Annotated in this window: 37 protein-coding genes and 5 tRNA genes; 24 read left to right on the plus strand and 18 right to left on the minus strand. The window is 71.2% G+C overall.

Going from position 1 to position 42,382, the window contains the following annotated elements; genetic code table 11:
• Window positions 1-37: 37 nt before the first annotated feature.
• A tRNA-Ser gene (locus tag JCO01S_RS10125) sits at window positions 38-127 on the minus strand.
• An 84-nt stretch (window positions 128-211) separates the two neighbouring features.
• Here JCO01S_RS10125 and JCO01S_RS10130 point away from each other — a divergent pair.
• Window positions 212-676, plus strand: coding sequence for a DUF3817 domain-containing protein (locus JCO01S_RS10130; RefSeq protein WP_068254805.1), 465 nt, complete (start codon window positions 212-214; stop codon window positions 674-676).
• Here JCO01S_RS10130 and lhgD read toward each other — a convergent pair whose 3' ends face one another.
• Entirely contained in the window at window positions 677-1,870 is a 1,194-nt protein-coding gene (gene lhgD, locus JCO01S_RS10135) for an L-2-hydroxyglutarate dehydrogenase (RefSeq protein WP_068254808.1), read from the minus strand.
• Window positions 1,871-1,959: 89 nt separating this feature from the next.
• On the opposite strand from lhgD, the gene JCO01S_RS10140 reads away from it, so the two are divergent.
• From JCO01S_RS10140 to JCO01S_RS10155, 4 genes are read left to right on the plus strand one after another with little or no spacing between them, the layout of a single operon-like run.
• The gene (locus tag JCO01S_RS10140; RefSeq protein ID WP_068254809.1) at window positions 1,960-2,253 is read left to right on the plus strand and encodes a type II toxin-antitoxin system VapB family antitoxin; all 294 of its coding nucleotides are present in this window, start codon (window positions 1,960-1,962) and stop codon (window positions 2,251-2,253) included.
• 2 nt (window positions 2,254-2,255) lie between these two features.
• Window positions 2,256-2,759, plus strand: coding sequence for a LytR C-terminal domain-containing protein (locus JCO01S_RS10145; protein WP_068254810.1), 504 nt, complete (start codon window positions 2,256-2,258; stop codon window positions 2,757-2,759).
• Window position 2,760: 1 nt separating this feature from the next.
• A complete protein-coding gene (locus JCO01S_RS10150) occupies window positions 2,761-3,327 on the plus strand; it encodes a DUF421 domain-containing protein (protein ID WP_245634400.1) in 567 nt (188 codons plus the stop codon).
• A complete protein-coding gene (locus tag JCO01S_RS10155) occupies window positions 3,324-4,046 on the plus strand; it encodes a GPP34 family phosphoprotein (RefSeq protein WP_068254811.1) in 723 nt (240 codons plus the stop codon). The genes JCO01S_RS10150 and JCO01S_RS10155 overlap by 4 nt, the downstream gene beginning before the upstream one ends.
• Window positions 4,047-4,177: 131 nt before the next feature.
• On the opposite strand, the gene JCO01S_RS10160 is transcribed toward JCO01S_RS10155, so the two are convergent.
• Together JCO01S_RS10160 and JCO01S_RS10165 are read right to left on the minus strand one after the other, a co-directional pair.
• Window positions 4,178-4,267: transfer RNA gene (locus JCO01S_RS10160), tRNA-Ser, on the minus strand.
• Window positions 4,268-4,308: 41 nt separating this feature from the next.
• Complete coding sequence (locus tag JCO01S_RS10165) at window positions 4,309-4,743, minus strand: nucleoside deaminase (RefSeq protein WP_068254814.1); 435 nt, start codon at window positions 4,741-4,743, stop codon at window positions 4,309-4,311.
• An 81-nt stretch (window positions 4,744-4,824) separates the two neighbouring features.
• Here JCO01S_RS10165 and upp point away from each other — a divergent pair, with 81 nt between their 5' ends.
• The 3 genes from upp (at window position 4,825) to JCO01S_RS16110 (ending at window position 6,471) form a co-directional block, all read left to right on the plus strand.
• Window positions 4,825-5,463 (plus strand): uracil phosphoribosyltransferase, encoded by a 639-nt coding sequence (gene upp / locus JCO01S_RS10170; RefSeq protein WP_068254817.1) that lies wholly within the window; start codon window positions 4,825-4,827, stop codon window positions 5,461-5,463.
• A 119-nt stretch (window positions 5,464-5,582) separates the two neighbouring features.
• A complete protein-coding gene (locus JCO01S_RS15920) occupies window positions 5,583-5,756 on the plus strand; it encodes a hypothetical protein (RefSeq protein ID WP_169796936.1) in 174 nt (57 codons plus the stop codon).
• A 4-nt stretch (window positions 5,757-5,760) separates the two neighbouring features.
• Window positions 5,761-6,471: a PH domain-containing protein gene (locus JCO01S_RS16110; RefSeq protein WP_068254820.1), complete on the plus strand. Its 711-nt coding sequence runs from the start codon at window positions 5,761-5,763 to the stop codon at window positions 6,469-6,471.
• 152 nt (window positions 6,472-6,623) lie between these two features.
• Here JCO01S_RS16110 and pntB read toward each other — a convergent pair whose 3' ends face one another.
• Together pntB and JCO01S_RS15735 are read right to left on the minus strand one after the other, a co-directional pair.
• Entirely contained in the window at window positions 6,624-8,075 is a 1,452-nt protein-coding gene (gene pntB / locus JCO01S_RS15730; RefSeq protein WP_068254821.1) for a Re/Si-specific NAD(P)(+) transhydrogenase subunit beta, read from the minus strand.
• Between the two features lie 3 nt (window positions 8,076-8,078).
• Window positions 8,079-9,602: a Re/Si-specific NAD(P)(+) transhydrogenase subunit alpha gene (locus JCO01S_RS15735; RefSeq protein WP_068254829.1), complete on the minus strand. Its 1,524-nt coding sequence runs from the start codon at window positions 9,600-9,602 to the stop codon at window positions 8,079-8,081.
• Window positions 9,603-9,819: 217 nt separating this feature from the next.
• On the opposite strand from JCO01S_RS15735, the gene JCO01S_RS10190 reads away from it, so the two are divergent.
• The 6 genes from JCO01S_RS10190 to JCO01S_RS10215 are packed head-to-tail and all read left to right on the plus strand — an operon-like array spanning window position 9,820 to window position 17,631.
• The gene (locus tag JCO01S_RS10190; protein ID WP_157074564.1) at window positions 9,820-11,043 is read left to right on the plus strand and encodes a glycosyltransferase family protein; all 1,224 of its coding nucleotides are present in this window, start codon (window positions 9,820-9,822) and stop codon (window positions 11,041-11,043) included.
• Window positions 11,044-11,069: 26 nt separating this feature from the next.
• Window positions 11,070-12,290 (plus strand): glycosyltransferase family 4 protein, encoded by a 1,221-nt coding sequence (locus JCO01S_RS10195; RefSeq protein WP_245634401.1) that lies wholly within the window; start codon window positions 11,070-11,072, stop codon window positions 12,288-12,290.
• On the plus strand, window positions 12,287-13,489 hold the full coding sequence (locus tag JCO01S_RS10200) for a glycosyltransferase family 4 protein (RefSeq protein ID WP_068254836.1): 1,203 nt from the start codon (window positions 12,287-12,289) through the stop codon (window positions 13,487-13,489). The genes JCO01S_RS10195 and JCO01S_RS10200 overlap by 4 nt, the downstream gene beginning before the upstream one ends.
• Window positions 13,486-15,318, plus strand: a complete 1,833-nt coding sequence (locus tag JCO01S_RS10205) for an ABC transporter ATP-binding protein (protein WP_068254839.1) — start codon at window positions 13,486-13,488, stop codon at window positions 15,316-15,318. Before JCO01S_RS10200 ends, JCO01S_RS10205 begins: the two co-directional genes overlap by 4 nt.
• The gene (locus tag JCO01S_RS10210) at window positions 15,305-16,537 is read left to right on the plus strand and encodes a phosphotransferase (RefSeq protein ID WP_068254842.1); all 1,233 of its coding nucleotides are present in this window, start codon (window positions 15,305-15,307) and stop codon (window positions 16,535-16,537) included. Before JCO01S_RS10205 ends, JCO01S_RS10210 begins: the two co-directional genes overlap by 14 nt.
• Entirely contained in the window at window positions 16,534-17,631 is a 1,098-nt protein-coding gene (locus JCO01S_RS10215) for a phosphotransferase family protein (RefSeq protein ID WP_068254845.1), read from the plus strand. The genes JCO01S_RS10210 and JCO01S_RS10215 overlap by 4 nt, the downstream gene beginning before the upstream one ends.
• 43 nt (window positions 17,632-17,674) lie before the next feature.
• Here JCO01S_RS10215 and JCO01S_RS10220 read toward each other — a convergent pair whose 3' ends face one another.
• Window positions 17,675-19,108, minus strand: coding sequence for a pyridoxal phosphate-dependent decarboxylase family protein (locus JCO01S_RS10220; protein ID WP_068254848.1), 1,434 nt, complete (start codon window positions 19,106-19,108; stop codon window positions 17,675-17,677).
• Complete coding sequence (locus JCO01S_RS10225; protein WP_068254851.1) at window positions 19,105-20,445, minus strand: MFS transporter; 1,341 nt, start codon at window positions 20,443-20,445, stop codon at window positions 19,105-19,107. Before JCO01S_RS10225 ends, JCO01S_RS10220 begins: the two co-directional genes overlap by 4 nt.
• Window positions 20,446-20,524: 79 nt before the next feature.
• Here JCO01S_RS10225 and JCO01S_RS10230 point away from each other — a divergent pair, with 79 nt between their 5' ends.
• From JCO01S_RS10230 to JCO01S_RS10265, 8 genes are all read left to right on the plus strand, one after another.
• Entirely contained in the window at window positions 20,525-21,742 is a 1,218-nt protein-coding gene (locus tag JCO01S_RS10230; protein WP_068254897.1) for a pyridoxal phosphate-dependent aminotransferase, read from the plus strand.
• Window positions 21,739-22,194, plus strand: a complete 456-nt coding sequence (locus JCO01S_RS10235; RefSeq protein ID WP_084342823.1) for a FluC/FEX family fluoride channel — start codon at window positions 21,739-21,741, stop codon at window positions 22,192-22,194. The genes JCO01S_RS10230 and JCO01S_RS10235 overlap by 4 nt, the downstream gene beginning before the upstream one ends.
• The gene (locus JCO01S_RS10240; protein WP_068254855.1) at window positions 22,191-22,547 is read left to right on the plus strand and encodes a fluoride efflux transporter FluC; all 357 of its coding nucleotides are present in this window, start codon (window positions 22,191-22,193) and stop codon (window positions 22,545-22,547) included. Before JCO01S_RS10235 ends, JCO01S_RS10240 begins: the two co-directional genes overlap by 4 nt.
• An 81-nt stretch (window positions 22,548-22,628) precedes the next feature.
• The gene (locus JCO01S_RS10245; RefSeq protein ID WP_068254858.1) at window positions 22,629-23,141 is read left to right on the plus strand and encodes a MarR family winged helix-turn-helix transcriptional regulator; all 513 of its coding nucleotides are present in this window, start codon (window positions 22,629-22,631) and stop codon (window positions 23,139-23,141) included.
• A 217-nt stretch (window positions 23,142-23,358) separates the two neighbouring features.
• Window positions 23,359-26,619, plus strand: coding sequence for a fused isobutyryl-CoA mutase/GTPase IcmF (gene icmF, locus JCO01S_RS10250; protein WP_068254861.1), 3,261 nt, complete (start codon window positions 23,359-23,361; stop codon window positions 26,617-26,619).
• Between the two features lie 20 nt (window positions 26,620-26,639).
• The gene (locus tag JCO01S_RS10255) at window positions 26,640-27,008 is read left to right on the plus strand and encodes a YidH family protein (protein ID WP_068254900.1); all 369 of its coding nucleotides are present in this window, start codon (window positions 26,640-26,642) and stop codon (window positions 27,006-27,008) included.
• Window positions 27,005-27,355 (plus strand): DUF202 domain-containing protein, encoded by a 351-nt coding sequence (locus JCO01S_RS15740; protein WP_157074565.1) that lies wholly within the window; start codon window positions 27,005-27,007, stop codon window positions 27,353-27,355. Before JCO01S_RS10255 ends, JCO01S_RS15740 begins: the two co-directional genes overlap by 4 nt.
• Window positions 27,355-28,110 carry a helical backbone metal receptor gene (locus tag JCO01S_RS10265; protein ID WP_068254903.1) on the plus strand — a complete coding sequence of 252 codons (756 nt, stop codon included), beginning with the start codon at window positions 27,355-27,357 and terminating at the stop codon, window positions 28,108-28,110. The genes JCO01S_RS15740 and JCO01S_RS10265 overlap by 1 nt, the downstream gene beginning before the upstream one ends.
• 286 nt (window positions 28,111-28,396) lie before the next feature.
• Here JCO01S_RS10265 and JCO01S_RS10270 read toward each other — a convergent pair whose 3' ends face one another.
• From JCO01S_RS10270 to JCO01S_RS10280, 3 genes are all read right to left on the minus strand, one after another.
• Entirely contained in the window at window positions 28,397-30,217 is a 1,821-nt protein-coding gene (locus tag JCO01S_RS10270; RefSeq protein WP_068254867.1) for a S8 family peptidase, read from the minus strand.
• A gap of 171 nt (window positions 30,218-30,388) precedes the next feature.
• A complete protein-coding gene (locus tag JCO01S_RS10275) occupies window positions 30,389-31,651 on the minus strand; it encodes an acyl-CoA dehydrogenase family protein (RefSeq protein ID WP_068254869.1) in 1,263 nt (420 codons plus the stop codon).
• A gap of 92 nt (window positions 31,652-31,743) precedes the next feature.
• Window positions 31,744-33,069, minus strand: coding sequence for an acyl-CoA dehydrogenase family protein (locus tag JCO01S_RS10280; protein ID WP_068254871.1), 1,326 nt, complete (start codon window positions 33,067-33,069; stop codon window positions 31,744-31,746).
• Between the two features lie 288 nt (window positions 33,070-33,357).
• On the opposite strand from JCO01S_RS10280, the gene JCO01S_RS10285 reads away from it, so the two are divergent.
• Window positions 33,358-35,196 carry a phosphoenolpyruvate carboxykinase (GTP) gene (locus tag JCO01S_RS10285; RefSeq protein ID WP_068254874.1) on the plus strand — a complete coding sequence of 613 codons (1,839 nt, stop codon included), beginning with the start codon at window positions 33,358-33,360 and terminating at the stop codon, window positions 35,194-35,196.
• A 144-nt stretch (window positions 35,197-35,340) separates the two neighbouring features.
• On the opposite strand, the gene JCO01S_RS10290 is transcribed toward JCO01S_RS10285, so the two are convergent.
• From JCO01S_RS10290 to cysK, 7 genes are all read right to left on the minus strand, one after another.
• Window positions 35,341-35,413: transfer RNA gene (locus JCO01S_RS10290), tRNA-Arg, on the minus strand.
• Window positions 35,414-35,591: 178 nt separating this feature from the next.
• Window positions 35,592-35,679 (minus strand) — tRNA-Ser (locus JCO01S_RS10295).
• Window positions 35,680-35,826: 147 nt separating this feature from the next.
• A complete protein-coding gene (locus tag JCO01S_RS10300) occupies window positions 35,827-36,030 on the minus strand; it encodes a cold-shock protein (RefSeq protein WP_068254880.1) in 204 nt (67 codons plus the stop codon).
• Between the two features lie 255 nt (window positions 36,031-36,285).
• Entirely contained in the window at window positions 36,286-37,662 is a 1,377-nt protein-coding gene (locus tag JCO01S_RS10305) for a protealysin inhibitor emfourin (RefSeq protein ID WP_068254883.1), read from the minus strand.
• A gap of 123 nt (window positions 37,663-37,785) precedes the next feature.
• Window positions 37,786-37,872, minus strand: a tRNA-Ser gene (locus JCO01S_RS10310).
• Between the two features lie 75 nt (window positions 37,873-37,947).
• Window positions 37,948-38,547: a serine O-acetyltransferase gene (gene cysE / locus JCO01S_RS10315; protein WP_157074567.1), complete on the minus strand. Its 600-nt coding sequence runs from the start codon at window positions 38,545-38,547 to the stop codon at window positions 37,948-37,950.
• A gap of 2 nt (window positions 38,548-38,549) precedes the next feature.
• Entirely contained in the window at window positions 38,550-39,476 is a 927-nt protein-coding gene (gene cysK / locus JCO01S_RS10320; RefSeq protein WP_068254887.1) for a cysteine synthase A, read from the minus strand.
• A gap of 202 nt (window positions 39,477-39,678) precedes the next feature.
• On the opposite strand from cysK, the gene JCO01S_RS10325 reads away from it, so the two are divergent.
• The coding region (locus tag JCO01S_RS10325) for a heterodisulfide reductase-related iron-sulfur binding cluster (RefSeq protein WP_245634402.1) at window positions 39,679-42,382 on the plus strand (2,704 nt) is incomplete at its 3' end.

Consider the following 42,382-nt stretch of genomic DNA (forward strand, 5'->3'; position numbering starts at 1 on the left):
GAGCCGCGCCACCGGGGTGACGCGGCTCGAGGCTCGCTGGCGGAGGATGCGGGATTTGAACCCGCGAGGGGTTTCATCCCCAACACGATTTCCAATCGTGCGCACTAGGCCGCTATGCGAATCCTCCACCGGGGAGAGTACCGGAGCCTTCGGCACAGTGAAAATCGGCGCAATTTCCGGCTTCGGCACCCCGTCGGCGACCATGGGAGGCATGACCCTCCCCTCCCCCCGTCGCCTGTTCTTCGCCGTGGCCACCGCCGAGGCGATCACCTGGACGCTGCTGCTCATCGGGATGTTCCTCAAGTACGTCACCGAGACCACCGAGCTCGGCGTGCGCATCGGCGGGATGCTGCACGGCATCGTCTTCATCGCCTACGTCCTCGTCAGCATCATCGTGTGGACCGACCGTCGCTGGGACACCCGTACCGGGCTGATCACCCTGGCCACGGCCATCCCCCCGCTCGCGACGCTGTGGACCGAGCGCTGGCTCGACCGCTCCGGGCACCTGACCAATCAGTGGCGCCTCACCGGGGAGCAGGAGGCCCCCAGCCTCCCCGAGCGGGTCGTCGGCACTGCCCTGCGCCGACCGGGTCTGGCAGCCGTGGGCCTCGTGTGCGCGGTCGCCGTGCTGACCGGTGTCGCCCTGCTCGTCGGCCCGCCGGTGCCGACCAGCTGATCAGGGCAGCCGCGCGACGATCTCCTCGGCGATCGCCAGGGCGGACGTGGCCGCAGGCGAGGGCGCGTTGCGCACCGCCGTCACGGGACCGATGTCCTCGATGACGAAGTCGTCGACCAGGGAGCCGTCCCGGGCCAGGGCCTGGGCCCGCACCCCGGCACCACCGCGACGCAAGTCCCCTTCGCCCAGCTCCGGCAGGTACCGCTGGGCCGCCCGCAGGAACCGCCGCGAGGAGAGCGACCCCAGCACCTCCGCCACCCCGGTGCGCCAGTGCTCGCCCGCGAGCGCCCGGGTGCCGGGCCACGCGAGGGTCTGCCACAGGTCCCTCGCGTCCACGTCGCGCAGCCGGTATCCCTCGCGCGCGGTGGCGAGCACCGCATTGGGCCCGACGTCGACGGTGCCGTCGACCCGGCGCGTCAGGTGCACCCCGAGGAAGGGGTAGCGCGGATCCGGCACCGGGTAGACCAGGCCCTTCACGAGGTGGGTCCGCTCCGGCGCCAGCAGGTGGTACTCGCCGCGGAAGGGCACGATCCGCGGCCCCTCTCCCCCACCGACCATCGCCGCCAGGCGGTCGGCATGCAGCCCACCGCAGACCACCACCCGGTCGGCGGCCAGGCGGACGGTTCCCCCTTCGTGCTCCACGAGGATCTCCACCCCCGAGCGAAGGGGGCGCATCGCCACCACCTCGTGGCCGAGCCGGACACCGCCACCGGCCGCCGCCACGTCGTCGGCGAGCGCCCGGGTCACGGCCGGGAAGTCGGTGACCGCAGTCGTCGGCGAGCGCAGCGCCGCCCGCCCCCGCACGTGCGGCTCGACGTCGCGCAGGCCGTCCGGGCCGAGCATCTCCACCCGGGGCACGCCACCGGCCACCGCGCGCCGGTGCACCTCGGCCAGCCGTTCCTCGTCGGTGGCGTCCACGGCGACGACGACCTTGCCGACCTCGTCGTAGGTGATGCCCTTCTCCTGCGTGTACTCCCGAAGCAGGCCGACACCGCGCCGGCAGAGCCGGGCCTTCAGCGACCCCGGCTGGTAGTAGACGCCGGAGTGGACCACCCCCGAGTTGTGACCGGTCTGGTGAGCGGCGACCTCGGTCTCCTTCTCCAGCACCGTGACCCGCTCGCCGGGCCGGACCTGCGTCAGCCGGCGGGCGACGGCCAGGCCCACGATCCCGGCCCCGATGACGATGGTCTCCATCTCCCCAGCGTGGCACCGGGCAGTCAAGACTCGGTCACAAGGGTGAGGGTGGTGCCCCCTTCGGGGGGCGTGACTCATATCGTGTCGGCGTGATCTTCCAGTCCATCGGTGACAGCCGCCCCTACCCCGATCACGGCCTCTCCAGCCGGTCGTGGAGCGACGTCCCGCCGCGGCTCGTGCGGCTGGAGAGCCTCACGACGACCAAGAGCACGCTCAACCTGCACGACCTGCTCGCCGAGGACTCGACCTTCTACGGCGATCTCTTCCCCCACGTCATCTCGTGGCGGGGCCGCCTCTACCTCGAGGACGGACTGCACCGGGCGCTGCGCGCGGCACTGCAGCACCGCCCGGCCCTGCACGCCCGAGTCCTCGAGCTGGACTGACCGTGTCCGACGAGTACGGGATGACCAGCGAGGAGCGCGCTGGCCGCCGACGCATGGTCCTGACCGTGCTGCTCGTCGCGCTCATCGCCTTCTTCGTCCTCTGGTACGCGATGTCCTACGTGCGCGCCGACGGCGGAGCGACGACTGACGCCATGACCTCCAGCAGCAGCTCACCCGAGACGCCCGCGTGCTCCATCCCGCCGAAGAAGGTCACCGTCAACGTCTACAACGCGACCGATCGCACCGGGCTCGCGGGCCGGGTCGCGAAGGAGCTGCGAGGGCGTGGCTTCGACGTCGAGCTCGTCGCCAACGACCCGAAGCAGGCCGAGGTCCGGGGCGTCGGACAGCTGCGGCACGGCAAGGTCACCGACCCCGAGGCGAGGCTCCTGATGAAGCACGCCGGGAAGCTCCGGGACCTGCAGGACGAGCGCACCCGGGAGACGGTCGACGTCGTGCTCGGTGAGGAGTTCCGGCGACTCGTCCCTGCGGGGGAGGTCGGCTGCTGAGGTGGGCATCGACTGGGCCGAGGTCGGCGAGCGGCTGTGGATCACCCCGAGCCATGCGATGGCGGTGGTCATCTCCGCGGTCGGGATCTACCTCGCCTTCCTCGTGCTCGTGCGGCTCTTCGGCGCCCGGGTGCTCTCAGGGATGGGGACCTTCGACGTCGTCGTGGCCATCACCATCGGGGCCGTGGTCGGACGCCTGATCCTCGGCGACCCACCGTCGCTGGCCGCGGGCGTGATCGGGCTGACCTGCCTCTTCCTGCTGGAGGCCCTGCTCGGCGAGGCCCGCCGGACCACCCGGGGCAACCACGTCGTCAACGCCGGTGCCGTCGTCGTCATGGCCGGCGACCAGATCCTCACCGAGAACCTGCGTGCCGCCCACGTGACCAACGCCGAGCTGCGCGCCGCACTTCGGCAGGCGGGCGTGCGCGGCCGGGACGAGGTCGCCTGCGCGGTCTTCGAGTCCACCGGGAGGATCAGCGTGCTGCGCCGGGGGCGGCCGATCAACCCGCGCCTGCTCGTGGGTGTCCGCGACGCGGACCGGGTCCCGGAGGAGCTGCTGGGCCGATGACCACACTCGCGGACGTCGTGGTGGCCACCCTCGACCCGTACAGCGGCGAGGAGATCCTGCCGGTGCGCAGGCACGGCTTCAAGCTCCTCGGCGCGGCCGCGCTCCACGACCTGCTGGAGCGTGGCCGACTGGGACGCACCGGCGAGGGGAACAGGTCCCGGGTCGTCCTGCTCGACCCCTCGCCCGTCGCCGAGCCCTCCCTGGAGCGCTGCCTCGACGCCGTACGAGGGCACCGGGAGCAGACGCCGCGCAACGCCATCCTGCGCCTGGGCGGAGGGGTCAAGCTGCGCGAGCGCATCCACGACGGCCTTGCCGCCGAGGGCGTGATCGGCCCACGGGAGAAGGCGGGCCTCCTCGGTAGTCGGTACCGCGTCCAGCACCCCGACCACCAGTATGCGCTCGTCGGCAGGCTGCACGCCATGCTCCTCGGCGGCCGGACCCCCGACGAGCCGACCCGCCGCCTGGCGGCACTGCTGACGGTCGGCGAGACCCTGGAGGTCGGCCACTTGCTCGACATCGTCCTGGACTGGCCGGGAGCGGGCACTCCCCTGACGGGCTCGGATCGCGGCGCCGCGCGGGAGCGGGCCGTCGAGGTCGGCCGAGCGGCCATCGCCCAGGACTGGGTCGCGCTGACCGCGGTGCGCGCCATCACGCTGCCCCGGCAGCTGACCCGGGTCGGCGCCCTGCTGGGCGTCGCCGAGGCCGCCATCCCCGAGTAGGCCGGGCGCCCCGGCCGCCGCGGGGCGATGTGGACTCACCGAGGACTCGTCGGCGAGTCGACCGACCTCCACCCGATCACGAAAGTCCTGAGCCGCGCCACCGTGCAGACGGTGGCGCGGCTCAGGACAACTGGCGGTGGCGGTGGGATTTGAACCCACGGTGGGCGTCAACCCACAAACGCTTTCGAGGCGTTCTCCTTAGGCCGCTCGGACACGCCACCGCGCAGAACTGTACAAGGTCGAGCCCCTCGCGCCCGAATCGTCACGGGCGGCGCCCGGCGAAGAAGTCCTGCAGCAGCCGGGTCGACTCCTCCCCGCGCACGCCGCCGACGACCTCGGCCCGGTGGACCGAGCGGCGGTCGCGGGGGATGTCCCACACCGAGCCGCAGGCGCCCATCTTCGGGTCCCACGCACCGAGCACCACGCGGGGGACGCGCGTGAGCACGACCGCGCCGGCGCACATCGGGCAGGGCTCCAGGGTGACCACGAGGGTGCAGCCGGGCAGGCGCCACTCCCCCTTCGCCGCCGCCGCGGCACGCAGGGCGAGCATCTCCGCGTGGCCGGTGGGGTCCCCGTCCCGCTCGCGGGTGTTCCTCCCTTCGCCCACCACCTCCCCGTTGGCGTCCACGACGACGGCGCCGACGGGGATGTCCCCGTCGGCGGCAGCCTCCCCGGCGAGGGCCAGGGCACGGTCCATCCACGCCTCCTCGGCGGGCCGCGCGGGACGGGTGAGGTCAGGAGTCACCCGGACAGTCTCACGCACGGTAGTTTCGGGCGCATGCGCGTCACCGTTCCGGACCACCCGCTCATCGCCCACAAGCTGACGTACCTGCGCAAGAAGGACACCGACAGCCCGACCTTCCGGCGACTGGCGGACGAGCTGGTCACCCTCCTGGCCTACGAGGCCACGCGTGAGGTGCGGTGCGAGCTCTTCGACATCGAGACCCCGGTCGCCGGGACCACGGGGATGAAGCTGTCCACCCCGAAGCCGCTCGTCGTCCCGATCCTGCGTGCCGGCCTCGGGATGCTCGAGGGGATGGTCCGGCTGCTGCCGACGGCCGAGGTGGGCTTCCTCGGGATGCTGCGCAACGAGGAGACCCTCGAGGCCGTCACCTACGCCAACCGGCTGCCCGACGACCTCTCCGGCCGGCAGTGCTACGTCATCGACCCGATGCTCGCCACGGGCGGCACGCTCGCCATGGCGATCCACTACCTCGTCGAGCGCGGCGCCGACGACATCACCGCGGTGACGCTGATCTCGGCGCCGGAGGGCATCGAGACCCTGGAGCGGGAGCTCGGCGGCCTCGACGTGCCGATCCGGCTGGTCACCGGCGCGGTCGACGAGCGACTGGACGAGAACGGCTACATCGTCCCCGGTCTCGGTGACGCCGGTGACCGGATGTACGGCATCGTCTGAGCGCCACGCCCGACGCCGGCGAAGGCAGCGTCCCACCCGTCACATCTGCAACACTGATTGCCGTCCCGCGTCCACCCGGACGCACCAGGACCGACCGAGGACGACGGAGAAAGACACGCATGAGCACGCCACCGATCAAGAAGATCGTCCTCTGGCTGGTCGCGATCTTCCTGCTGTACGCCATCCTCACGTCCCCGACCGACGCGGCCGCGATGGTCGGCTCCGCGTGGGACGTCATCATGAACGGCGTGGGCAACATCGGTCGGTTCTTCGACACCCTCCTCGCCAGGTAACGCGATGAACCAGCCCGTCGAGCACAAGGGCCTGCGGCGGTACCTGCTCGGCGGCGAGAACCCCGTGGCCGAGATCCGGTACCACGGGATCGTGCTCCTCAAGCCGGCACTGCTGCTCCTGCTCGCCACCCTGCTGGTCCTCTGGATCGACCTGTCCGTCAGCGACGCCGCCGTGCCGGCCCTGAAGTGGGTCTGGCTGGTCTGGCTCGGCGTCCTCGGCTGGGCCGCGTGGCAGTGGATCGAGTGGCGGCACACCCGGGTCGTGGCGACCGACCGGCGGATCGTGCTCTTCGAGGGCTGGATCAACCACAAGGTCTCGATGATGCCCCTGAAGAAGGTCACCGACATGGGCTACGAGCGCTCGCTGCTCGGGCGCCTCCTCGGCTACGGGACCTTCGTCCTCGAGAGCGCCGGGCAGGACCAGGCCCTCTCCAAGATCAGCTACGTCCCCGCACCCGACGAGAACTACCGCGCGATCTGCGCCGTGGTCTTCGGCGTCTCCGACGAGCCCGAGGAGGACGTCGACCGAGACGACGAGGATCCGGCCTGGGAGACCTCGGAGGACGACGCGGCCCGCCTCGGGGGCGTCGAGGGCGTCCACGTCGGCCTCGACCAGCGACCCCGGGGCGACTCGATCTACCGCAGCGCCGACCGGAACCGCGGCCGCGAGGGCGACACCGGCGAGCTCCCGCCCTACGACCCGTTCTCGTACTGACCGAGGAACCGCTCGGCGCGCGTCGCACGGCGCACCCGGGTCCATGACGCGGCCACGGCACGACGTGGGGAGGCGGCCACCTGTCGGTGACCGCCTCCCCTCGTGTCGCTTCGCGCTGCGAGGCGTGAGCCCGCGAGCGGGGATCCGCCCGGTCAGATCTCCTTGAGGATCTCCCCGACCCTGTCCTTGGCGTCGCCGAAGAGCATCTGGGTGTTCTCCCGGAAGAAGAGCGGGTTCTGCACCCCGGCGTAGCCGGTGGCCATGGAGCGCTTGAAGACCACGACCTCGCTCGCGTTCCAGACCTCGAGGACGGGCATGCCCGCGATGGGGCTGGACGGGTCCTCGGACGCGGCCGGGTTGACGGTGTCGTTGGCGCCGATGACCAGCACGACGTCGGTCTCGGGGAAGTCCTCGTTGATCTCGTCCATCTCCAGGACGATGTCGTAGGGGACCTTCGCCTCGGCCAGCAGGACGTTCATGTGGCCCGGCAGCCGGCCGGCGACGGGGTGGATGGCGAACCGCACGTCGACCCCCTTCGCCCGCAGGCGCTCGGTCAGGTCCGCGACCGGGTACTGCGCCTGGGCCACGGCCATCCCGTAGCCGGGCGCGATGACGACCGAGCCGGCGTTCGCGAGCATGTCCGCGACCGCCGCGACGTTGGTCTCCCGGTGCTCGCCCTGCTCCTCGTCCCCGCCGGAGGTCGGCGCGTCGGAACCGAAGCCACCGGCGATGACCGAGATGAAGGACCGGTTCATCGCCTGGCACATGATGTAGGACAGGAAGGCACCCGAGGAGCCGACGAGGGCACCGGTGACGATCAGCAGGTCGTTGGCCAGCATGAAACCGGCCGCGGCCGCGGCCCATCCCGAGTAGCTGTTGAGCATCGAGATCACGACCGGCATGTCACCGCCGCCGATCGAGGCGACCAGGTGCCACCCGAAGGCCAGCGCGATCACCGTCATGATCCCCAGCGGCAGCAGCGACGGGGAGGCGACGAACCACACGCCGAGCCCGACCGAGACCAGGATCGCGGCCAGGTTCATCCAGTGCCGGGCCGGCAGCACCAACGGCGCCGACTTCATCTTCGCCGACAGCTTCAGGTAGGCCACGATCGACCCGGTGAAGGTCAGCGCACCGATGAAGACACCGATGAAGACCTCGCCCTGGTGGATGCCCACCATGTCCATCTGCTCCAGCCGGGCGTGCTCGGCCACGGCATCGGCACTGTCCCCGTGGGCGGAGAGGAAGGAGTTGTACCCGACCAGGACCGCGGCCAGACCCACGAAGGAGTGCATCATCGCGATCAGCTCGGGCATCCCGGTCATCTCGACCCGGTTGGCGATCCGGACACCGATGGCCCCACCGATCGCCATGACGACCACGAGCAGACCGAGGCCCCACTTGCCCGCGTCGGCGGCATCACCGGGACCGGAGTAGACCCCGTCGATGACCAACGCGATCGTGGCCACCAGCGCGATGACCATCCCGGCCATCCCGAACCAGTTGCCGTGCTTGGCCGACTCGTGCTTGCTCAGCCCCGCGAGGCTGAGGATGAACAACAGTGCCGCGACGATGTATGCGGCGGTGACGACTGTGGAGAGCACGACTCAGCCCTTCCTGAACATGTTGAGCATCCGGTTCGTCACGGTGAAACCACCGAAGACGTTGATGCTGGCGAAGAGGACCGCGGCCGCGGCGACGACCTGGATGGCCAGGTGCGAGGAGGTCACCTGCAGCAGGGCACCGACCACGATGATCCCCGAGATGGCATTCGTCACCGACATCAACGGCGTGTGCAACGAGTGCGCCACGTTCCCGATCACGTAGAACCCGATCACCACCGCCAACGCGAACACGATGAAGTGGGACAGGAACGCCGTCGGCAGGAACGCCGCGGCGACGAGGAACAGCGCCGCAGCGCCACCGATCAACCAGAACTTCCGATTCGGGTCCACCGGCTTCTTCGGCTCCGGCTCCGGCGCGGGCTCCTTCGCCGGCGCCGGGGTCGCCGCCGACACCTGCACCGGGGGCGGCGGCCACAGCAGCTCCTCCCCCTTCGTCACCGTCATCCCCCGCTGGACCTGGTCCTCCAGGTCGAGGACGAGCTCGCCGTCCTTGCCCGGGGTCAGGAGCTTCATCAGGTTCACGATGTTCGTCCCGTACAGCTGGCTGGCCTGCATCGGCAGCCGCCCCGCGAGATCGGTGTACCCGATGATCTTCACGCCGTTCTCGGTCACGACCAGCTCATCGGCCACCGACCCGGCGACATTGCCGCCCGAACCGGCGGCCATGTCCACCACGACCGACCCCGGCTTCATCGAGGCCACCATCTCCTCGGTGATCAACCGGGGAGCCGGCTTCCCCGGGATCAGAGCGGTCGTGATGATGATGTCCACGTCCTCGGCCTGCGCCGCATACAGCTCGGCCGCCTTGGCGTTGAAGTCATCACTGGCCTCCTTGGCATACCCGTCCGAGGAGACCTCCTGCTCGACGTCGACCTGCAGGAAGTCCGCCCCCATCGACTCCACCTGCTCGGCCACCTCCGGACGGATGTCGAAGGCCCGCACCACGGCGCCCAGGCTCCCCGCGGCACCGATCGCCGCCAGACCGGCCACACCGGCGCCACACACCAACACCTTCGCCGGTGGCACCTTGCCCGCAGCCGTCACCTGGCCGGTGAACAACCCACCGAACTCGTGCGCCGCCTCGACCACCGCCCGGTACCCCGCGATGTTCGCCATCGAGGACAGCACGTCCAGGGACTGCGCCCGCGAGATCCGCGGCACCGCGTCCATCGCCAGCGCCGTCACCCCCCGGGCACGCAGCGCCTCGACCTTCTCCTCGTTCAGCGCCGGCGCCAACAACGACGCCAGGACCGTCCCCGGCGCCAGGCCGGCGACCTCCTCGTCACTGGGCTCGTTCACCTTCGCGACGACGTCACACCCCCAGACGTCCGCCGACACCGTGGCACCGGCCTCGACGTACCCCGCGTCCGGGTACGCCGATGCCTCACCCGCGCCCGGCTCGACGACCACGTCGTAGCCCAGCTTGATCAGTTGCGCCACGGTCTTGGGAGTCGCAGCTACCCGCGTCTCTCCCTCTCTTGACTCCTTGGGCACCCCAAGTCGCATGAAAAACTCCTGAATCAGGGGTCGGTGTGGTTGGACCGCAACCTACGTCAGACCCCACCCCGGCGCCGACACATTGTGACGTGTCCAATGCCACTGGGCCACAACGTGAGACCGCTTGGACAGGAGGGGCCGGCCATGTGTTCCCGACGTGGCCAGATGAAGGAGGCCTCATCTCGGCCTCATGGTCACCTCACGTTGGCCCCCGATCGTGGAGGACGTGACCACGACAGACCGGCGACGCATCGCCTTCTACTCCCACGACACCCAGGGCCTGGGCCACGTCCGCCGCAACATCGCCCTCGCCGGGGCGATCGTGGCTGCGGACCCCGACACCGATGTGCTCCTGCTCACCGGGGCCCCGCAGGCCACGGCGTTGCCGTTGCCGCCGAACACCGAGGTCGTCACCATCCCGGGCGTCGCCAAGGACGAGGGCGGCGGCTACTCGGCGGCCACCTTCGCGATGGACCTGCCCGCGCTGCTCTCGCTGCGCGCAAGCCTGCTGACGACGGCATTGACCGCCTTCCGCCCGGACGTCGTGGTCGTGGACAAGGTCGCCCGCGGCCTGGATGGTGAGCTCGAGCCGGCGCTGCGGGCCCTGGCCGGGGTGCGGGGCCACACGAGCGGGCAGCGGCCCCGGCTCGTGCTCGGTCTGCGCGACGTCCTCGACGACCCGGCCACCGCTCGGCGCGAGTGGCGGGTCGACCGCACGAGCGAGGCCATCGAGGAGCACTACGATGCGGTCTGGGTCTACGGCGACCCCACCGTGCACGACCTGGTCGCCGCGAGCGGTCTGCCCGCAAGCGTGACCCGGAAGGTTCGCCACACGGGGTACCTGGCCACCGGTCGTGACGACGGACTGGTCCCGCCGCGCGATGAGCCCCGGCGCCGCCCGCTGCGACGTCCCTACGTGCTGTGCATGGTCGGTGGCGGCCAGGACGGCTGGGAGACGGCCCTGGCCTTCGCCCGTGCCCACTACCCGGAGGGGCACACCGGCGTCATCGTCACCGGCCCCTACATGCAGCCCTCGCTGCGTCGTCGACTGACCGACATCGCCCGCGAGCGCGACGACCTCGTCGTGCGCGACTTCGTCACCGACAGCACCACCCTGATCGGCCGGGCGGCGGCCGTCGTCACGATGGGCGGTTACAACACGGTCTGCGAGGTGCTCGCCACCGACGTTCCCGGCCTCGTGGTGCCGCGGGTGCGCCCGCGGCAGGAACAGCTCGTGCGGGCCCGTCGCCTGGCCGCGCTCGGTGCGCTCGACATGTGCCACCCCACGGAGGCGAGCGCCCCGGCCCTCGGGCACTGGCTCGCCGCGGCGGTGAACCGGCCGCACACGCCCTTCGCCCGGCAGCGCCTCGCGCTCGACGGCCTGGCCCGCATCCCGAACGCCATCGCCGACCTCGTGCCGGCACCACACCTGACGGAGGTTGCCAGTTGATACCCGCACCAGGCCACGAGCCCCGCGTGGGCTACGTGCTCAAGATGTACCCCCGCTTCTCGGAGACCTTCATCGTCCACGAGATCCTCCAGCAGGAGGCCGCCGGCACCCAGGTGGAGATCTTCTCCCTGCGCCTGCCGATCGACGGCCGGTTCCACCAGGCGCTGGCCGACGTGCAGGCGCCGGTCACCTACCTGTCCCGCCAGCACCGGGTCGGGCTGTTCTGGTCCGCCCTCGGCGAGGCGGCCCGGGACGTGCCCACGATCGGCGAGCACCTGCCCGAGCTGCTCGCCGCGCCGGCGGACGAGGCGCTCGCCGCCGTCGAGGTCGCGGCCATGGTGCGGCGCCGGAGTCTGGAACACCTGCATGCGCACTTCGGGTCGATCGCCGCGAACGTCGCCCGGTTGGCGGCCCGCCTGAGCGGGGTCACCTACTCCTTCACGGCGCACGCGAAGGACATCTTCCACGAGGACGTCGACCCCGCCGCCCTCGCCGCCCGACTGCGCGAGGCGCACACCGTCGTGACCGTCAGCGACTTCAACCGGGAGTACCTGCGCAGCACCTACGGCAGCGACGCCGAGCGCGTGGTTCGGCTGTACAACAGCATCGACCTGGCCGCCTTCCCCTTCGCGCCGAAGGGGGCGACCGCCGGCCCCGCACGGGTGGCTGCCGTGGGGCGCCTCGTGGAGAAGAAGGGCTTCGCGGACCTGTTGACCGCCACCGCCGAGCTCGTGGCCCGGGGGCATGAGCTGCACGTGGACCTCGTGGGCACCGGCCCCCTCGAGGGGGAGCTGCGCGACCACGTCGCCCGGCTCGGCCTGGAGTCGGTCGTGTCCATGCACGGCGCCCTCCCGCAGTCCGCCGTCCGCGAGATCGTCACCGCCGCGGACGTCTTCGTCGCCCCCTGTGTCGTCGGCGCCGACGGCAACCGCGACGGGCTCCCCACCGTGCTGCTCGAAGCACTCGCCCTGGGGACCCCGGCCGTGGCCACCCCGGTCACCGGGATCCCGGAGATCGTCCGGCACGGGGAGACCGGTCTGCTCGTGCCGGAGGCCCACCCCTCGGCCCTCGCTGCCGCGATCCACCGCACCCTGGCGGATCCGGACGCCGCGGCCGGCCGCGCCCGCGCCGCACGAGAGCTGCTCGAGGCCGACTTCGACCTGCGCGAGCACGCGCGGGAGCTGCAGACGATCTTCCGGGCTGCCGTCGCCGAGGGCACCGCCGCGAGGACGGGGGCCGCGGCATGAGTCGCGTCGTCTACGTCAGCACCGACCCCGGTGTGCCGGTCTTCGGCCGCAAGGGCGCATCCGTGCACGTCCAGTCGCTCGTGCGTGAGCTGGTGCGAAGGGGGCACGAGGTGCACCTGGTCACCGCCCGGGTGGGCGGGCGGACCCCGCGCGGGCTGGAGGACGTCGTCGTCCACGAGCTCGCCCCCGTCACCGGGGCCGACGGGGCCGAGCGGGAGGCCTCCGCGCGCATCAGCGCCGAGTCGGTCCTCGAGGTCCTGGACGGGCTCCGGGAGGTCGGCGGGCCGGACCTGGTGATGGAGCGCTACGCCCTCTGGTCCGACGCGACGATGCGCTGGTGTGCCGAGCAGGGCGTACCGAGCGTGCTCGAGGTCAATGCGCCACTCATCGACGAGCAGGCGGAGCACCGGGTGCTCGCCGACCGCGACCGGGCCGAGTCGATCGCCGAGCGGGCCTTCGGCGCGGCGACGTCGATCGTCTGCGTCACGCCGGCGGTTGCCGACTGGGTGGCCGCCCGGGTGTCGGACGACCGGCACGTGCACGTCGTGGCCAACGGCGTGGACACCCGGCGCGTCCGACCGCTCGAGGTCCCTGCGGCGCCACCCGCCGGGGAGTTCACGGTCGGCTTCGTCGGCACCCTCAAGCCCTGGCACGGGGTGGAGGTGCTCGTGCGGGCCTTCGCCCGGCTCGCCGACACCGTCACCGGCGCACGCCTGCGCGTCGTCGGGGACGGCCCGCAGCGCGAAGTGATCCGGACACTCGTCGCCGACCTCGGAATCGGGGACCGGGTCGACCTCGTCGGGCCCGTCGACCCCGAGGAGATGCCCCGTCAGCTCGCCGCCATGGACGTCGCGGTCGCGCCCTACCCGGAGCTGGCCGACTTCTACTTCTCGCCACTGAAGATCTACGAGTACCTGGCCGCCGGCCTACCGGTCGTGGCCAGCGCCATCGGGGAGGTGCCGGAGCTGCTGGACGACGGCGACCTCGGGATCCTCGTCACCCCCGGCTCGGTGGCGGAGCTCGCGGCCGTCCTGGCCGGCCTGGCGAGCGAGCCGGCCATCCGGGAGGACCTGGGGCGCAGCGCCCGCCGCGCGGCGGTGGAGCGTCACGACTGGAGCTGCGTGCTCGACCGGATCCTCGCCACCGTGCCGGAGCCCACCACCACGCTCGCCGACGAGCTGCTCGGACGGATCGCATGAGCGCCCTCCCCCGCCCGCGCCCCAAGCCCACCTCGATCCGCGAGGCGATGCCCGGGCTGCGACGGCTGGTGCCCCACCTGCGCGGGCACATGCGCTCCCAGCGGGTGCTGGTCGGTGGCGGCCTGACCGCGATGTTCCTCGAGGTGGCGATGCGCCTGCTCGAGCCCTGGCCGTTGAAGTTCGTCATCGACGGCGTCATCGGCAGCCTCGGGGCCGACATCGCCACCGGCGCCCCGCAGGACCTCCAGCAGGTGCTCGCCCTCGCCTGCCTCGGCCTGCTCGCCGTCGTCGGGCTGCGCGCGGTGGCCAGCTACGCGATGACGATCTGCTTCGCGCTGGCCGGCAACCGGCTGCTGACCTCCGTGCGCGCCGACGCCTTCGCCCACCTGCAGCGGCTCTCGCTGGACTTCCACGACCGCGCCCGCACGGGCGACCTCGTCCAACGGCTGACGTCCGACGTGGGCCGGCTCAAGGAGGTCGCGGTCACCGCGGCGCTGCCGCTCTTCGGCAACGTCGTCACGCTCGCGGTCATGCTCGTCGTGGTCTTCTTCCTCGACTGGCAGCTCGCGCTGTGCATGATCGTCGTCTTCCCCGTCTTCCTGCTCACCGGACGGAGCGTCACGAGCCGGATCCACACGGTCTCGCGCAAGCAGCGCAAGGCCGAGGGACACCTGGCCACGCTGGCCACGGAGACCCTCGGGTCGATGCCGGTCGTGCAGGCCTACACCCTCGAGGAGGAGATGCAGCAGCGCTTCGCCTCGAACAACCTCAAGACCCTCAAGGACGGGGTCAAGGCCAAGAAGCTCTCCGCCGGCCTGGAACGCAGCACCGACGTGCTCGTCGGCCTGGCCACCGCGCTGGTCCTGTGGGTCGGTGCCCAGCGGGTGCTCGCCGGGGCGCTGACCCCCGGTGAGCTGGTCGTCTTCATCACCTACCTCAAGGCGGCCTTCAAGCCCATGCGCGACCTGGCCAAGTACACCGGCCGCATCGCCCAGGCCGCCGCGTCAGCCGAGCGCGTGGTCGACCTGCTCGAGCAGGAGCCGAAGGTCCGCGACGCGTCCTGGGCCCGCCCGGGTCGCCGGCTGCGCGGGCACGTGGAGTTCGATGGCGTGTGGATGGGCTACGAGCCGGACCGCCCCGTCCTGCACGGCATCGATCTGCGGATCCACCCCGGCGAGCGGGTGGCCGTCATGGGCCCGTCCGGCGCGGGCAAGTCCAGCCTCGTCGGGCTGCTCACCCGCGCCCGGGACCCGCACAGCGGCTCGGTGCGGCTGGACGGCTTCGACCTGCGCGACCTGACGGTCCACGACGTGCGCACCCAGGTGGCGATGATCCTGCAGGAGAGCCTGCTCTTCGCGACGAGCATCCGGGACAACATCGCCATGGGCGCCCCCGGGGGCACCGACTCGGTCACGGACGAGCAGGTCGTGGCGGCGGCCCGGGTCGCGGACGCGCACGAGTTCATCACCCGGCTGCCGGAGGGCTACGACACCGTCGTCGCCGAGCGCGGCACCACCCTCTCCGGCGGGCAGCGCCAGCGCATCGCGATCGCCCGGGCCGTCATCCGGGACGCGCCCGTCGTCGTCCTCGACGAGGCCACCACCGGTCTGGACGCCGAGACGGAGGACGAGGTCGTCGCCGCCCTGGCCAGGCTGACCCGCGATCGCACGACGCTGATCATCACCCACGACCCGGAGGCCGCCCGAGGCGCCGACCGGCTGGTCTGGCTGGAGGACGGTCGGGTCGTGGACTCCGGGCGGCCCGGGGACGTGCTGGCCCGCCACGCCGAGGAGATCGACGAGGGAGGTGCCCTGCATGCGGTCGGTTGACGAGGCACACGCCCACCTCGTCGCCCGGGACCCCGACCTGCCCGCACTGGAGCAGCTCGTGGAGCCCGACCACCTGGCGACGCGCCTCGGCGTCCCGGTCACCCGCGGCTACCTGCGGTACAAACCCGGCACGAGTGCGATCGCCCTGCTGGACGTCGGTGGGCGCGCCGCCATCGGCCACGTCTGGGGCGCTGCCCGGGAGGAGAAGCGGGCCAAGGCACTGCGCGACCTCACCGATGAGCAGGTGCTGCTCGACTCCCCCTCGGAGCACCTGCTCGTGATCGACGCGATGGCCGACCGCGCCATCCCCGCCCTTCGCACCCACGTGCTCGGCGGCAGGCTGCAGGAGACGATGGTCCGGGCTATCGGCGAGCCCACCGCACTCGGGACGGCACGGACGCTGGCGCACAAGCCCGCCCGTCGGTGGGTCGGGCAGGTCAGAACCGCCTCCGGACGCGACGTCACCCTCCGCGTGTACCCGAGGCAGGAGCTGCACGGACACCTCGACGCCCACGAGCTGATCCTCCGGCACGCGGCAGGTTCCCCCCTGCGGCTGCCCCGGCTGCTGGCCCACCACCGCCGGGGAGTGCTCGCCCTGGAGCACCTGCCCGGACGCACTCTCACGACCGACGTCGCGGACTCCCTCGTGTACCGGTTCGGGGAGTCACTGGGCACCCTCCACGCCGCGGGCACCACCGGCGGGACCGCCGGCTGCCCCGGGGTCGCGGGCACCGCGAGCCCGGCGATCGCGCGCGCCCTGCCCGAGGTCTTCCACGGCGCCGCCGCGGTGGCGAAGGGGGCGGCCGGCGCCCTTCGCCCGTCCCCGGCCACGATCGTGCACGGCGACCTGTCGTTGGACCAGGTGGTCGAGTCCGACGGGCGGCTGGGCCTGATCGACCTCGACCGTGCTCGGATCGGCGTCCCTGCGGACGACCTGGCCGGGCTGCTCGCGCACGCGGCGCTGGACGTGCTGCTCGACGGTGCCGACCGGGAGCAGGCTCTCCGCGTGGCCGGGAGGATCGCCACCCCGCTGCTGGCCGGGCACGCGAGCACGTGGCGCGGCCGGGAGGACGGGGACCTCGCCCCACGGGTGGCGCTGTCGCTGCTGGCCCGTGCCGGCGAGCCCTTCGGCGCGGCCCACCCCGACTGGGTGCGGGTGACCCGGGACCTGCACGAGATCGCGCGGCGGCTCGTGGCACGTGAGGCGGTGACGGCGTGAACGGCGTGCTGACCGAGGTCCTGGCGACCGCCGGTGCCAGCGGACACACCCTGCTGCGGGCCCACCCCCGCGCCGACCGGCTGCACCTGGAGATGGCCGACCACCGTGGCCGACGGGTCATCGGGCAGTGGCTGCCGGACGCCACGCTCGCCCGTGAGGTCACCCGCGGCACCGAGGAGGCGGCCCCGGGGCTGGCCCGGTTGCACGACCGCCACCTGCTGGTCCAGCGCGCCGGTGCCGACCGGCGCCTGACGGTGCTGCCCGAGCTCGTGGCACGCGGTGGCGACCTGGTCGTCCACCGCCCCGAGCGCCGCGCCGTGGTGCGCACCACGGACGACGGGCGACCGAGGTACACGAAGGTGGTGCGTCCGAGGCGGACTGCGGACCTGGTGCGGCGGATGGGCACCGCCACCCGCGTGCCCGGCCTGCGGGTGCCCCACGTCGTCGCGGCGGACGAGGCGGACGGGACCGTCGGGCTGAGCACGCTGCCCGGACGGCCGCTGCACGACCTGCTCGCCGAGCCCGGCGGGCCGGGGACGGAGGCCGCCCGCATCGTCGGGGAGACGGTGCTGCGGCTGCACTCCGGTCTCGAGACCGCCGGGCCCGCCGTCGCCGGCCACGACCTGGACGACGAGGTACGCGCGACCCGCGCGCTCATCGACCTCGCCCGAGCCCACCGGGTGGTCCCGGCGACGGCGGCCGCCGACCTGGACCGCGCACTCGTGCGCGCCGCCGGGCAGGTCGCGGCCGCCGGCCCGATGCCCCGGGCGCTGCTGCACCGTGACCTGCACGACAAGCAGCTGCTCGTCGACGTGGACGAGGTCGGGGTGCTCGACGTGGACATGCTCGCGGCGGGTGACCCCGCCCTGGACCTCGGCAACCTGCTGGCCCATCTGGACCTGCGGGTCGCCCAGGGGTGGACGAGCCGGACCGTCGCGGCGGAGGTCGAGGAGGCGGTCCTCGCCGGGTACGGTCCCGGGCCGCGCCTCGCCACGGCGACCGACGGCTACCGGGCACTCACGACCGTCCGGCTGCGGGCCCTCTACGCCTTCCGTCCGGCCGACCTCCCACACGGCCCGCTGCCCCGCTCCTGAACGAGATCCCCGGGGTCGGCTGCGCCGAGCCGACGGGGGCACCTCAGCGGGTGAGCCGATCGAGCACCGCGGTCAGCAGGGACTCCCGCAGCGGCGGGGGAACGACGTCGAGCAGGGCGTTGATCTCGGCCATGCGCTCCGGGACCGTCACCCGACCCGAGTCGCCCGCCAGCCCGGCGACGGCCAGCAGCCCGTCGAGGGCGGCGTCGTCGAGCGTCGCCGCGTCCAGTTGCCCCGCAGCGGCGGCCAGCTGCGGGTCGACGTGGACCGGCCCCCTTCGCACCGCCTCCGCGGTCGCCTCGGTGAGCGCGGAGGCGAGCTCACCCACGCGGCTCGCGGTGGCGGCGCACAGCGACAGGTGCACGGTCGCGGGGTGCCCGGCGAAGGACATCTGCGGCTGGACCAGCCAGCCGCGGGCGCCCATCTCGTCGGCGACCGTGAAGACGTCGCAGCGCTCGTCCGTCGTGAGCGCGAGCAGCGTGGAGTCGGGTGGGACGACGACGCGCAGCCCGTCGATCTCCTCCACCGCGGCGGCCACCTCGAGCGTCGCGGTGCGCGCCCGGGCGGCCAGGCCCCGGTATCCGTCGAGGCCGATGGCGCGGGCGACCGCCCACGCGGCGGCGAGGGGGCCGCCGGACTTCGTCGACTGCAGGGTCGTGTTGAGCACCGTGTACCCGGGCCAGTCCGCGCAGGCATAGAAGTGACCGCGACGCAGACCCGGGTCCCGGTGGAGCAGGAGCGAGATGCCCTTGGGCGTGTACGCGTACTTGTGCAGGTCCACCGAGACGCTCGTGACGCCGTCGAGGGCGAAGTTCCACGGCGTCACCTCCTCGAGGAAGGGCAGCACCCACCCACCGATGCAGGCATCGACGTGGCAACGGATCCCCCGCGCGGCGGCGAGCGCCGCGACCTCCTGCACCGGGTCGATGACCCCGTGCGCGTACGACGGGGCGGAGACCACGAGCAGCACCGTCGCGTCGGTGATGACGGCGGCCATCGCCTCGGGGTCGGCCCGGAAGGTCCGCGGGTCCACGGGGACGGTGACGACCTCGACGCCGAGGAGGTGGCCGGCCTTGTGCACGGCCGCGTGGACGGTCTCGGGGACGACGACCTGCGGGCGGGTGACGTGCGGGGCGCCCTCGCGCGCGGCGAGCACGGCGAGGACCAGCGACTCGGTGCCACCGGAGGTCGCGACTCCCACCGCACTCGCCGGAGCGTCGAGGAGGTCGCGTGCCAGCCCCACGAGGTCGGACTCCATCGCGGCGAGTGACGGGAACGCCGTCGGGTCGAGGCCGTTCGTGGCAGCGAAGGAGGTCAGCGCCTCGCGACCGATCTCGTCGGCGGCGGCGATCCCCGAGTCGTAGACGTAGCTGAGCGTGCGGCCACCATGGGTGGGAAGGTCCCCCGCCCGCAGGTCCGCCAACGCGGTCCGGACCTCCTCGGCCCCGGCGGGGCGGCTCCATTCGATCGGGGTCATGACAGGTCCTTCCCGGCCGCGGCGACGGCGGCCTCGTCGATCCGGTAGTGGCGCAGGAGCAGCAGCGAGGCGAGGAAGAGCAGGGCCGGCAGCACGCTGAACCCGAGGACGATCGCGGTCAACGCCGAGCCGGGCTGCTCCACCGCACCACTGGTCGAGGAGACGTAACCGCCGATCATGAGCACGAGCGCGTACACCCCCGGGCCGAAGGCGAGCCCGAGCGTCTCGACCGCCGTCCACACCCCGGTGTACACGCCGACGCGGTTCTCCCCCGTGCGGTCGGCGTCGACGGCGGCGGCATCGGGCAGCATCGCCAGCGGGAACATCTGCGTGCCCGCGTAGCCGACACCGACGAGCGTGATCGCGCCGGCGACTGCGATGAGCCCGTGGTCGCGCGCGAACCACACCAGCAGGGCGCCTGCGGCGAAGCACACGGTGGCCGCGGTGAATCCGGGCCGCTTGCCCGTGCGCGTGCCCACCCGCTCCCACAGCGGGGTGACCACGAGCGCCGGGGCGACGAAGGCGACGAAGAGGGCGGTCGAGGCACCCGGGCTCTCGATGACCCAGCGGGCGGTGTAGTCGACGCCCGCGAGCATGACACCGGTCGCCAGCGCCTGGATGGAGTAGGTCAGCATCAGCGCGCGGAAGTCGCGGGCGCGGGCGACGATGCGCAGCTGGTCACGCAGTGACCCGCTGGCGCTGACGTGCTCGACGGGGGCGACCCCCTTCGTCGCCCACCACGCCCCGACCGAGCCGAGCAGGATGAGCACGCCGACGAAGACCCCCACGGCGCGGTACCCCCAGGGGTGACCGAGCGCGTCCCGCAGCGCCGGGGACAGCCCACCCGAGGCGAGGATCGCGAGCGCGAGGACGACGACACGCCAGGTCATCAGGCGGGTGCGCTCCGTGTAGTCCCGCGTCAGCTCCGACGGCATCGCCACGTACGGCACCTGGAAGAAGGCATACGCGCTGGCGCAGGCGAGGAACAGCACGACCACCCAGGTGGCGGCGAGCCCCTGCGGCGCGGTCGGCCCGGCGAAGAGCAGCGCGAAGCAGATCGCCAGCACGATCCCGCCGCGCAGCAGGAACGGTCGCCGGCGCCCGTCCGGGTGGGTGCTGCGATCGGAGATGCGACCGGCGACCGGGTTGAGCAGCACGTCCCAGGCCTTGGGCAGCAGGACGACCAGTCCGGCGATCCCGGCGGCGATGCCCACGCGATCCGTGAGGTACGGCAGCAGAAGCAGCCCGGGCACGGTGGGGAAGGCGCCGGTGACCACCGACCCCAAGCCGTAGCCGCGCCGCACCCGCGCCGGCAACGCCGCCGGTGAGACCTCCATGGCGTGATGCTACTCACGAGTCATCCACATGTCGTCGACCTGCGATGAGGGTCCGGGCCGGGGTGAGATGATCACGCACATGCGCCAGATCCGCCAGAGCCTGAAGCTCAAGGACGTCCGCTACGACGTCCGGGGACCGATCCTCGAGGAGGCCAAGCGCCTCGAGGCCGAGGGCCACCAGATCCTCAAGCTGAACATCGGCAACACCGCCCCCTTCGGCTTCCAGGCACCCGAGGCGGTCGTCGCCGACGTGACGAGGCACCTCTCGGACGCCCAGGGGTACTGCGACAGCAAGGGCATCTACTCCGCCCGGACCGCGGTGGCGCAGTACTACCAGTCACGCGGCCTGCCCGCGACCACCGTCGAGGACGTGTGGATCGGCAACGGGGTCTCCGAGCTCATCACGATGGTGCTGCAGACCTTCGTCGACGACGGCAACGAGATCCTCGTGCCGGCCCCCGACTACCCGCTGTGGACGGGCGCGGTCTCGCTAGCCGGCGGCACCCCGGTGCACTACCGCTGCGACGAGGCCAACGCGTGGAACCCCGACCTGGCCGACATCGAGTCCCGGATCACCGAGAACACCCACGCCATCGTCATCATCAACCCGAACAACCCCACCGGCGCGGTGTACTCCTCGGAGACCGTCCGGGGGCTCATCGACATCGCCCGGCGCCACGACCTCGTCGTCATGGCCGACGAGATCTACGAGAAGATCATCTACGGCGACGCCGTGCACCACCACGCGGCCGCCTACGCCGGCGACGACGTGCTGTGCCTGACCTTCTCCGGGCTGTCCAAGGCCTACCGGGTCTGCGGGTACCGGGCCGGCTGGGTGATGGTCTCCGGGCCGAAGCACCTGGCCGAGGACTTCCTCGAGGGCCTGACCCTGCTGGCCAACATGCGGATGTGCTCCAACGTCCCTGCCCAGCACGCGATCCAGACCGCCCTGGGCGGCTACCAGTCGATCGACGAGCTCATCGTCCCCGGCGGGCGCTACCACGACCAGGCCAAGCTGGCCTCCCGGCTGCTGAACGAGATCCCCGGGGTCAGCTGCGTCGAGCCGAGGGGCGCGCTGTACTGCTTCCCCCGGCTGGATCCGCAGGTCTACCCCATCGAGGACGACGAGGCCTTCGTCATCGAGCTGTTGCGCGCGAAGAAGATCCTCGTCACCCACGGCACCGGCTTCAACTGGCCGGAGCCGGACCACTTCCGCCTCGTGGCGCTGCCCGACGAGGAAGTGCTCACCGAGGCGATCGGCCGGATCGCGGAGTTCCTGGAGGCCAAGCGCGCATGAGCGCCGAGGCCGCTCCGGAGCCCCCGGGCGAAGGGGGGACCCGCGCCGCGGTCATGGCCGGCGGAGCCCTCGGCACGGCCGGACGGTGGTTGCTCGGACTGGCCCTTCCCGCCGCCGGCCCCGGCTGGGGCTGGGCGACGCTCGCGGTCAACCTCAGCGGCGCCCTGGCCATGGGCATCCTCGTCGCGTGGCTCGCGACCCGGACGAGTTCTCCCCTGCTGCGGCCTTTCGCCGCGGTCGGGCTGCTCGGCGGCTGGACGACGTACTCGACCTTCGCGCTGGACGTCCACGCGATCGCCGGCGGAGGCAGTGCGCTCGCCGCGGTCGGCTACGTCCTCGCGACCCTGCTGCTCGGCGTCGGTGCCGCCCTGGCCGGGCTGCTCCTCGGTGAGCGGTGGTTCATCGTGAGCCCGTCGCTCGCGGACCAGTACGCGGACGAGGAGGAGCTGTGACCCTGCTGCTCGTCCTCGTCGGTGGCGCGCTCGGCGCGCTGGCCCGCCACGAGGCCACGACCCGCACGCGGGAGCGTGGCGCCACCGCGGCCGGGGCCACCATGGCGGTCAACCTGCTCGGCTCGCTCGTGCTCGGGCTCGTGGCCGGGGCAGTGCAGTCCGGCGCGCCGGACTGGCTCCTCCCCCTGCTGGGAGTCGGCTTCTGCGGCGCCTTCACGACCTTCTCCAGCCACGCCGTCGAGGTGGCGGCGGCGATCCAGGAGCAGCGGGCGCGTCATGCCCTCGCCGACCTCGGCCTCAGCCTGGTGCTCGGCGTGGCACTGGCCGCCCTCGGCTGGTGGATCGCCGCCTGACGGGAGCGTCTTCTCCAGACCACGACGCCGCCGGGGCGAGGTCCGTGGGCCGAAGACGCTTGCACGTCCTAGGATTGCCGCATGACCGACCGCGACCCGATCGCCGCAGCGCACGAGCAGTGGGTGGACCACGGCTGGTCCGACGCGGCCGACGGGATGGCGCTGGTGACCTCCCTGACGCGGGCCCACCAGCTCCTCGTCGAGCGCATCGAGGACTCGCTGCGACCCCACGGCCTGACCTTCGCCCGCTTCGAGGTGCTACGGCTACTCGCCTTCAGTCGCCGCCGGTCGATGCCGATGAGCCGGCTCGGCTCCCTGCTGCAGGTGCACCCCACGAGCGTGAGCAGCGCCGTCGACCGCCTGGAGAAGCAGGGGCTCGTCGAGCGCCTACGCCTCGAGCGCGACCGACGGGTCGTCCTCGCCTCCATCACGACGAAGGGGGTCGAGGCCGTCGAGGCGGCCACCGCGGACCTGAACGCCCGGGTCTTCACCTCCCCCGGCCTCGCCCCGGACCAGGTGCGGTGCACCACGGAGCTGCTCACCTCCCTTCGCCAGGCCCACGGGGACACCGTGGCAACCCGGGCTCAAGCCTGAGGGTCACCGGCGGGGTCGGACCGGAAGCGCGCGTGGCCCGACTCAGGGAGCGCCCTTCGAAGCTCGCCCGCTGAGCGAACTCGCACCTCAGGAACCGGAACGAGCGACCAAGGGCCATGCGCCTTCCGGCCGAGCCCCGCCCACGGCGGCTGGCGAGTCATTACTTGGATGTCCTAGTATTGATCGGGTACCGATCCCCGATGACGAGGTTCCACCGATGGCAGCACCCGCCAAGCCCGACCTGCACGTGCCCACCAACCCGGTTCGTTTCGTGACCGCGTCCTCGCTCTTCGACGGGCACGACGCGAGCATCAACATCATGCGGCGGATCCTGCAGAGCCAGGGGGCCGAGGTCATCCACCTGGGGCACAACCGCTCGGTCCAGGAGGTCGTGGACACCGCCATCGACGAGGACGTCCAGGGCGTCGCCGTCTCCTCCTACCAGGGCGGGCACGTCGAGTACTTCGAGTACCTCACCCAGTTGCTCGCCGAGCACGGGATGGGACACGTCAAGGTCTTCGGCGGCGGCGGGGGCGTCATCGTGCCCGAGGAGATCGACCGGCTGCGCCAGGCCGGGGTCACGATCTTCTCCCCCGAGGACGGTCAGCGCCTCGGCCTGCCCGGGATGATCAACACCCTCATCGCGGGGTGCGACTACGACCTGTGGCAGGAGGCGCCGGTGGCCCTCGAGCCGGTGCTCTCCGGCGAGCGGGGTGCGGTCGCCCGGGCCATCAGCGGCGCGGAGCTCGGCCGGCTGGACGAGTCCTTCGTCAGCGGCATCCAGCAGGCGGCGGAGCGCTCCACGGCTCCCGTGCTCGGCCTGACCGGCACCGGCGGTTCGGGCAAGTCCTCGCTGACCGATGAGCTGATCCGCCGCTTCCGCGTGGACCAGCAGGACAAGCTGCGCATCGCCGTCATCGCCGTCGACCCGACCCGGCGCAAGGGCGGCGGGGCCCTCCTCGGGGACCGCATCCGGATGAACTCCCTCGGCCACGCCACGGCCGATGCCGGACCGATCCTCTTTCGCTCCGTCGCCACCCGAGGGGACCGCGAGATCCCGGACTCGCTGAGCACGGTCATCGACATCACCAAGGCCGCCGGCTTCGACCTGGTCATCGTCGAGACGCCCGGTATCGGGCAGGGCGACGCTGCCATCGTCCCCTTCGTCGACGTGCCGATGTACGTCATGACGCCGGAGTTCGGCGCGGCCAGCCAGCTGGAGAAGATCGACATGCTCGACTTCGCCGAGGTCGTGGCGATCAACAAGTTCGAGCGCCGCGGGGCCGCCGACGCGCTGCGCGACGTGGGCCGGCAGATGGTGCGCAACCGTGAGGCCTTCGGGAGCAAGCCGCAGGACATGCCGGTCTTCGGCACCTCGGCCGCGACCTTCAACGACGACGGCGTGACCGCCCTCTACCAGCACCTGCGCGGGCTGCTCACCGAGCACGGGCTGCAGGTCGGGGAGGGCCAGCTGCCCAGCGTCGACACGAGGTACTCCACCCGCTTCGACCAGGTCGTGCCCGCCACCCGTGTGCGCTACCTGTCCGAGATCACCGAGACGGTGCGCGGTTACCACGAGCGCACCGGGGTGCTGGCCGAACAGGCGCGCCGGGTCCAGCGCCTGGCCCTGGTCGACGACGAGCTCACCGCCGCCGGCAAGGACGGTCACGGGGTCGACGAGCTGCTGGACGCGGCCCGGGCCGAGCTGCCGACGGAGGTCGGGGAGAAGATCGAGCAGTGGCCCGCCGTCGTGGACTCCTACTCCGGTGAGGAGCAGGTCATCACGATCCGAGGCAAGGAGATCCACACCAAGCTGACCAAGGAGTCGCTCTCCGGCAACACGATCCCCCGGGTGGCGCTGCCGCGCTTCACCGACCACGGCGACCTCGTCACCTTCTGGCGCTCGGAGAACCTCCCCGGCTACTTCCCGTACACGGCCGGCGTCTTCCCCTTCAAGCGGGACAACGAGGACCCGGCCCGGATGTTCGCCGGCGAGGGAGACCCCTTCCGCACCAACCGGCGATTCAAGTTGCTCTCCGAGGGTCAGCCCGCCACTCGCCTGTCCACGGCCTTCGACTCGGTGACCCTCTACGGGCGCGACCCGGGCGAGCGCCCGGACATCTACGGCAAGGTCGGCACCTCGGGCGTCTCGGTCGCGACCCTGGACGACATGAAGGCCCTCTACGACGGGTTCGACCTGGTCTCCCCGACCACGAGCGTCTCGATGACGATCAACGGGCCGGCACCGACGATCCTCGCCTTCTTCCTCAACACCGCCATGGACCAGCAGGTCGACCTCTTCCGCGAGCGCGAAGGGAGGGAGCCCTCCGCCGAGGAGGCGCAGGAGCTGCGCGCCCACGCGCTGGCCAACGTGCGCGGCACCGTCCAGGCGGACATCCTCAAGGAGGACCAGGGGCAGAACACCTGCCTCTTCTCCACCGAGTTCTCGCTGCGGATGATGGCCGACATCCAGGAATGGTTCATCGAGCAGGGGGTGCGCAACTTCTACTCCGTGAGCATCTCCGGGTATCACATCGCCGAGGCCGGGGCGAACCCGATCAGCCAGCTCGCCTTCACCCTCGCCAACGGCTTCACCTACGTCGAGGCCTATCTCGCTCGCGGGATGGACATCAACGACTTCGCGCCGAACCTCTCCTTCTTCTTCTCCTCCGGCATGGACCCCGAGTACTCGGTCCTGGGCCGGGTGGCCCGCCGGATCTGGGCGGTGACGATGCGGGAGAAGTACGGCGCCAACGAGCGCGCCCAGAAGCTGAAGTACCACATCCAGACCTCTGGTCGGTCGCTGCACGCCCAGGAGATGGACTTCAACGACATCCGCACCACACTGCAGGCCCTCAACGCGCTCTACGACAACGCGAACAGCCTGCACACCAACGCCTACGACGAGGCGGTCACCACGCCCTCGACCGAGTCGGTGCGTCGAGCCCTGGCCATCCAGCTGATCATCAGCAAGGAGTGGGGCCTGTCGATGAACGAGAACCCGCTGCAGGGATCCTTCATCATCGACGAACTGACCGACCTCGTCGAGGAGGCCGTCCTGGCCGAGTTCGACCGGATCAACGACCGCGGCGGCGTGCTCGGCGCGATGGAGACCGGCTACCAGCGCGGGCGCATCCAGGACGAGTCCCTCGTCTACGAGCACGGCAAGCACGACGGTTCGCTGCCGATCGTCGGCGTCAACACCTTCCTGCGCCCCGACGGGGACAAGGGTGAGCCGGAGGAGATCGAGCTGGCCCGCGCGACCGAGTCCGAGAAGCGCTCCCAGCTGGACCGGGTGCACACCTTCCAGGAGGCCCACCGGGACGAGGCCGAGCAGGCCATCGCCCGGCTGAAGGAGGCCGCCACCGGCGACGAGAACGTCTTCGCCGTCCTCATGGACGCCGCGCGCGTCTGCTCCCTGCAGCAGGTGACCGAGGCCTTCTTCGAGGTGGGTGGCCAGTACCGACGCAACGTGTGAGCGTCGCTAGCGTGGACTCCATGAGCACCAGGACACGCTGGCCCGCGCGGGTCTACGCCGAAGGGGAGGAACCGGACTACCGCTTCTCCCTGGCCAACGAACGGACCTTCCTCGCGTGGCTGCGGACCGGGCTGGCGCTCATCGCCGCAGGGGTCGCGGTCGACTTCGTCGACCTCGACGTCGGCGACTTCACCACCCGCGTGCTGTCCCTGGTGCTGCTGGGACTCGGGGCACTCAGTGCGGTCTTCGCCTGGGTGCGCTGGTCCGGCGGCGAGCGGGCGATCCGGCTCCACCAACCGTTGCCCGCCATGGGGGTCGGAGCCGCCGTGGTCGTCGCGGCCCTGTTGGTGGTGGCCGGGGTCCTCGTGGCCGCGGCGGTGCTCCCGTGAGTGACGGTGGCGCTCCCGTGGCCGGGCCGGCCCACACTCCTCCGCCGGGCTTCCAGCCCGAGCGCACCGTCCTGGCCTGGCAACGGACCGCGCTCGCCTGCGCGGCCGGCGCCGCACTGATCGCCCGGCACACCGCCACGGTGCTCGGACCGATCGTCCTCGTGATCTTCACCGCGACCCTCGCCCTGTCGGTGGTCGCCTTCGTCCTGGGTCGCCACCGCTACGAGATCGCGGCCGACGAGCCCTCGCGCCGTCGGGACGGGCGCGCCCCCGCCGCGCTCGCCTTCGCGGTCCTCGCCCTGGCCATGACCGAGCTGCTCTCCCTCACCCTCCAGGAGGTGCCGTGATGCAGGACGATCTGTCCGCCCCCGTCGAGATGACCGCTCCCCCGCGCCGTGTGGTCTCGCTGGTCCCCAGCCTGACCGAGGCGATCGTCGAGACCTGCCCGGACGTGCTCGTCGGCGCCACCGACTGGTGCACCCACCCGGCCGACCTCGACGTGGCCCGGGTGCGGGGGACGAAGAATCCGAACCTGTCTGCGATCGCCGATCTCTCCCCCGACCTCGTCGTGGCCAACAAGGAGGAGAACCGCGAGCTCGACGTGCGCCGGATGCGCGAGCGGGGCATCGACGTCTGGGTGACCGACATCGAGGACGTCCCCTCGGCGCTGACCTCGATGCGACGCCTCTTCACCGAGGCCCTCGACGTCGCCGTACCCGACTGGCTCGAGCGGGCGCAAGAGCTCTGGGGCACACCGGCCCCCACCGACCGCGGCACCGTCGTGGTCCCGATCTGGCGCGACCCCTGGATGGCCGTCGGGCCGCGGACCTACACCACCGACCTCCTCACCCGCCTCGGCTGGGCCAACGTGCTGGCCGGCGCCGACGCCGACCCCGAGAAGCGCTACCCGCACGTCGACCTCGCCGACATCGACCAAGAGGGCATCGACCTGGCCCTCCTACCCGACGAACCCTACGAATTCACCCCCGAGGACGGGCCCGAAGCCTTCACCCACGTGCCCACCCGACTGATCAGCGGACGCCTGCTCACCTGGTACGGACCCGCGATGGTGGAGGCTCACGAGGCGCTGCGAGCCCGGTGAGCGGGTAGGCCCCTTCGAGGTTTGTCGCAGAGCTCCTCATACCTCAGGGACCACCGGTCGCTGGGGCGCGCAGGCCGCCCCGCGGCCGAAGCCTCCAAGCGCCGACCAGGCCATCCCGTGAGTCGCCTCCCTTCGAGGCTCGCTTGCTACGCAAGCTCACACCTCAGGGGGCCGGGGCACCATTCACACCTCAGGGGCCGGGGCTCACACCTCGGGGAGCGGGCACGCCGAAGGGGCCGACCACCGGCTGATGGTCGGCCCCTTCGTCCCGTATGTCGGCTCGACGTCAGTGGCGACCGTGGTGCCGGTGGCTGCCCACCGCGGCGGCGGCATCGATGATGCCGTCACCGTAGAAGCCGTTGAACCGCTTGCTGCCGGTGCACTGGGCGTTGTACGAGTCCGGGACCGGGTCCGGGTAGTCGAAGAGCCGGGGCTCCGGGCAGGCGGTGTCCTCGGCCGACTTCATCAGGATCCGCTCGGTCCGGTCAGCGTCGAGGCCGAAGCCCCGCCAGCCGCGCTGGTGGCCGTACCGGGAGACGATGAGCGCCGAGACGCCCGTCGCGTGCGGTGAGGCCATCGACGTGCCCTGGTAGTACTCGTAGTACCCGCACTCCTCCTGGCCCCGCACCTTCGTGCAGTCCTTGAAGACCGAGCCCTCCGCCTCGGGAGTGATGTTGCCGTCCTCGTCGACCGACCCCTCGGACTTGACGACGTTCTCCGGCACCGAGGAGAGGATCATGCTCGGTGGGTTCGGCTCACCGTCGGTGGCGTCGCTGTCGTAGGCATCGCCGCCGGGGGCGCTGACCTCGATCTGACCCGAGCGCAGGTCCGTCGTGTAGTTGGAGTAGTAGGCCTTGCGCTCCGAGGGGCCGACCGCGGAGACGCCGATGACGTCCTCGTGCTGCGTCGGCAGGTCCAGGCAGTTGGCCGGGTCGATGGTCCGGTCGTGCTCATTGCCCTCGGGGTAGTTCGGGCTGGAGCTGTCCGTACCGGGATTGGCCAGGTCGGTCGCGGCGTTGCCGAGAGCACCGACGAGGGTCACGTCCTTCTCGTGGGCGTAGTCCAGCGCCCGCGAGACCGACTCGATGATCATGTCCTGCTCGGCCGCCTCCTCGGGGCTGTCCTCGGGAGCACCACCGTGGCAGTAGTAGGCCCACGGATCGACGTAGAAGCTCATGTTCACCACGTCGATGCCCGCGTCCGCGGCGTAGGTCAGGGCGTTGACCGTCGGGCCGACGAAGAAGTAGCCCGCATCCTGGCCGGCGCGGATGTTGACGATCCCCACGTCCGGGGCCACACCGGAGACACCCATACCGTTCTTGGCCGCGGCGACGGTGCCGGCCACATGGGTCCCGTGGCCACCGTTGTCGACGTCAGCGGGATCGACACAACCGTCGTACTCGCACGGCCCGTCGATCTCGGGGATGTCGGTGACGAAGTTGCGCGAGAGCTTGTGGTCGAAGTTCGGCGCGATGTCCGGGTGGCTGGCGTCGACGCCCGTGTCGATGATGCCGACCTTGACCCGCTTGTCACCCGACTCGACCTTGTGCGCCCGCTGCGCGTTGATCATGTCCATGCCCCAGAGCTTCTTGTCCAGGGGGTCCGGCTTGTTCTTGCCGTGCCCGTGACCATGACCCTTGCCATGACCGTGCCCGTGGCCCTTGCCGTGACCATGGCCATGCCCGGGGCCCTTGCCGTGACCCTTCCCGAAGCCCGGGTAGCGCTTGTTCGGACGCTGGACGGCGTCCTCCCGCTTCGGCTCGGGCGCGTGCCCGACGACTCCCTCGGAAGCGGCCCCGTAGACCCCGCTCATCGAGCGCGCCTTCTTGGCGAAGTCGGAGTCGCTCGAGGAGACCGTGACCATGCCGACCCGGTCGTTGACCGAGGTGACGTCGGCACCGGCCGTCCTGAGGCGCTTGGCGAGGGCGGCGGCGCTGCCGTCGCGTTCGGCGAGGACGACGTAGTTCTCGGCGTCGCCGTTCCCTGTGGTGAAGGTGATCGAGCTGCTGTTGTCAGCAGGTGCCGCGGCGGCGCTCGTGGCCGTCGCCATTCCGGTCAGTCCGAGCGAGAGGGCGCCCAGGACCGAGACCATGCGGTGGTGTCGCATGCAATTCCTCCCAGTGATGGGCAGTGGCACCGTTGCCACCGCCACCAAGGGAGGCTATTGGGTCCGGAGCCCTGATGGGGGTTACCAGCCGCAGAATCACCAGCGGCCCCCGCTCGGGAGGGGATCCTCTCCGGTGCGGGGGCCGCAGGTGGGTTCATCGTCCGGCGCCGACTACTTCAGCTCCTTGCTGGAGAAGCCGAGCGTGCGGCGGGCGACGACGAGCAGCTGGATCTGCTGGGTGCCCTCGAAGATGTCGAGGATCTTGCTGTCCCGGGCCCACTTCTCGAGCAGCTCGGTCTCGGCGTAGCCGGTGGCGCCGGCGAGCTCGACGCAGGCGAGCGAGACATTGACGCAGGTGCGTCCCGCCTTCGCCTTGGCCATCGAGGCCTCCATCGAGTTGGGCTTGCCGTTGTCGGCCATCCAGGCGGCGCGGAGGGTGAGCAGGTAGGCGCTCTGGTAGTCCGCCTCCATCTCGATGAGCCGGGCGGCGGCCGCGGACTGCACGTTCGCCGGCCGGTCCCAGTCGACCTCGATGCCGCTCTCGGCGAGCAGCTCCGTCGTGCGGTCCAGCGAGGCCCGGGTCAGCCCCAGGGCCATCGAGGCGACGAGCGGACGGGTGTTGTCGAAGGTCTGCATGGCCCCGCCGAAGCCACCCTCGGTCTTGATCTCCGGGTCGCCGAGCAGGTCCTCCGCCGGTACGCGGCAGTCATCCAGGATGAAGGCCGCGGTGTCCGAGGCCCGGATGCCGAGCTTGTGCTCGAGGCGGACCAGCTTCAGCCCGGGATTGTCGCGGCGGACGACGAAGGACTTGATGGCCTGCTTGCCCAGGCTCCGGTCCAGCGTCGCCCACACGACGACGAGCTCGGCCCGCTCGCCGGAGGTGACGAAGATCTTCTCCCCGTTGAGCACGTACTCGTCGCCGTCCTTGACCGCCGTGGTCCGGATGGCGCCGGAGTCGGAGCCGGTGTCGGGCTCGGTGATCGCCATCGCGGCCCACTTGCCCGCGTAGCGCTCCTTCTGCTCGTCGCTGGCGACGGCGGCGATGGCCGCATTGCCCAGCCCCTGGCGCGGGATGGACAGGGTCAGGCCCACGTCACCGCGGCAGGTCTCCAGGATGGAGAGCACCGAGGAGAGGTTGGATCCGTTGCGGGTCCCCTTCTCCCCCTTCGCCGTCCGGCCGGAGCCGACCGCGGCGACGTCGCCCTCCTCAGCACCGTCGTCCTTGCTGCGGGTCGAGGACGAGGCGCCGGCGCCCTGGCCGGCGCCACCGTCGGCCATGCCGTCGATGACGGCCGAGACCAGGTCCAGCTCGGCGGGGTACTCGTGCTCGGCGCGGTCGTACTTGCGCGAGACCGGCCGGAAGACCTCCTCGGCCATGCCGCGTGCCTGGGAGACGAGCGGGCGGAACTTCTTCGGAACCTCGAGATCGATCATCGTCGTGTCCTTCGTGTCAGGTCTGGTGGCTTCGAGGCTGCGGCCGTGGACGGCCTCGCACCTCAGCCAGCGTTGTGGGTGGAGGTCGCGGCTCAGACGAGCAGCATGCCCTCGAGGACTCCGGCGCCCCGCAGGTCGCGGTACCAGCGCTCGTTGTCGAACTCCTTGACGAAGCCGTGGCCGCCGAGCAGTTGGACGCCGTTGGAGCCGATCCACGTGGCGTGGCGGGCGACGAGGCTGCGCGCCTGGGCGATCTCGGCGGTGGCGTCGTCGCCGCGGTCGAGCCGGGCGGCGGCCTTCCACACCACGAGGCGCAGGCCGGCGAGCTCGATGGCGATGTCGGAGACGGTGAAGGCGACGGCCTGCCGGTAGCCGATCGGCTCCCCGAAGGCCTTGCGCTCCTTGACGTACTCGCTGACGTGGTCGAGCACGGCCTGGCTGGTGCCGACGGCGGCTGCGGCCCACGCGAGACGGGCGCGGCGGACGGCGTCGGCGTGGTCCTCGGTGGTGCCGAGGATCTCCGAGCGCGGGATGCGGGCGCCCTCGAGGTGCAGCCGGGCGGTGCCCGCCGCGCGCACACCCATGGCGGGGTCGTCCTCGACCTGGACGCCCTCGGTGCCCGGCTTGACGATGACCAGCCGTGGCTGGCCGTCGATCTCGGCGGAGACGATGAACAGGTCCGCGGTCTCGGCGCCCGGGACGATCGCCTTGACGCCGGTGAGGACGACCTCGTCGCCCTCGGTGACCCCCTTCGTCTGCAGCGCGAAGGGGTCGAAGAGCACCTGCGGCTCCTGCAGCGCCAGGGCGGCGGCGGGCGGGTTCTCCCCGGTGAACTCCGGAAGGTACGTCGCCTGCTGGTCGGCGTCGCCGTACGAGGCGATGGCGGTGGCCGCCGCGGCGGGGGCCATGATCGCGGCGGCGATCCCCATGTCTCCGCGGGCGAGCTCCTCGAGCACGAGGCTGGCGGTCACCGCGGAACGCTCCTCGGCGATGCCCTCGAGCTCGGCCGGGACGCCGATGAGGTGCAGGCCGATCTCGGCGGCGGCCGAGCGCACCTCCTCGGGGACGGCGCGGTCGGTGTCGGCCTGGGCAGCCGCGGGGCGGATGGCCTCCTCGGCGAGCTCGCGGGCGACCCCCGAGAGCATCTGCTGGTCCTCGGAGGGAGTGAGGTCGAAGAGCGGCTTCGGCCCGACCTTGGTGGCACGGGCCGGGCTGCCCGACCCCTTCCGGCGGGCGAAGGCGCGGCCGGCCGCGGTCTGGGCCTTGAAGCCGGTGACCGCGCCGCGGTAGAGGTACTTCTCGACCCGAGCACGCACCTCCTTGTCCTTCAGGCCGGGCAGGCCCCCGGCCTTGGCGATGAGTCGCAGGCCGAGACGCTGGCCGCGGTCGGCCAGGGACGTGGTCTGGGTGGAAGCCATGCTGACTACCCCTTCACAGCGGATGTCGGATCAAAAGTGCTCGATACAGACAGTACCGGCTACGGACAGTACCGGTAAACCCGCGAGTCACAAGAGGACTCCGTGACCTCCCCCACCCGCGGGCGCGAGAGGGGTCCGGGACGTCAGCGGGAAGACCGCGCGAAGTCGGTGACAGGACACACACCACAGGGGCGGAATACGAATGTCACGGCGCGGTAACCTGCCCGCATCCGGGTGTCCATGCAGGGCCCCGGAGGCACCGGGAATCACGCGAGAGGGAATCACAGCATGGTCGACGTGGACGCCGCCTTCGAAGGGTCGGGCCTGACCAACGAAGCGGTCAAGGAGTACGTGCGGCACTGGGCCGGGATCACCCAGCCGGACCGGATCGAGATCGTCAGCGCCGCCGACGACGACCGGCTCATCCAGGAGGCGCTCGAGGCCGGCGAGCTCCAGCCCGCCGGCGAGGGGCGCTACTACGCCCGCTCCTACTCCAAGGACACCGCCCGCTCCGAGGAGCGGACCATCGTGGCCACCAACGACGAGAAGGACAAGGGCGTCTACAACAACTGGCGCCCCGCCGCCGAGATGAAGGAGAAGCTGACCGAGCTGATGCGCGGTCAGTCCCAGGGGAAGACGATGTACGTCATCCCCTACCTGATGTCCCCCAAGGACAACGCCCTCGCCCAGTGGGCCGCCGGCGTGGAGCTCACCGACTCCCGCGCCGTCGTGCTGCACATGATCCGGATGTCCCGGGTCGGCGTCGAGCACGTCAACGACCTGCCCGAGCAGGACAACTTCGTGCGCGCCGTCCACGTCACCGGTGACCTGGAGAACCTCGGTCAGGGCACCCCGGACGACAAGCGGTACTTCGTCACCGTCGCCGACGAGCGGACGATCCTGCACTTCGGCTCCTCCTACGGTGGCAACGCGCTGCTCGGCAAGATCGCGCACGGCCTGCGCCAGGGCGCCTACGACGGCTGGGACACCAAGAAGTTCCTCGCCGAGCAGTACATGCTCATCGGCATCACCGACAAGGAGACCGGCAAGCGGTACCACATCACCGGTGGCTTCCCCAGCGCCTCGGGCAAGACCAACCTCGCGATGATGCTGCCGCCGGACGCCATGGGCGACCGGTACCGGGTGGACTTCTACGGTGATGACATCGCCTGGCTGTGGGTCGACGAGAAGACCGGCAAGCTCATGGGCATGAACCCGGAGTTCGGTGTCTTCGGTGTCGCCAAGGACACCAACGAGAAGACGAACCCGACGGCCCTGCACTCCACCGACCCGGGCACCAAGGTCATCTTCACCAACGTCGCCTACAACCCGAAGACCGAGGAGGTCTGGTGGGAGGGCCGTACGCCCGAGCCGCCGGCCGACCTCGACGGGTGGCTGGACTGGAAGGGCAACCCGATCGCGGACCGGGAGCCGGGTGACGACTCCCCTTGGGCGCACCCCAACAGCCGCTTCACCACGACGCTGGGCAATGTCCCGAACGCGGCCGAGGACTTCGACGAGGCCGCCGGCGTGCCGATCGACGCGATCATCTTCGGTGGGCGCACCCGCGATCGTGAGCCGCTGATCCGCGCGATCCACGACGTGGCCGAGGGCGTCTACGACGGCCTGACCCTGGGCGCGGAGGCGACCTTCGCCGCCGAGGGCGTCGAGGGCCAGCTGCGCTACGACCCGATGTCGAACCGGCCCTTCATGGCCTACGGCGAGGGCGACTACGCGCGCCACTACCTCGACCTGCTGGCCCAGGTGAAGGACAAGCCGCTCTTCGCCCACGTCAACTGGTTCCAGAAGGACCCGGAGGACGGGCACTACGTGTGGCCGGGCTTCCGCGAGAACCTCCGCCCGCTGCTGTGGCTGATGCGCCTGAAGGACGGCGAGGTCACCGGCCGCAAGACGGCCGTCGGCATCCTGCCGACCGAGGAGGAGCTGGACCTGGAGGGTCTGGACCTGCCGAAGGAGGACCTCGAGCGGATCCTCTCGATCGACGTGCCGCGCTGGCAGCAGGAGATGGGCTTCCGCGAGGAGCACCTGAACCAGTTCGACCGGCTCCCGGAGGAGATCTGGGAGGCCCACCGCCGCGTCGCCAAGGACCTGCAGGACGAGGCCTGACCGACACCGCACCTCAACGAAGGGGGTGGCCCCGGGTTGATCCCGGGGTCACCCCCTTCGTCGTGCTCTCCCGAGCGGACACACGAGAACGGCCCGGCAGCTCAGTTGCTGCCGGGCCGTTCTCGGTGCTGTCTGGGCACAGAGCGCGCCTGTAGGGATTCGAACCCCAAACCTTCTGATCCGTAGTCAGATGCTCTATCCGTTGAGCTACAGGCGCCCGCCGCCGTGACGGCGACAAGCAGAGACTGTACCCGGTCCGGCCGCCCACCACGAAATCGGACCGGCCAGGACGACTCCGCCGGCAGCGAAGGGGGCCCGCTGCGGGGTGAAGGGGCCGTCCCCCTCGGGGAATGGCGGGAGCCCCCGGGCCGAGCGGCTCGGGGGCTCCCGTTGCGCGGAGGCGGAGGGATTTGAACCCTCGACGGGGGGTGAACCCGAACCGCATTAGCAGTGCGGCGCCATAGGCCTCTAGGCGACGCCTCCAGACAACATCGGACAGCGTAACCGGCGACCTCCCGACCATCCAAGTCGCCTCCGCCCCGGTCGGGGACGACGAAGGGCCCCCACCATTTCGGTGGGGGCCCTTCGCGGTTGTCGCGGCGGTTGTCACCGCGCCATGTCGACCGCTGATCAGACGGGGCGAACGCCGTCGGCCTGCGGGCCCTTCGGGCCCTGGGTGACCTCGAACTCGACGCGCTGCGCCTCGTCGAGGGTCCGGTAGCCGGAGGTGTCGATCGCGGAGTAGTGAACAAACACGTCGGGGCCGCCGCCGTCCTGGGCGATGAAACCAAAGCCCTTCTCAGCGTTGAACCACTTAACGGTGCCCTGTGCCATGGGGTGAATCTTCTTTCCTGTTGAACACATCCGACCCCGCGGGCGCGGGATCGATCGGCTGCAATTCGCCCCTCTGCAGGGGTACACGCCCCTGGTAACACTGACGAGCCCGACCTGAGGAAGGGCCCATTCGCATCATGCGAGAAGTCCGGTACTGCAACTCGTCCCCGACGCTATCAGCAATTGTGGGCCCGGGCACCACCGTGGACAGGGGCCGGACAGGCGCCCGGGCCGCACCGGTCCCGATCCGATCGGTCACTCCCGCAGCAACCGCTCCAGCAGTTCCCTCGCCCACCCCGGGAGCGCCTGCTCCGGCAGCTGGACCGCCACCGCCGGGCGCTCACAGCCGACCCCGTAGCAGAAGGCGTCCGGGTGGGCCTCCTCCTTGGCCCACTGCTCGAGACCGGGATCGGCCAGCAGGTCGCGCACGCCCCGCGCGTCCGACTCCTCCAGCTGGGCCAGCCGCACCTCGCGGGACCTCGTCATTCCGGCCACCCCACCGGAGCGGGAGAGCCGCACGACCTCCGGCTCCTCACCCCCGGATCGCCGCCCGCCACCGGCGGAGGGTGACGGGGCACCCCCTTCGTCCGGGGGCAGGCCGACCTGCGACCAGGCCTCGGCCACTGCGTCCGCCTCCACCGAGCCGTCACCGAAACGTGCCACTGCCGCGGCGCTCGTCAGTCGGGCGAAGGCGGAGAAGTCGCACTCGGGGTCGATCTCCCCGGTGATGACGTCGAACCAGATCTGCCCGGCGGACGTCCACGCCGGGCCCCCGATGGCAGTCGCGGCGAGGTAGAAGGCCTTGTTGGGGATGCCCGAATTCAGGTGCACCCCACCGTTGTCCTCCTCGGTCTCGACGTAGTCCTGCATCGTCGCGGGCTGTGGGTCCTTGCCCATCCGAGGATCGTCGTAGGCGGTGCCGGGGGCCTTCATCGACCGCAACGCCTTGCCCTGCACGCCGTCGGCGAGCAGCTCGGCACCGATGAGCCAGTCCGCCTCGCCGGCGTCCTGCCCGAGGTGGCGCTGCTTCACGAGAACCCCGAAGACGTCCGAGCAGTGCTCGTTGAGCGCTCCGGACTGCCCTTGGTAGACCAGCTGCGAGGTGTACTGCGTGACCCCGTGGGCGAGCTCGTGGCCGATGACGTCCAGACTCGCGGTGAAGCGGTTGAAGATCTCCCCGTCCCCGTCGCCGAAGACCATCTGCTCGCCGTCCCAGAAGGCGTTGTCGTAGTCCTTGCCGTAGTGCACGCTCGCGACGAGCGGCAGGCCGGCGCCGTCGAGGGAGTTGCGCCCGTACGCCTGCCACCACAGCTGCCAGGTCTGCCCGAGGCCGTCGTAGGCCTCCGTGACGGCGACGTCGTCGCCAGCGGGGTCACCCTCGGCACGCACGAGGACGCCGGGCAGCTCCCGGCCGCCCTGCGCGTCGTGGATGGTCCGGTCCGGCGCCGGGTCGCCCGTGGCGGCCCGCCCCGCGGCAGGACGACGACCAGCCGGGGACGCCCGTCGCTCCCATCGCTCCCACAGACCCGCGTCCAGGTCCTTCGTCTGCCCGGCCGCAGCAACGAGATGCTCGCCACCGGAGCGGGAGAGCGCGGTGATGATGTGCGGCGGGATGATGCTGCAGCGCGTCATCCACCCATTGAACTCCCCCGGCCTGACACCCGCCACCGGTTGCCGTGAATTCCCCGGGAAGAAGTGGTCGAGCCACCTGCGGCACGACGCGGTCCCTGACCAGCCGCAGCCACGGGACATCGGCGGAGGGCGTGGGATTCGAACCCACGAGACGGTTACCCGCCTAGCGGTTTTCAAGACCGCCGCACTAGGCCACTATGCGAGCCCTCCCAGCCGTCGCGGGGCGACGGCGAGACCACGGTAGGCCATGCGGCCCGGAGGGTCACGCGGTCGGCCCGGACGGCGCTAGATGAGCAACGCCGGGTCGGCGTACATGGCCTCCTCGACGGGGACGCTCCCGTTGCCGAGCTGCGGGTAACGCGCGACGGCCGGGACCCCGGTGGCGACGGCGCCCGTGGGGACGTCCTTGACAACCACCGAGTTCGCCCCCACGCGGACGTTGTTGCCCACGTGCACGTCGCCGAGGATCTTCGCGCCTGCCCCGACCATGACGTTGTCGCCGAGGGTCGGGTGCCGCTTGATGCGCTTGCCGGAGGTCCCGCCGAGGGTGACGCCGTGGTAGAGCATCACGTCGTCGCCGATGACCGAGGTCTCGCCGATGACGACGCCCATGCCGTGGTCGATGAAGAAGCGGCGTCCGATGTGGGCCGCCGGATGGATCTCGACGCCGGTCACCGCTCGGGAGAGGTAGGCCAGCACCCGGGCGGGCCACCGGCGCAAGGGGTCCTGCCACCAACGGTGCGCGATCCGATGCAGCCAGATCGCGTGCAGCCCGGCGGACGTGAAGAGCACGACCCAGCGCGAGGTCGCCGCGGGGTCGCGATCCATCGCGGCCCGCACGTCCTCGCGGATGGTGGCCCGGATCGGCAGGTGGCTCTCGCTCATCGTCAGTCCGTCAGGCCCTCGAAGAGCGGGGTGGACAGGTAGCGCTCACCGAAGTCGGGCAGGATCACGACGATCGTCTTGCCGGCGTTCTCCGGGCGACGGGCGACCTGGTCCGCGGCGGCCAGGGCGGCACCGGAGGAGATGCCGACCAGCAGGCCCTCGTCGGTGGCGGCCCTGCGGGCCCACTCGAAGGACGTGGGCGCGTCGATGGTGACGACCTCGTCGTAGATCTCGGTGTCGAGCACCTCTGGGACGAAGTTGGCGCCGAGGCCCTGGATCTTGTGTGGCCCGGCCTCGCCGCCGGAGAGGACCGGGGACTCGGCGGGCTCGACGGCGACGAGCCTGACGTCGGACTTCTGGGAGCGAAGGTGGCGGCCGGCACCGGTGATGGTGCCACCGGTCCCGATGCCGGAGACGACGATGTCGACCTCGCCGTCGGTGTCCTGCCAGATCTCGGGGCCGGTGGTCGCCTCGTGGATGTCCGCGTTGGCGGGGTTGGCGAACTGCTTGGCCTGGACAGCGCCGCGCTCACGAGCGATCTCCTCGGCCCTGTCGACGGCGCCCTGCATCCCCTTCGGCCCCTCGGTGAGGACGAGCTCGGCACCGAAGGCGCGCAGCAGTGCCCGGCGCTCCTTGGAGGCGGTCTCCGGCATGGCCAGGACGACGTCGTAGCCGCGTGCCGCGCCGACCATCGCGAGCGCGATGCCGGTGTTGCCCGAGGTGGCCTCGACGATGGTCCCGCCGGGCTGGAGCGCGCCGGACTTCTCCGCTGCGTCGACGATCGCGGCACCGATGCGGTCCTTGACCGAGTTGGCCGGGTTGTAGAACTCCAGCTTGGCGGCGACGGTCGCCTCGGAGTCGATGATGCGGTTGATCCGCACGAGGGGGGTGCGGCCGGCCAGCTTGGTGGCGTCTTCGTAGATGGGCAACGCAGGTCCTTCCGTCGATGGGCGGCGCCGCCCGACGGCGGCTCTCATGTCGCCAAGGACAGCGAATGAGGTGTTATGGATATTCCAACACCCCGTTATTTGATTGTGCAACAGTATCCCGACCGGTGAGCACGGCGTGGGTGACGAGGGACGCATCACCTCGGGACCCCTTGTGGCGCAACGGCTCACTAGACTGCCCGCCATGTCTGCCCTCCAGATCGTCGCGATCATCCTCGGGGTCGGGATCACCATCGTCGGATGGGGCCTGCTCGCCCGCGCCGTCAACCATTTCCTCACCGTCTTCAAACTCGGCCGGCCCGAGTACGGCAGGCGGACCTCCGAAGGGGGCGCCCGGACCGCCACCCTGCTGCGTGAGTTCCTCGGCCACGGCCGGATGGCGCGGCTTCCCGTGGTGGCGGTCGCGCACTGGATCACGATGATCTCCTTCGGGATCCTCTTGCTGACGCTGCTGCAGGCGACGGTCCAGCTCTTCGACCCGCGCTTCGCGCTGCCGCTCATCGGGCACTTCTACCCCTACGAGTGGATCACCGAGCTCTTCGCGATGACGGGCATCATCTCGATCCTCGTGCTCATGGGGATCCGGCTGAAGAACCACCCGCGCTCGGCCGCCGGTGAGGACGGACGCCGCTCGCGCTTCTTCGGGTCGACGTTCTGGCAGGCCTACTACGTCGAGTACACGATCCTCGGCGTCGGACTGTGCATCGCGCTGCTGCGCGGCATGGAGTACTCGCTCATGCGGCAGACGGGCGAGGCCGAGCACGCCACGATGGCGCACTTCCCGCTGACCGGCTGGATCGGGGAGCTCTTCTCCGGCATGTCCGTGGAGGCCCTCGAGGCCGGCATCATCGTCGTCGCGCTCATCAAGCTGCTCATCTCCTACGCGTGGATGATCACGATCTCGCTCACCCCGACGATGGGTGTGGCCTGGCACCGCTTCCTCGCGTTCTTCAACATCTGGTTCAAGCGTCACGCCGACGGACGGACCTCGCTCGCCGAGCTGCAGCCGATGGAGGTCGACGGCAAGCCCTTCTCCATGGAGGTCATGGAGGAGATGGACGAGGACTCCACCCTCGGCGTGGGCAAGGTCGAGGACTTCACGTGGAAGGGCCTGCTGGACTTCTCCACCTGCACCGAGTGCGGGCGCTGCCAGAGCCAGTGCCCGGCGTGGAACACGGACAAGCCGCTCTCGCCGAAGATGCTCATCATGGCGCTGCGCGATCACGCGCACTCCAAGGCGCCGTTCATCGCCGCCGCGGAGGGCGAGTCCGGCGTCATCTCCGCCGGAGGCGCCCGCTCGCAGACCGCGGGCGGCCCGGTCGCCCTGGCCGGCCAGCCCGGCGCGGACGGCGGTGTCGCCGTGGCCGAGCCGGACGTCATCAACTGGGGGGAGATGTCCCTCATCGGCCAAACCGGGTACTCCCAGGAGAACCCGCTGGAGGCCTACAACCCCCACGGCCCGGACGCGGTCATCGATGAGGACGTCCTGTGGTCCTGCACCACCTGCGGCGCCTGCGTCGAGCAGTGCCCGGTCGACATCGAGCACGTCGACCACATCGTTGACATGCGGCGGTACCAGACCCTCATCGAGTCCGCCTTCCCGAGTGAGCTGGGCGGCCTCTTCAAGAACATGGAGTCCAAGGGCAACCCGTGGGGCATGGGCGCCAAGGCCCGCCTCGAGTGGGCCAAGGACCTGCCCTTCCAGGTCAAGGTCCTCGGCCAGGACGTCGAGTCCGCCGACGACGTCGACTACCTCTTCTGGGTCGGCTGCGCCGGTGCCTACGAGGACCGGGCGAAGAAGACCACCCGCGCGGTCGCGGAGCTGCTCAACCATGCCGACGTCGACTTCGCGGTCCTCGGCAACGGCGAGACCTGCACCGGTGACTCGGCCCGCCGCGCCGGCAACGAGGTGCTCTACCAGATGCTCGCCGAGCAGAACGTGGAGACTCTCAACGAGGTCGGCGCGACGAAGATCGTCGTCACCTGCGCGCACTGCTTCAACACGATCAAGAACGAGTACCCGCAGCTCGGCGGCAAGTACGAGGTCGTGCACCACACCCAGCTGCTGAACCGTCTCGTGCGCGAAAAGCGGATCACCCCGGTCAACCGCCCGACCGGTACCCGCAAGTCCACGTCCAAGGACGTCGCCTCCACCGGCCCGTCGGTGACCTACCACGACCCGTGCTACCTGGGCCGGCACAACAACGTGTACGCCCCGCCGCGCGAGCTGATCAGCGCCCTCCCCGGCGTCGAGCTGAAGGAGATGGAGCGCTCCAAGGAGAAGTCCTTCTGCTGCGGCGCCGGCGGTGCCCGGATGTGGATGGAGGAGAAGCTCGGCTCCCGCATCAACCTCAACCGCACGGAGGAGGCCATCGCGACCGGGGCGGACCGGATCGCCATCGGCTGCCCCTTCTGCCGCGTGATGATGACCGACGGGCTGACGGCCAAGCAGTCGGAGGGCGCCTCCGAGGACATCGAGGTCGTCGACGTCGCCCAGATGCTGCTGGCCTCGGTCAAGGAGGCCGCGGCGGCCAAGACCGAGAAGCCCGCCGCTGAGAAGGAAGCGCCCGCCCAGCCGGAGGCCACGTCCGCTGCGCCGGCGCCCGCCGAGAGCAAGGAGGCGAAGGGGGACGCCCCCGCCGCCCCGAGCGAGGCCGCGACCGTCGCGGACCAGAACTCCGCCCCCTCCTGGGAGACCGGCGCCGCTGTCGGCGGCGCTGCCGCCGTGGGTGCCGGCGCTGCCGCGGCAGCCGCTTCCTCGGATGACGACACCTCGGCTGCGGAGAAGAACGCCGCGCCGTCGTGGGAGTCGGACTCCCCTGCGGCCAAGGCCGACACCACCCCCGCGGAGCAGAACGCCGCCCCGTCCTGGGAGACCGGCACCCCCG

This window comes from Janibacter corallicola NBRC 107790 (genome assembly GCF_001570965.1).
GTDB classification, from domain to species: Bacteria; Actinomycetota; Actinomycetes; order Actinomycetales; family Dermatophilaceae; genus Janibacter; species Janibacter corallicola.

What these genes read in the sequence shown, in the direction of transcription:
- JCO01S_RS10245 (WP_068254858.1), top strand. Translation starts at nt 22,629, where the DNA reads ATGACCGACCGCGACCCGATCGCCGCAGCGCACGAGCAGTGGGTGGAC.
- icmF (WP_068254861.1), top strand. Translation starts at nt 23,359, where the DNA reads ATGGCAGCACCCGCCAAGCCCGACCTGCACGTGCCCACCAACCCGGTT.
- JCO01S_RS10265 (WP_068254903.1), top strand. Translation starts at nt 27,355, where the DNA reads ATGCAGGACGATCTGTCCGCCCCCGTCGAGATGACCGCTCCCCCGCGC.
- JCO01S_RS10220 (WP_068254848.1), bottom strand. Translation starts at nt 19,108, where the DNA reads ATGACCCCGATCGAATGGAGCCGCCCCGCCGGGGCCGAGGAGGTCCGG.
- JCO01S_RS10235 (WP_084342823.1), top strand. Translation starts at nt 21,739, where the DNA reads ATGAGCGCCGAGGCCGCTCCGGAGCCCCCGGGCGAAGGGGGGACCCGC.
- JCO01S_RS10280 (WP_068254871.1), bottom strand. Translation starts at nt 33,069, where the DNA reads ATGGCTTCCACCCAGACCACGTCCCTGGCCGACCGCGGCCAGCGTCTC.
- cysE (WP_157074567.1), bottom strand. Translation starts at nt 38,547, where the DNA reads ATGAGCGAGAGCCACCTGCCGATCCGGGCCACCATCCGCGAGGACGTG.
- JCO01S_RS10305 (WP_068254883.1), bottom strand. Translation starts at nt 37,662, where the DNA reads ATGACGCGCTGCAGCATCATCCCGCCGCACATCATCACCGCGCTCTCC.
- JCO01S_RS10205 (WP_068254839.1), top strand. Translation starts at nt 13,486, where the DNA reads ATGAGCGCCCTCCCCCGCCCGCGCCCCAAGCCCACCTCGATCCGCGAG.
- JCO01S_RS10225 (WP_068254851.1), bottom strand. Translation starts at nt 20,445, where the DNA reads ATGGAGGTCTCACCGGCGGCGTTGCCGGCGCGGGTGCGGCGCGGCTAC.
- JCO01S_RS10155 (WP_068254811.1), top strand. Translation starts at nt 3,324, where the DNA reads ATGACCACACTCGCGGACGTCGTGGTGGCCACCCTCGACCCGTACAGC.
- JCO01S_RS10285 (WP_068254874.1), top strand. Translation starts at nt 33,358, where the DNA reads ATGGTCGACGTGGACGCCGCCTTCGAAGGGTCGGGCCTGACCAACGAA.
- JCO01S_RS10165 (WP_068254814.1), bottom strand. Translation starts at nt 4,743, where the DNA reads ATGGACCGTGCCCTGGCCCTCGCCGGGGAGGCTGCCGCCGACGGGGAC.
- JCO01S_RS10200 (WP_068254836.1), top strand. Translation starts at nt 12,287, where the DNA reads ATGAGTCGCGTCGTCTACGTCAGCACCGACCCCGGTGTGCCGGTCTTC.
- JCO01S_RS10230 (WP_068254897.1), top strand. Translation starts at nt 20,525, where the DNA reads ATGCGCCAGATCCGCCAGAGCCTGAAGCTCAAGGACGTCCGCTACGAC.
- JCO01S_RS10270 (WP_068254867.1), bottom strand. Translation starts at nt 30,217, where the DNA reads ATGCGACACCACCGCATGGTCTCGGTCCTGGGCGCCCTCTCGCTCGGA.
- JCO01S_RS16110 (WP_068254820.1), top strand. Translation starts at nt 5,761, where the DNA reads ATGAACCAGCCCGTCGAGCACAAGGGCCTGCGGCGGTACCTGCTCGGC.
- JCO01S_RS10275 (WP_068254869.1), bottom strand. Translation starts at nt 31,651, where the DNA reads ATGATCGATCTCGAGGTTCCGAAGAAGTTCCGCCCGCTCGTCTCCCAG.
- JCO01S_RS15735 (WP_068254829.1), bottom strand. Translation starts at nt 9,602, where the DNA reads ATGCGACTTGGGGTGCCCAAGGAGTCAAGAGAGGGAGAGACGCGGGTA.
- upp (WP_068254817.1), top strand. Translation starts at nt 4,825, where the DNA reads ATGCGCGTCACCGTTCCGGACCACCCGCTCATCGCCCACAAGCTGACG.
- JCO01S_RS10300 (WP_068254880.1), bottom strand. Translation starts at nt 36,030, where the DNA reads ATGGCACAGGGCACCGTTAAGTGGTTCAACGCTGAGAAGGGCTTTGGT.
- JCO01S_RS15920 (WP_169796936.1), top strand. Translation starts at nt 5,583, where the DNA reads ATGAGCACGCCACCGATCAAGAAGATCGTCCTCTGGCTGGTCGCGATC.
- JCO01S_RS10130 (WP_068254805.1), top strand. Translation starts at nt 212, where the DNA reads ATGACCCTCCCCTCCCCCCGTCGCCTGTTCTTCGCCGTGGCCACCGCC.
- JCO01S_RS10255 (WP_068254900.1), top strand. Translation starts at nt 26,640, where the DNA reads ATGAGCACCAGGACACGCTGGCCCGCGCGGGTCTACGCCGAAGGGGAG.
- JCO01S_RS10210 (WP_068254842.1), top strand. Translation starts at nt 15,305, where the DNA reads ATGCGGTCGGTTGACGAGGCACACGCCCACCTCGTCGCCCGGGACCCC.
- lhgD (WP_068254808.1), bottom strand. Translation starts at nt 1,870, where the DNA reads ATGGAGACCATCGTCATCGGGGCCGGGATCGTGGGCCTGGCCGTCGCC.